The organism is Martelella sp. NC20, from assembly GCF_013459645.1.
Taxonomy (GTDB): Bacteria; Pseudomonadota; Alphaproteobacteria; order Rhizobiales; family Rhizobiaceae; genus Martelella.
This window is the reverse complement of sequence record NZ_CP054863.1, coordinates 112,188-168,530: the sequence shown is the minus strand read 5'-3', so window position 1 is coordinate 168,530 and position 56,343 is coordinate 112,188. Positions and strand designations below refer to the sequence as shown.

Sequence of the window (56,343 nt, the reverse complement as noted above, 5' to 3'; positions counted from 1 at the left end):
GCGCCGTGTTGAAGGGCAAGATCGAGGTCATCGAGCTGGTCCCACCCGCCGTGCAGACGACATTGACCCCCGGTCAGCAGGACAACGAGCGCTTCATGCCGCTCGGCGCCTTCGCCGATCAGGTCATCGCGCTCTTCCAGCAGACGCCAACGCCACGCGAGATCCTTGTGGAAGGCGTCGACTTCATGCGCAACGCCGAGGCCGAGAACCGCTTCGACGAGACGCTGGCGGCCATCAATCCGTTTCTCAAGTAACCGCGCATGGCCGGGTCGCGATGATGCGATCCGGCCATCCCTTATTGCCGCGTCCTCATCGCAGATCGGGACAGGTACTTTGCGACAACATCACCCGGAGACACGCCATGTCTAACAAACACAATGATCGCTCAGCCGCCCCGCTGAATGTCGCAGTGACACGAGAGGTATTCGTGCCGCGCCCGATGCAGGAGGTCTTCGACTTCGTTGCGGCCGAGGATGTGCTGCCGAAGATTCTGACCGGCTATGGCATGGTGCCTGGCGTCGCATCCACCTCCGGCGTCTCGGGCCCGTGGGATCGTACGGGTTCGCACCGGGTCGTGCACCTGGCGGATGGCAGTACCGTGAACGAAGGTCTCACTCATTATGATCGGCCGTCCTACTTCGCCTACCGGGTGAGTGATCCGAGCTTCGCGCTCAAGCATCTCATGACCCAGGCGCGCGGAGAGTTCTGGTTCGAACAGGCAGATGGCGGCACGAAGACAAAGTGGACCTATACGTTCCAGGCGAAAAATGGTCTTGCCAAGCTCCCGCTCCTGCTGTTCGTGAAGAGCCAATGGAAAGGCTACATGGAGGTATGCTTGGCGAATATCGTCGCGCATTTCGCAAGCGCCGCCGCCCCCTCCGGCTTTGCACGGTGAGTGGCAGTGCCGCTGCCCGACCAAGGGGCACGGTGCGCCATCGCCCGAGAGCCTGATGGTTCTGGACAATTCAGCTCGCAGAGCGGCCGGCAGGTCGACCGCTCCGCGAGTTCTACGCGTTGGTCCCGACTGTCCGGCGGTAAAGACGCCCGGTACGGTCAAATATCGCGAATCTTGCGGACACCGATATGTTAGCCGTTCCGCTGGTGAGACGGTTTGTCTAGATAAATGGTCTATTGTGTATTCTGATAGACGGTAAGTTTACCTTGTCTTTGAACAAGGAGAACGACCATGCCGATCATCCATCACAATATTACATCCGCTGACGCGCAGGCCATGGAGCAGATGCGCGCCATGTTCGCGGGAAACCCGAAGCTCGCCCTCGAGCCTGCCGCCCGACCGGTCTTCGATGACATCATGGGCCAGGCGCCCGCACCCGAGTATGTCCGCTTCGAGAAGGGCGAGGTTGGCGGCGTGCCGGGCTGGTGGGCCCGTCCCGAAAACGTGGCCGCGGCATCGGTCATCCTCTATCTGCATGGCGGCGGCTACGTCATCGGGTCGGCCGAGGCCTATCGCAATTTCGTGGGTCATGTCGCACAGCGCGCCGGGGCCGCGGCCTTCATAGCCGACTATGCGCTTGCTCCGGAACGACCTTTTCCCGCAGCGGTTCACGATGTCCGCGTGTTGCTCGACGACCTCGTCGCCCGTGATTTCGTGCGTATTGCGGTTGTCGGCGATTCCGCCGGCGGCGGATTGGCGCTCGCATCCATCAAGGCTGACGCGGCAAAAACCGGTAAAATCGTCGGCATCGTTGCAATGTCTCCGTGGATAGACATGACGCTTTCGGGCAATTCCCTCGTCAACCGCGCCGAGGCCGATCCTCTCCTGTCCAGGGAAACGCTGGCCGCAGCCGCATCAGCCTATCTCGGGCAGGCTGCGTCGCACGACGACCGGCTGCCAAGCCTCGATATGGACCTTTCGGCGATGCCGCCGGTGCGCATCCACACCGGCAATGACGAGGTTCTGCTCGACGACACCGTGCGGTTTTCGGTGCAGGCGGCGGCTGCTGGCATCGACCACGAAGTGCATGTCTGGGAGGGCATGACGCATGTCTTCCCCGCGAGCTTCGCGATGTTGGAGGCGGGTGCCGCAGCACTTGAGGACATCGGCGCCTTCCTTGCCGGAAAACTCATACCGTCCGCGTCGAAAAAGGTGTTGGTGCTCGGCGCGACCGGAGGCACCGGCAGGGCCATCGTCCAACGGCTGAACGACCTCGGCCATGTGCCGGTCGCACTGGTGCGGTCGCCGGAGAAGGCGAAGGACCTGAACGCTGTCATCGTCGAGGGCGATGCGAGCGACGCCGCGGCGCTCGACAAGGCGATGGCCGGCGTGGATGTGGTGATTTCGGCGCTCGGCACGCCGGTCAGCCCTTTCCGCCAGGTGACGTTGCTTTCGACGGCGACGAAAGCCGTCATCTCCGCCATGAAGCGCCGGGGTATCCGCCGTCTCGTGGCGATCACCGGCATCGGCGCGGGAAACAGCCGTGGCCATGGCGGCTTCCTTTTCAACCGGATCATCATGCCGCTGCTGCTGCGCAACGTTTACGCCGACAAGGATCGCCAGGAAGCCCTGATCGCCGGAAGCGGTCTCGATTGGGTCGTCGTTCGTCCATCGGTTCTGAATGACAAGCCGCGCCGCGGAGCCGTTCGCGCCCTGCTCGACCCTGCGCAGTTCAGCGGTGGAACGATCGCGCAAACCGACGCCGCCGACTTCGTGGTCGACCAGATCGAAAGCGACGCGTTCGTCGCCAAGACGCCGCTGATCACGTGGTAGAAGCTTGCTCCGACCCGGCATGAGCGCCGGGCATACACGCTTCTTGGAGGACCATCGGCCAAAACCAATGGCCTCAGATGACAACCTGCAACGATACCAACAAACCCGTTGCAACAGCGGCGGGTTTTGTCGTTTTATCCGTCTTTCCAGAGGCTTGTCGCTTCGTCCACGCCAGGATCTGTACCAGTTCGCCCAAGAAAGCGGTTCCCCTTTTCGAAATTGCTCCCTCTCTCAAGGGGCAAGTGCGGCCAGCCCCATCAGGCGATGGCGCCCTCGAATTTCTCTGTTGCATTGCCAGCGGATGCCGAAGCCTGCTCGCGCGCATAGCGGGCCGGCGACACACCCACGCTTCGCCCGAAGGCTACGCTGAAGGCGCTGGCCGAGCTGTAGCCGACCTGCCGGGCAATCGCGCTCACGCTCAGTTCCCGCTTGCGCAAGAGATCCTTCGCCAGTGTCAGCCGCCATGCCGTCAGGTATTCCATTGGCGCCATTCCAACCGCGTTCTGGAATCGGTCGTGGAAGCCCGATCTGGACACCGCCGCCTCACGCGCCAGTTCTGCCACCGTCCAGCCGCGCCCGGGCTCCGCATGCATGGCCCGAATTGCCACTGCCAGTCGCTCGTCGGACAGGCCTCGTAGCAACCCCGGATTATAGCCGAACTCTGCAGAAGAACGCATCGCCTCGATCAGCAGCACTTCCAGCAAGTGCCGCAACACCACTTCACGTCCCGGTTTTCTGCCTGCGGCCTCGTCGCCGAGTAGTTGCATCAGCATGGCGAGGTGATACTCCCCCCGAACAACCACCAGTTCGGGTAGCAGCGACGATAGCAAAGCCGCATCGTCGGATTGGAAAATGCAGTAGCCAACCAGCGCCCGCATATCCATGGGACCGTCAATGCGGCCGACGCGATATCCACCGCCCGGCAGAATGATCGGGTCTGTCACCATGTCATTGTCGCTGCTTGATACCGTGCTCCGCATCATGAAGTCCTGAGCGGAGGGAATAAGGATGAAGTCGCCTTCATTGACGGCGACCTCGCCGCTCTTGCTATCCCAGTAGCGAAAGCTCCCACTGAGGACCGCTACGTAATAGGGATTGGGCGACTGCGTCCGCCGCACTTGCCATGGACCCGAGCCGGTGACGCATTTGGAGAACGGTGCGCCCGGCTGCAGCAAGCTGACGATCTGCGTTAGGGGATCTGTCATTCTGGACTTCAACAAAACTTTCTTGGACGTTTAAATATAGAACGTCTAGACGCCCATGACCATCTCCTGTTTGACCATTCAACAATAGGATCAGACCATGACACAGAACTCCCGCATCGCCCTCGTCACCGGCGCCAATCAAGGCATCGGGCTCCAGATCGTAACCGACCTCGCAGCCCAGGGCCTCACTGTGCTGCTTGCCTCGCGCAACCCCGAGCGCGGCGTAGCCGCGGCGCAAGGCCTTTCGGGAGATGTTCATCCCATCCAGCTTGACGTGACCGACCAGGCTTCGATCGATGCCGCCGTCGTACAAGTCGAGCGGCAGTTCGGCCGTCTTGACATCCTCATCAACAATGCCGCGATTTCTCGAGCCAACGGCCCCGAAAGCGAAAACATGGAGCAGTACATTCAGCGTTCGCGGGCGACGCTCATTTCGGTGGACGAGGTCCGCACCATTTGGGAGACCAACGTGTTCGGCGTTCTGGCCGTTACCCAGGCCTTCGTGCCGCTGCTGCGCAAGTCTGAAGCCGCGCGAATCGTCAACGTCTCGAGTGCTCTCGGCTCGCTTACCATCAACTCCACGCCCAATCCCTACCGGGCGACATTCAACCCTGGTTATGGCGCATCCAAGACCGCGCTCAATGCCATCACACTGGCATTTGCAATCGATCTCGAAGACGAAGGCATCAGGGTCAATGCGGTGACGCCCGGCTTCACCAGCACTGCGCTCAACAACTACGAAGGCACCGAGACCGTCGAGCAAGGGGCAGCCGAAGCCGTGCGTCTCGCCCTCAGCAGCGAAGATCCAACCGGCACCTTCACGGGGTCGGTCAACGAAGCCTATCCTTGGTAGCTTGAACCCAAGCCCGACGGCCTAGGTCGGCGGGCGGACACCGGCGGGTCTGTCCTTCGATCTGATCATCGTCATCGCGGGCCGTTTGAAGAGGTGATCCAAACGGTCAATCAATGTCCTAGGCCGTAAACCCATAAACGGGTTCACTTCTCCGGAATGATTTGATTCAATGGTCTCAGGAAAGGAGACCATTGATGCGCCGACGTTTTGACCTGACGGATTTCGAGTGGGCGGTGATCGAGCCGCTTCTGCCCAACAACAGCCGCGGCGTGCCGCGGGTTGATGATCGCCGTGTGATCAACGGCATTCTCTGGCGCTTTCGCACCGGCAGCCCATGGGCCGATGTTCCGGAACGCTATGGTCCTCACACCACCTGTTACAATCGTTTTGTCCGCTGGCGGCGGGCTGGTGTCTGGGATCGCCTTCTCAAGGCGATTTCTTCCGCCTTCGACGGCGATATCCAGATGATCGACTCGTCGTGTGTCCGCGTGCATCAGCATGGCGCCACCGGTAAAAAGGGGGCGCCAATCGAAGCATGGGACGTTCCAGAGGCGGCCTGACAACGAAGATCCACGCTCTCGTCGATGCCGATGGGCTGCCGATTGATCTTCGCCTCTCGGAAGGGCAGCATGCTGACTGTCGCTACGCCGAAGACCTGCTCACCAGACTTCATGCAGGAACGACGCTTTTGGCCGATCGTGGCTATGACACCGACGCCATCCGCGCCACGGCAAACCAGGCGAAGGCATTTGCCAACATCCCAGCGAAACGAAACCGGAAAAAGACCTTCGCCTTCAGCTCGTTCCTTTATCGCTATCGAAACCTCGTCGAAAGGTTCTTCAACCGCATCAAAGAAGCGCGCGGAATTGCAACGCGTTACGACAAACGCGCCGACAACTATCTTGCCGCAATCAAGCTCTTCTCAGTGCGACTATGGCTAAAGCGTTATGAGTCTACGCCGTAGATCTTCTGGCATGTGTTATTCGGCCCGGCAGCAGGCCCCCACACGCTTTAAATATTTCAAATACTTATCGTGCCAATCGGCGTCGAACCCCTGTGCCGATTTACAGTCAAAGCCTTTGTCGGGAGCTTGCGCGCCCGCAAGGTCACACCGCATATCGCCATCAACGGCAGTATTTCCAGGACCGGCAAGCTCCGTAAAACCGCCATCGACAAGCGCACGACGCACCATCCCGGCTACGGCATAAGCCTGCGCTGCCGCAAGCGCATCGAAGAGGTGTTCGGCTGGATCAAGGCGCAGGCCGGTTTCGCCAAAGTAAAGGTCCGGGGAAGGCCGAAAGTCGCCGCCGTCTTCGGATTCGCCATCGCGGCCTATAACCTTGTCAGACTGCCGAAGCTTCTTGCACAAGCCGTCGCATAGGCCGCCGCCCAGCCACCAAAGAGCAAGGGCCAACACAGGCGACCGAAGTCAGCACCCGCATCAAACGCAATACCCAGCCGAATGCGCCACCAAAACAACCAACCCAGCCGTTTTGCAGCAACCTGCTAGGACGAATGCCGCCTGGGCTCCGCTCGTCCTCTCTCGCCGGCGCTTTTGCCGTCATTGGCCTCGAAGAGCTCTCGGGTTCGCACCGCCAACGAAATGCGGTCTGGACGGTCATCAATGCCATTCCGTACCATGAGCCTGCGAACGCTGTTGTGATAGATGCTTCCCGCGACCGTGTCCAATCTTGTCAAATTCGTATGAAACACGCAGACTTGCTAAAATGCCGGAAACGCGGCGAGCGATCCCGCGAAAAGAAGGGAGTTGCGCATGCCTGTCGATCCTATTGAAGAGACAATTTCATGGCAGTCGGACAACCCTCACCTCAGCGGAAATTTCGCGCCGGTCGGCCGGGAGATCGACGCAAGCGCGCTTGAGGTGATCGAGGGGCGGATACCTGAAGAGCTTTCCGGCGCTTATATACGCAACGGGCCCAATCCCCGCTACGAGCCGGTGTCATACAACTATCCGCTCGAGGGCGATGGCATGCTGCATGCGGTCCGGTTTTCGGGCGGGCGGGCAAGCTATCACAACCGTTATGTGCGCACCCGCAGCTTCGAGATCGAGGACAAGGCAGGGCGTGGCGTTTACGGCGGGATCATGACACCGCGCCCGATCGAACCTGGTCTGTTGGGTCCGCATGACGATCCGGATAACCCTTTCAAGGCCTCCGCCTTCATAGGCGTGATGCAGCATGGCGATCACCTGCTGGCGCTTGGCGAAGTCGAACCGGCGTGGGAGATCGGGCCGGGCCTGGAAACGCTCGGCCCATGGACTGCCGGCACGGACGAGCCGATCGCACTTGGCGCCCATAACCGGGTCCATCCGGTCACGGGCGATATGTTCGCGCTCAGTTACGATCTGATCTCCCCGACGGTGAGGATTCACCATATCGGACCGGATGGCATTCTTCGCCGTAGTTTTGATATTGCACTGGCTGCGCCCAGCATGATCCACGATTTTGTGCTGACCGAACGTCATATCGTGCTTTTGATCGGACCCGCTGTGTTCGATATGGAGGCGATGATGCAGGGCAAGTCCTTCCTGCAATGGCGTGAGCAGCTTGGGACGCGCATTGCGGTGATGCCGCTCGACGGCGGCAGCGTGAAATGGTTCGAGGCCGAACCCTTCTTCGTGTTTCACTTCGCCAATGGTTTCGAGCGCGGCAGCGACATCGTGATCGACTATGTACAGCATGAGAAGCTTTATGTCGGCTATGGAAAGCGCAATACCATGCCGCCGACGCTGCGGCGGCTCGTGCTCGATGCCGCCTCCGGCCGCGTTCGCGGTCAGGCATGGTTCGACAAGGTTGCGGAGTTTCCCCGTATCGACGATCGCCGCACGGCCCTTGCGTCGCGCTATGTCTATGCGTCGACGCTGACGGAAGCGCTGACCGGCGGCAATGGCGCTTCCGGCACATTCAACTGTCTTCTGAGGATCGATACCGAAACCGGCGATGTGACCAGGCATGATTTCGGCAATCGAATTGCGGGCGAAGCGGTTTTCATTCCCAGGGGCGAAAGCGAGATATCGGGCTGGCTCGCCACCTATCTCTATGATCCGGAAACCGAAAGCAGCGAATTCGCCCTGCTCGACGCCGAAGACATCGAGGATGGGCCGGTCCTGCGCCTGCGTCTGCCGCAGCGCGTGCCACAAGGGCTCCACGGCGCCTGGATTCCGGCCTGAGGCTAAAGGGTTGGACCCCGCTTTCTGTGAGCGGGATGAGAACCGGCCAAGCCGGAAGCACGAGGCCGGGCATTAAGTCCTTGCATGATGCCCGATGCGCCGCGGCGCGTCGAACAGGCGTTCGCCGCGCCCGCTTCATGTGAACCGGTAATATGAGTTCAAGGTTCGTGGGTGCGTTGTCATCTCCTTGCAGAGGCATGCCCGATACACATACCAGAACTGTCGTAGCGTCTTGTTGCCACCAAGCCAAATAGCCTTTAATTGGTATTTTTAATGCCAATTAAAGGTTATGGCGGATCATGCGTCTGACGAGTTTCACGGATTACGGGCTTCGGGCCCTCATGCGGATGGCGAGCGACCCCGAGCGGGTGTTCTCGACGGCTGAGATCGCCGAGGAGTTCAAGGTCTCCCGCAATCACCTCAACAAGATCATGCAGCGGCTTGCCCATCACGGCATTGTCGATACCCGCAGAGGGGCGGGCGGCGGGGCGATCCTTGCGCGCCCTGCTGCTGAAATAGGACTTGGCGAGATCATTCGGCTTCTTGAGGAGGGGCAGTCCCTCGTCGAATGCTTTTCGCCGATCGGCGATTGCAGCGTCACGCCGGTCTGTAGCCTCAAACATACACTTGCTGCTGCTGAAGCAGCCTTTCTGGCCGAGTGTGATCGCAAGACACTCGCCGACATTGCCTTGCCGGCAAAACAGCCGGCAATTGCCTGACTAAAGGAGGCACCCCATGTTTTTCCACAACCAACCAACAAGCCGAATACTTGCCGGGCTTCTCGGCATGGGGGCTGCCCTGGTCCCGATCTCGGCCTCGGCCCACGTGAAATGGTTCGCGCCCTATATCGTCGACGCGGCGCCAGCACCGCTCACGCGCACGCTGAGCGATCCGTATTTCTGGACCGGCATCGTCCTGGTCCTGGTCTTCTTCATCGCCGCACGGCTGATCGAGCGCAGCGCAACCGGTACCGCCACGCTGGATGCGATGGACCGGGTGACCGATCCGCTGTGGCGGCATCTTGACGCCTTTATGCGCATCGTCGTTGCCGGGTTTTTCGTGGCGATTTTCGCCGTTGGCGGCATTTACCTGACGCCCGATCTGCAGACGCCCGCCGAATGGGTCAGCTGGCTGCAGCTGCTGATTGCCGCCGGCATCGTGTCGCGCAAGACCATGCCGCTTTCGGCAGCGGGCATCATCTTCCTGTGGGTTCTGGCGCTGCGCGATTACGAGTTTTTCCATCTGCTCGACTATCTGGCGCTCGGCGTTGCTGTCGCGGGCTATCTGGTGCTTGAAAGCTCCAGCCGCCCGGACTGGCGCAAGCATCGCTTCGAACTGCTGCGCTGGGGCGTGGCCATCGCGCTGATGTGGTCGAGCCTCGAAAAATTCGCCTATCCGGAATGGTTCTATCCGCTGGTGATCGAAAAGCCGTTCCTGACCTTCGGCATCCCGCGCGACATGTTCATTCCGATGGCGGGTGTCGCCGAGTTCACCATGGGCTTCGGCCTGCTGGCGACGCCGCTCATCCGCAGGCTTTCGGCAATCGCGCTTTTCGTGATCTTCAACGCCGCGGTCTATCCATTCGGCCGGATCGACCTCATCGGTCACGCGCTGATCATGGCCATTATCATCGCTATTGCCGTCGACCATACCCGGGAGCTTCATTTCTGGGGCTGGATCCGGCGTTCGCTTATCGGGGTTCCGCTTGGCCTTGCCTCGGCGCTGGTGATTTTCGCAACCGCCTATTGGGGCCTTCATGCCGCCTTCTTCGGCCCGGATGCGCAGACCATGGCGGAGTTGCGCACCGAACAGACCGAGATGGCGACCCACACCTTTTCGCTTGAGTATCCGCACGGGCCGATCGCTTCCCCGGATATGAGCGGGGCCGATGGCGAACAGGGGGCAGAAGCCCCGGATGCCGGCACGCTGACGGTCACCGAAGCCTATGAACGGTCGATGATGGGCATGCATGAAGAGATGATGGAAGGTCTGCGCCACGACGATCCCGACGTTGCCTTCGTGCTCGGCATGATACCGCATCACCAGGGCGCAATCGACATGGCCCGCATCCAGCTTGCCGCCGGGTCTGACAGGGCCAATATGGCGCTGGCGCAGCATATCATTGCCGAGCAGCAGAAGGAGATCGAGGCCATGCGCGCTTGGCTGCGTCAGCGTGGCATCGAGACCGAGTAATGGGCGAGGAGGCGGGCTTGCCCCGCTTTCTCCAACTGCAAGGCGTCAAGACAATTGTGCAGGGCGCCTTGCCTCATGAGATGAGGACCATTCCGGTGAACCGAACACGACGTCCTCAGACGCCGGGTTTTCTGTATTTGGTGTTATTGCTGAAGCTGTCCATTTGCAAAGATGGGCCAGCTAGCGACTGACAGGAAGCTAGTGGTTTCGCCATGCCAGCGGCTGCCGACTTGGACCCGTTCTTGCTGGAACCGGCTTAGCGAATGCGCGTTGATTTTCTTACACGCAACTGAAGGGAGCGAGCACAATGAACAGCCCTATTCGCACGCTGGTCAGGGAATATGGATGGATCCACCTTTCCCTCGGCCTTCTCGGCAATATCGGCTTCTTCGTCGGAAGCATCTTCTTCCTGCCTTCTTTGGAGCAATACAAAACGCTGGGCGTCTGGCTCTTTATCGTCGGCTCCTTTTTCATGCTGATTGGCGCTTTGGGGCGCCTGCTCGTGGATGTGACCGACAAAACGTGACGGCCGACCACTGGGTTTCCTCCGGCGCGTCGCGCCTCCATCGCCGCCGGCCTGAAAAAAACGGACTTTGGCGATCAAAGCCTCAAGGATTTCGGAGCCGCGCTCGAGGGCGGCAGCAAGCGCGAGCAGGTCCATCCGGTCGAAACCCTCCAGCGGCTCGGCATCGGTGAGGGCGGGCTTGCCCTGCGTCAGCGTGCCGGTCTTGTCGACGACCAGCACATCGACCTTGGAAAAGCGTTCCAGCGCTTCCGCGTCGCGGATCAGCACGCCCGCATTCGCGCCGCGCCCGGTTGCGACCATGATCGACATCGGCGTTGCCAGCCCCAGCGCGCAGGGGCAGGCGATAGTCAGCACCGAAACCGCCGCGACGAAGGCATAGGAAAGGGCAGGCGAGGGGCCGAATGCCAGCCATGCCAGAAAGGCGATCACCGCGACGGCCACGACGGCGGGCACGAAATAGACCGCCACCCGGTCCGCCATCGCCTGGATCGGGGCGCGGGAACGCTGGGCCTTGGAGACCATGTCGACGATCCGGGAAAGCGTCGTCTCCGCGCCGACGCTTTCGGCGCGCATCAGGAAGCTGCCGTTCTTGTTGAGCGTGCCGCCGGTCACCGGCTCGCCCTCGCTCTTTTCAACCGGGACCGGCTCGCCGGTAATCATGCTTTCATCGACGGAGGAATGCCCTTCGGTGACAACGCCATCGACAGGCACGCTCTCGCCGGGGCGTACGCGCAGCACATCGCCCGCCTGCAGCGTCTCGACGGGCACGTCCTCCTCGCCGCTGTCGGTGACCTTGCGCGCGGTCTTGGGCGCGAGATCCAACAGCGCCCGGATCGCATCGCCGGTGCGTTCGCGCGCGGCAAGCTCCATCACCTGGCCGATCAGCACCAGCACCAGAATGACGGCGGCGGCTTCAAAATAGACCGGCGCCATGCCCATGGAGTCGCGCATTGTCGCGGGAAACAACCCGGGCGCGACAAGCGAGACGACGGAGAAAACATAGGCGGCGCCGGTTCCGAGCGCGATCAGGGTCCACATATTGGGACTTCTGTTGACGATCGACGACCAGCCGCGCCGGAAGAATGGCCAGCAGATCACCATAACGGGCGTCGCCAGCGCAAATTGAAGCCAGCCGAACAGCGTGTGGCCGAGCCAGGCCTCGAAGGGCAGACCCAGATGGCTGCCCATTTCGAGAACGAAGACGGCGAGCGCCAGCGGCGCGGCAATCATCAATCTGCGCTTGAAATCGACATAATCAGGATTGGGTCCGGCCTCGGCGGAAGGCGTCATGGGCTCCAGCGCCATACCGCATTTCGGGCAACTGCCTGGGTGATCCTGCACGATCTCGGGATGCATTGGGCAGGTATAGTGCGTGCCCTCCGGCTGCGCTTCGGTCTCGACGTGCCCGGCGGCAAAGCGCTCCGGATCCGCCTCGAACTTAGCCTGGCAGCCGCCGGAGCAGAAGTAATAGCTTTCGCCGCCGTGCTTCGCCATGTGGCGGGCGCTGGCAGGGCCGACGGACATGCCGCAAACCGGATCCTCTGCAGTCAGATAGGCAGTCGGGTCGTCCTGAAACCGGTCCCGGCATTTTTCCGAGCAGAAGTGAAACAGCCTGTGATCATGCTCGGCGGTCGGCTTGCCGGCGTCCGGTTCGACCGTCATCCCGCAGACAGGATCGCGCGTTACGGTCTCACTCGCAGCATGTCCGTCGTTGCCGGATCCGGAGCATTGGTTCGTGTGCGAATGCCGCATTGTGTGGCCTCCTGATGATGTCGGTCTTCCACAACATGATTCTTCCAGCAACTGGAAGGTCAAGGCCGGTGATGCAGGGCCCGCGCTTGCGGATCACGCGGCATCAGCGTCGCGCTCTTCTCCGCCAGATGCAAAACACAGGCCCCGCTCTCGAACATACGGAGATCACTGTCTGACATGAAGGGAACCTGTCCGAATGGCTGGCGGGCAAGATGGTCTGGACCGCCTTCCCCGAATGGCACGGTTCGGACGGAATAGGAAAGGCCCGCCTCCTCACACGCCCATCTTGGCCGCATGTCGCGAACGAAGTCGGCAGGGCCATTGGTCATTGTCCCCCAGTCGAGAGTCCAGATCGTGATGTTCTCCCGCATTTCGAAGTCCTGGAATCAAAAATTTGGGCAACTGTCTCGCAATTGGAAAAACAAAACCGAGTTCATCACAACCGCATCGACAGTCTGCCCCGCTCACTCGATGACCTGGATTTCAGGTCTATTGGTCTCCTTAGGGTGAATTGGGGCCACTCAAACTCGCCGCGATCACATAGAGAGCAAGGCATCTCATCAGATTTCTTCTCCCATCGATTCAAACGCATGATAGTCAATTTTCCGCGTGTTACCCGTACTTGGACAACGTCTTTGTCAAGCGACCGTGGCGCACCCTGCGCCATCCAGCAGCGTTCCCAAAATGCTCACTTTAAGAACATATGCAAACCATCTTGATTAACGTCGCCACGAACCTCGTTGAAGAGCCGAGCGGCAGCTGAACGTTTCTAGCGATGTCGCGACGGTAGCCATTCGCTGCAAAGCAGAAAGCTGGCAGAATGGGCTCCCAACAGTCGTTCGCTGCGGATGACACGAAGGTCCACTGTGGGCCGCGAGTGCCGTCGCACACAATGTAGGTCAATGTCCGCTTTACTCTCTGGCCATTCGGAAGCCTGACAGTCGGCACCCGGCCCCTATTCAATCATTCGTTTCGACCGCGGCGAATGAATGGCTGTTCGCCCCCACAAAAAAGCCGAGGATCCCTCCCCGGCTTCTTTACTCTGTGGCTGCCGCCCAATCACCCCTGCGGGTCTTCGTCGGTATCCGGCTGGTCGTCGGCCGTGGGCGTTGTTTCGTCGGGGGCTGTGATGTCGTCGGCTGCGTCAGAGCCGACCCGATCCGATAGACGGACGGTTGCGAGCAGAGGCGACGAAACGTTCCGCTCAGACTTTGGACTGGAGGAGTTCGATCACGTTGCTCCAGGGGTCCACTAGGAAGGCGACCCGAACCTTCCAGTGGTCGTTGTCGACGGGCTCCAGCGTGACCGTCACGCCGCGATCTCGCAGCGTCTCGACGGCCGCATCGACGTCGTCGACCCACAGGCCGAGATGATGCCAGCCGTGCGAGCCGAAGCTCGCGTAAAGGTCGTCACTCTCGGGGCCGCCATCTGCGCCCGGACCGGACACGAGTTCGATCCGGAAGGTCGGATCGCCGGCCAGCGCCATCTCGGCGAAATTCATGCCGTTGAGGTCGAACGCCCTCGTCTCGTGCATGTCCAGCTTTTCCCGGTACCACTTCACCGCGGCATCGCGCTCGGCGCGCAGTCCGACATGGGCTCCCCGGAGCGTTTTTAGGGCGTTGGTCATGGTCTTTCCTTTAAGGTGTCGCGCTCGAATGAGCGCGTGGTGGCAGAAGCTACCATCGGCTGCGTCCGGCTGACCCGTTCAAGCGCTCCGTACGAGCATCCCTTCTGGATTATCCGGCGTACGATCCAGCCTCGCGAGTTCGGGTTGGTAGAGGGTGAGAACCATGGTCCCGCGCTCAGCTATTTTGGCAACATGTTGTCAACATATCGACACTTGACATCATGCTGTCAAGAGTGAGAGTTTGCTCCAACGTCCACCGAACCGGAATTTCTATGCCGATGTCGTCCGACCCGATAACCCAGCTCATCCTCGCGATATTCCGCGCCAATAGCCGTCTGGTCTTACGAGGGGACCAGTTGACGGCGCCGCTTGGGCTGACGAGTGCGCGCTGGCAGGTGTTGGGAAGCGTGGCGGAGGCGGGCTCGGCGCGGTCGGTCTCGGAACTGGCACGGGATCTCGGCGTCTCGCGACAGGGCGTACAGCGGATCGCCGGCGAACTGGTCGCGGAGGGTATCCTCGCCTACCAACCCAACCCCCGCCACAAGCGCGCGCAACTCGTCGTCTTTACTGCGGAAGGGCGCCGCCTCTACGGTCGCGCACTGGCTGTGCAGGCCCCTTGGGCGCGATCGCTGGCCGAAAACTTGACGCCCGAGCAGATTACATCCGTCACGATTGCCCTAGGCGTCCTGACAAGTCGTTTGGAGGAAGAGTTGGAGGCTACGAGGACAACGGCCGCCGAATGACTTTGTCTTCTGTCTGAAGTGATGTCCGCTTCCGACATTGGTCAGCGAACTGCTCAGCGTCGTACAAGGGTCGTTTTTGGTCGGGGCCTACGTTAGAAGGGAACCTCTGAGCTAGGAGATCTCCATGCCAGCGCGTCGCCATGTCGATATCGCACCTCAGTCGGGTTGTAGCATTCGCCTATCTACGGGCGAGACCGTCCAGGTCATCGATCTGGAAGGTCAACAGGTGGCGGACCTGTGGGCGTTCGCCGTGGACGGTGGGATCGTTGACTGGCTCAGTGTCTCACAGACCCGCGACATCACCGTGCGTCTGTTCCCAACGGTGGGCGAGAGCTTCTACAGCGAACAGGCCGTGGTGCTTTTGAGCCTTCTGTATCTCGGCAGCACGATCTTTCCTCCCGTGTCGCAAACACCAGAAAACCGCGACATGTTTTGCTATCATGTAACGTCCGGTTTGTGACGCCCCGATTAAGCCGATGAGCGGCAGAAACGGGGTCGGGAGCGGTCATGTTGTTCTGTTGCGCTTATGCCAGCTATTTGATCTTTAACCTCTAGGACCGGACAGTCAGGACTCGGCCCCCTTGCAGCCATTGATTTACAATGCGACCGATGTGCGAGCCTGCTGTAATCTGTCTGAAATTGAGCTTGCGTTAAGAAATCTCCGCAACAAGCGCATGACGTGTGACCCGGCTTTCCTCCATTTCTCCAGAGAGTCTTGGGTTCGCAAGCTGGCCTCAAGTGGCCTGTTTCTCCGGTGCCATTTTCATTGCGAACTCGTTGGGCGTGATATTGCCCAGCGACGAGTGCGGTCTGTTTGCGTCGTAAAGCGGCCAGCGCAGTCCCGCCGCGGCCGCTCGCTTCAGATTATCCTGAACGGTGCTGCGCGCCACGCCGAGCGTCAGTGCAATCTCACGGGTGCTGGTCCCGTCTCCGGCAAGCCGGAGTATTTGTCGTAATTGTCTCATGGTCAGCCTTCTCTTTGCCGGCATCACGCTTCCTTTGTTCAAAAGGACAGTCATGCCAAAGTTGCTGACCCAGGGGGTGTCTCATGCCTTCAAGGTGGCCGGTTATTAATCGGAATCGTGGCCGGCTTCATTCCGGAATGGCGGCCGGCTTCAAATCGGAATACCCGGCCGGTTAACTTCGGAATCCGCACCTCAACCTTCTGCGCATCGTGGCATCGCAGCGTTTAACCCTGCAGTCTCGAAAGTGGCGTTGGCTAGGGTCGTTTCCACTGGTTGGCGCCGATTTCATCAGGTCATGTGCAGAATCCGCCGGCCAACCTCATAACTGGGCTTACGCCGAGAATATTGAGCGAATCCGATAGATTAAAAATAGAGGGACGTGCCGACGGTTCACATCCCATCGCATCAGTAGATCTGTTGTCGTTGGCCGAATGCGTGGCCTCTCAGCACCTATTATCACGGCAACCGAGTTCAGACTAAAACTCCGTCTCGCAGTGGGTAGTTTTACCGGCGGAACCGTGGTGTCCAACTTTCTTCCAAGGCTTCGATCTCTTCCGCATCCTCAATTTCATCAGGTGCAATAAAAAGCAGCGTAAGCTGGTATCCCTCCCGTTGAAGCAGCGTCTGCTCCAGCACGTTTGGGTGTAAATCGGCATGGGGGTTAGACGCCGATCGGCACGATAAGTCTTTGAAAGATTTAAAGCGTGTGGGGCCCGGGTGCCGCGCCGAATGACACTCGCCTCACGCCAGAAGAGGCCCGGGTCGAAATTGAGGTGACAGCGATCATTCAGGAATAGAGATCACTCGCTCCCGCAAAAGGGAGATACAGGTTCGGTACTGCATCAAGACTGTATTTCTAGTGCTTGAATGTCACAGCCGATGGCTGCGCGACATCGGGCAGGTGCCGCTTTTGATTGTAGGGCGGGCCTGTGCGTCTCTGGTGTTGCGACGGTTCGATCAAGGGTCTGTGTCAGGTTGGTCGAAACCGCCGTTCGAAACCGCAGGCGTCTTCTTGTTCCGTCAGGGCCGCCTGCAACTGCAGTAGGGAGATCTCATCTTTGCTCGGTTCAAACGTTGCCAGCCGGCCGTCCTGCATCAGCCCGGCGTGATCCGCGTGGCGGAACGCGAATTCCTCGTCGTGAGTAAACACAATCACTGCAACTCCATCGCGTTTGACGTCTTGTAGCACCTGCGCAACACGGACTTTGGATCTGGGATCAAGCGCCGACGTGGGTTCGTCAATGACCAGAAGACCAGGGTTGAGGGCAAGAGCGCGGGCGATCGACAGGCGCTGCGCTTCACCGCCGGAAAGGGTATTGGCGCGCCTGTTCAGAAAGGCCCGGTGCTCTGGAAAGCCCAAGTATCGCAGCAGTCGCGCGATCAGCGTGACATCGTATTCCCGGCGTTCAGCCCGAAGGTAGCACGCTTCTTCAAGGACCTGGCGTACTGTGAAATGTGGCGCAATGGACTGGTGCGCATGTTGCAGGACCAGGCCCCGCTGCGCCGTTCGGTCAGCGCCTTTGGGGTCAAGCCAGGCTATGCTGCCCGAAGTTGGCGTTTGAAAACCCGACAAGAGACGGGCCAACGTGCTTTTCCCGGCGCCGCTTTGACCAAGGACAGCTGTGATGCGACCGCATGGGATACCTATGTCGATGCCGTTCACCACGGGCCTGCCCGCGTAGGTTCGGTGCAGGTTTGATGCCCAAAGCCCGCCTGTGCGTTGGATCTCAGTCCGTGTGGCAAGGGGCCGACACGGGCGCGGTTGGCACGTCCGCCCGACAGCGGGCACAATCGGGGTTTTTGTGATCCTTCCCTGATCCAGGGTCACTATCCGGTCGGCCAATGCAGTTGCGACGTGCAGATCATGTGTGACGACAAGGGTGGCCGTCTCGGGGCGGGTCTCTTGGATGGCTTCAAGGATTTCGGCACGCGACGCTGTATCAAGGGCCGAGGTCGGTTCGTCCAGCAACAGGACTCGCGGTCGGCGTACAAGAGCGATACCAAGCAGAGCGCGCTGAATCTGGCCACCGCTCAGTTCGGCCGATCGACAGTCAAGCAGACGTGGGGCCAGCCCGACGCACGTGGCAATCGGTTCAATTTCTCTTGCATCGAAACCAGCCAGCCATGCGGCTTCACCCAGATGCTGACGCAGGGTCAGATGGGGATTCAGGGATCCGCCCAGCCTTTGCGGGACAACCGATACGACTGTGCGCCGGAGCTGTTGCAGGCTACGGGGCAGCGCCGACATCATGTCCACCCCAGCAACGTGAATGCGCCCTGAGACAGGCCGCCGGCTACTGAGACCCTGCCGGGGTTTTTGTCCGACCGTGAGGATCCCCTGACCCACCAGCAGGTTCACGAGGGTGCTTTTCCCTGCACCCGACGGCCCAATCAATGCGACTGTTTCGCCTTGCCTGACGTACAGATCGAGACCGTCGAAGATGGTCTGGTGGCCAAAGGACAGGCCAAGCCCGCGTATGTCAATCATCCGCAATCTCCGGTTGCAGGTCGGATAGCAGACCGGTTTCCGGGGGTCCACCCATCGTGAACAGGCCAAAGAAAAAGATCGACATCATCCCGAGCGGCGGCAATAACAGCCAGAACGCGGCCACCCCGTGCAGATAATCAAGACCGTCATTCATCATTCGGCCCCAGGTCAGAAGCCGGGGATCGGTCAGGCCCAGAAACCCCAGCCCCGCGGCTCTCATCCCGGCCTGAAGACAATTCTGCGCATAAAGAGCCTTCAGTGGGCCGCGCAGGCCGGGAACGATGTGATACCGCAGGCACCAGACCTGGCTTGCGCCCATCTGCCGCGCCATTCGGGTGCTGTCTCGATTGTTCTCGCGTTCCATCAACGCACGAAGCACGCGCACGTCGTCGTGCCAGGTGGTGAAGATCAGAACGATGACGATGCCAAGGAAATCGGGCTGATACCAGCTGGCGATCAGAAGAAGGATCAGAACCGAGGGCACGATCTGAAGCAGATCAATCAGACCAAGCAAGCCTTGACCGCTGCGGCGCCCGGCCAGTGCTATCAGACCTGCGGCGCAGACAGCCAGTCCCGTGGCGCCGCCCCCTGCTGCAAGCGAAATGGCAATTGACATGGGCGCAGCCCGGACAAGACCGGCCAGAACGGACTGGCCCAGGTCGTTCGTGCCCAGCAGGTACCCGATACCCGGAGGCATCAGGCTGTGTTCCGAGGTTGCATAGTCGGGCGGAACGATCGCAACCGTAATCAACGCGATCGCGGCAAGGGTGACGATCACGGTTTTCCGGGGGGCTTTGATCAGGGCGCTGTCTGTCATCGTCATTGCACGGTCCGGGCCAGCGCGAAGGACGCGACATCCAGCACCCAGTTCAACAGAAGAACGATCACCGCGATGACGGCAACGGTGCCTTCCAGCAATACATAGTCTCGGTCCAAGATCGCCTGATAGGCAACAAGGCCGATGCCGGGATAAGAGAATGTCACCTCAACGAACAGCACCGCTGAAAACAGGGTTGAAATCGAATGCCCGAGCCTTGCGACGATCGCCGCCATCAGATTTCGCAGATAGTAATCCCGGCGTTCCCGCAGCCCTGAAACGCCGCGTATCAGCGCCGATTGAACGAAAGGTTGCCGGGTCAGAAGCTGCATGTCAGCGCGCAGAACAAAGAAATACCGCGTCACCTCGTGCAGGGCCAATGCGATGACCGGCAGGATTGCGTGACGGGCGATGTCGAGACCGCGTTGAATGGCGTCATCGGGTGGAATCAACGACCCTGCTCCCGAGGCCGGTAATATGGGAAACGCCACCGCGAAGAACAGCACAAGTACTGATGCTGCCGCAAATGGGGGCAGAGCCGCAAGGACGGTCATCACAACCGTCAGAAACCGATCCGGTCGGCTGCCCGGTTTTCGTCCGCCTTCGATCGCAAGGCCGACACCGGTGACCAGAAACAGCGGAATCGCACCAAGTATCAACAGGGCAGTCCAGGGAAACGACGCCGCGATAACCTCGGTGACGGGGCGACCGTAAAGGCGCGAGACACCAAGATCACCGCCAAGTATCGACGTAATGTCGCCCCACACAGACGCGGGTAAGCTGGTGTACAGGCCGAATTGCCTTTCAAGCGTCCGGATTTCCGCCTGCTTCAGCGAAAATGACGCAGGGCTTTCCAGCAGGAGTGACATTGCATCCCCCGGCAAAAGCCGGGGAAGAAGTGACATGAGCACAAGCAGAGCCATGAAGACGAGAATGCGCTGCAGAAATCTCGCGATCAGGAGCTTTGCGAAGGTACCGTGAAACAGCCGCATGTCCGGGATCAGCGGGTGAAGGCGGGTTTGTGCAGCGACACCGGAATGCCCATTGCGATACCATCGGGAAAGAACCTGGGCGCGATGCGGTCACTATGCGGCGTAACCCAGGTGGGATTGACCAGCATCAGCGATGGCAACTGTTCGGAATACAGCCGTTGGAATTCGGCCAGAAGCGCAGCTCGGGCGATCGGGTCGGTTTCGGTGGCCTGCGCTCTGATGACCTCTTGCAGGCGATCATCCTGCGGATAGCCGTCACTGCGCCAGTCATCGCCGAAGATCTTGGAGGCCAGGTCGCCGGGATCGCCGATCGTGCTGGTTGTCAGCAAAGCCAGGTCAAAGTCATCTCCGGCGGCGGCGGCCTGCAGGGCGCCACGTTCCAGAACGCGCAGGTCCACGTCGAAACCGATGGTCTCCAAGTGCTCTGACAAGACGATTGCCACCCGTTCCTGGCGCCCATCGGTGATCAGCCGCAGGCGCAGGTCGTCCCCGGACGAACTGCGCAAGCCGTCTTTGGTTCGGGTCAGCCCGGCGGCCGCAAACAGCGCGACTGCGCGCTGCGGATCAATGTCATAGTCAAGTTGCGCGCCCGCGTCGAACCATGCAGTGCCCTGTTGGAAATATCCGACCTGCGCCTTTTCGGCTCCGCCGACATAGGCGACTCTGGCCAGCGCATTGCGGTCCAGACTATATGCCAGGGCCTGGCGTGCGGCCAGGTCGCCAAACAGCCCGGCGTGATTGAATACGATGCGAACCGGGTGATTGCTTGGCGCGGTTTCAAGCGCGATTCCCAGAGACCGGGCGCGTTCGGTCAAGTGCCAGGGCAGGTAGGTAAAGACATCCACCCACCCCTCGGCCATCGCATTCAGAGCCGCTTCGCCGGCCATCCTGACAAAAACAATCTCGTCAAATTTCGGAGCCTTTCCATAATATTTCGGGGCTGCCGTCAGGGTGTATCTGCCTTGGGCCCGATCCGAACTGGTCAGCATGAAGGGGCCGCTGCCCGTCAGAGCAGTGGCGTCGACGAAATCGCGTGGATTGGCAATGCCGGAATAGATGTGCTCTGGCAGGATGGGCAGAGACATCAGGACATCCGACAGAAATCCGGGATCCGGACGGGACAGGGTGATACGCACGGTATCGGCGGACGCGCTGACACTGGAAACGTCTGCCAGCGACACGAACGGATGGGGATGGCGCTGCACATAATCGAAGGTGAAGACAACGTCAGCCGTTGTCACGGTTTCGCCATCGTGCCAAAGAGCCTGGCTGTTCAAATTGACCTGATAGATAAGCCCGTCCGGTGAAACCGACCAATCTGTGGCCAGAGCCGACACCGGCGCGCCGGTATCGTCTTGCCCGATCAGCGTGTCGAAAAGAAAGGTCATCCAGACATATCCCGGGCCGCTCATTTGGTGGAGGTAAGGGGCTGGCTGGCCCCATTCAGCTCGATCGTCGGCGATCACGGCGCGGGTCGGTTCATCCGCCGCGACCAGGCCGCCGGGCAGCAACATGACGAAGACCCATCCCAACAGACGCACAAAGATCATGACACATTCTCCTTCGTGTCGGGTTCCGATGTACGAGGCACGGCCTTCGACCGCGCTATGGCTTCGCTAGACGCCTGCGCCCCGATTTGATGACGAAAGGCCGAAGTTGACCGTTATTCCAGATTGTTTTTGTCATCTTTTGTGGCCGGGAGGAAGCTGCACGGCTTGCACGTGAGCCATGCGTTTGGTGCAGGGGTTGCCCGAATGGGCCAGAGGATCACGCCGAGCAAAGGGCACAGACCTGGCCCCGAAGCCACTGATGCGCGGGGTCGGCATCCATGCGCGGGTGCCAAAGCATTGAAATCGTGACGCTAACTGGCTCGAACGGCAGTTCAAGTGCGACCAGACCCGCCCGCAGGTTGTTTGTGTGCTGTTCGGGTACTGTCGCCACCAGATCTGACTGCCGCGCCATCGAGAGTGCGGTGGCAAAGCCGCCAACCACCATGACAATGTTGCGCTGCAAGCCCAGCTCGTTCAGTCTGTCGTCAATTGTCCCGGCGTGGCGGACGCCTTTCGGCAGATGCTTGTGGACTTCGACGTGATCGAATGCGGTAAATCGATCTGGCGTCAAGTTACCCTGACAAAGTGGATGCCCTTCGCGCACGGTAGCGATGAACCGATCATTAAACAGTGATCGGGTGCGCAGGTCGGGCGGGGTGTTGCCACCAATAACGCCAGTCTCTAGATCGATCCCGCCATCTTGAAGGCATCGCGCCCCGGTCTCGGTCTTCTGTACGAAGTGAAGCACGACTTTCGGGGCCGTTTGTCGGATCTTCGCATTCAGCTGTGGTCCGAAATTCTCTACAAATCCATCGGCAGTGCTTAGAACAAAAATCCGTTCGAGGGTGTGAACGTCACCGACTTCTTGCGGATTCAGCAATGCCGTCGCATCCTGCACAAGCGGAGCGATCCGGGTCATGATGTCTTCGGCCCTGGGGGTTGGAACGAAGCCCCGGCCCAAGCGCACAAGCAAGGGATCACCCGTTGTCTCCCTAAGGCGACTGAGGGTGCGGCTCATTGCCGACGGGCTTAGCTCAAGCCGTCGGGCAGATTCAGCAACGCTCTGCGTTTCAAGGAGAACCTGTAGCGCGACCAGCAGGCTCAGATCGGGGCTTTTCATAGCGTCTCACATAACTGCGTCTTGCCGTTGAGGGAAGGCGTCTGGTGCATGTAAATCATGATCTTCGTGCGTCTTCCGCACTTTTCTATCTGCCAATAGGCTAGGCAGGCGCCGCAACACCGCTGGCTGCCTGTCAATGAAGCTGAATGATTGGATGAAAAACATGCGTCAACCGACCCTGACCGAAGCCGAGTGGAATCTCCGGTACGACCGCAAAGATTTGATTTGGAAGTCGGAACCAAGTGCTGCCCTTGTCGAACATGCTGCGCATCTAGCGTCCGGGCGGGCGCTTGACATTGCAGCTGGCGAGGGCCGGAATGCGCTTTGGCTTGCGCAGCAAGGCTGGGCGGTGACGGCGGTGGATTTTTCTTCAGTGGCTCTGGAAAAGGCCCGAGGGTTTGCTGGGGACAGGGGGATGGCAGACCGTATGAGTTTCGAAACTGCGGATGTTACCACTTACATGCCAGAAACAGGCGGCTACGACCTTGTTATCATGATGTACCTACATCTTCCCTGGCACGACATGGAATCGGTTGTGACATCTGCAACGCAAGCTGTGAGAACGGGAGGGACGTTTATCCTGCTAGCTCATGATGAAACCAATCCTATGGAAGGTTTTGGCGGCCCGCAGAGACCTGATTTGCTATACGGTCCCGAGAAGATCGCGCAGGCAATCGACGACAGGCTGGATATCCTGAAAGCGAAGCGGCAAAAAAGACAGGTTGGGCAACGCGTGGCGATAGATTGCCTGGTGGTTGCCAGACGGTGAGAAAGACCCAATTGACTGCGGAAGCAGAAATGTAGAAAGAAATCTTCACGCGAACAGTTCAGTAACACTAAACTGAAGTCGGTCCTCCGCAAGATTTCTCCGTTCTGCAGTCCCCAAGGACGCCTCTACATTTCAAAGAACCTGTCGAACAACTGTAAGAAAGGACTTTCCCTTCGGTGATTATTGATCTCCACCCATCACTTCTGGGTGGAAATCAACACCTCTCGCCATGCTTGACCCACCCGCTCAAGGTCCGGGGAATACAGCCAATCTTGGGTACAATGGCCGCGATCGCCTGCGTTTCGTATGAGCCTTGATGCTCAAGCACCATTCTGACCGCGCGGGCGCGGACCTCTGGAGAGCAGCGATTTTCCATTTTGCTTTTTGTTATAACCGTCAGCCTAACTTAAGTTGACGTTGACCTAATGGGATGCTCCTTCTTCCATCATCCGCCCGCGACGATAGCCGCGTTCGAGGTGGGAAGAAGGAGCATCCCATTAGGTCAACGGTCTTCGACAGACCCGGGGCGATTCAAGTTGCTCATTTCGCGCATTCCTGATCGCCTCGGCCATTGCGCCCGTCAGATTTTCCGGCGCATCGGCAGCAATCAGGATCGAACGTCGGAACGTGGGCAGGCCGGGAAAGCCGTCGGCATCCGACAGGATCACGGTACACTCGTCCACGCAGGAGATCGGAACAACACCGATGGCAAATCCTGCCCGGATCACGGCCCTGAGACTTGCGAAACTGCTGCTGCGGAAGGCAACCGAATACTCTCGCCCCACTGCCTCCAGTGATCGTGCCGGCAGATCCCGCCACCAGCAGTTTCGGTCCAGAATCGCCAGGGGCACGGGATTTGCCCCGATAATCCGTGCGTCTTTCCGAGCAGCCCAAACCGCGATTTCAAGGCCAAGCGTGACGCCGTGCCGGTTATTAAGGCCAGAGCAAACGGCAATATCCAATGCCCCGTCGGCGACTGCGAAAGGATACCGTGATGTACAGCCCGAGGTTGCCTGAACTTCGACACCTGGATGCGCCCGCGCAAAGCCTGTCAGCGCCCGTTCCAGCACGAATTCGTCAAAATCGTCCGGAATCCCGACACGAATGGAGCCGCTCAGCGGGTTGGTGAAAAGTGCACTCGCCTGCCTGATGTCGGCCAGGATCGAACTGGCCTTCGGCAGCAGTTTTTCTCCGGCAGCGGTCAGCGCCATCCCTTTGGACGTTCGAGTGAACAAGGTGACCCCAAGCCCGGTCTCAAGCTTGCGCAGCTGCACGCTGATGGCCGACTGCGTGCGGTTGAGCCGGCCGGCGGCCACTGTCAGGTTTCCGCACTTGGCGATTGTCAGAAATGTCCTCAGCAGATCGCTGTCTATGGGTAGGCGTTCGAAATCATTCATGGGGTTAATCGTATCTCTTCATTTTCAATCATGCAATCGGACCCATAAGCTGATGCCAGATTGGCGAAAGGAGCGGGGAATGGACCCAATACAGATCGTGTTAATGCTTGGCGCCGGGCTTTTTGGCGGGGCCTGGAACGCGGTTGCAGGCGGTGCGACGCTGTTCACATTTCCGGCGCTGATGGCGGCCGGACTGCCGCCGGTTGTGGCAAACGCGACCAACTACCTTGCACTGCTGCCATCGAATGCGGCCGCGCTGCCGGCCTACCGGGACGAATTGCGCAGTGTCGGCGCCGGGCTCGTGCCCCTGCTGGTCGTCTCCGGCCTAGGTGCAATCACTGGCTCGCTGCTACTTCTGGTCTCCGACCCGGACTTCTTCGTGACCCTGATCCCGTTCCTGATCATGCTCGCGACGGCTCTTTTCGCCTTTGGCGAGACCTTGCGGAAGCGGCTGCTGTCGATCTCCGGCGATGCCCGGGGACGCGGTATGATCTATGCCGCGCTGTTCACAGTGTCGGTCTATGGCGGCTACTTCGGGGCCGGGCTTGGCATCATTCTTCTGGCCATCGCTCAGATCATGGGCTTCACCGACTTTCATGTCGCCAACAGCATCAAGAACCTGCTTGCAACCAGCTTCACGATCCTGAGCATTCTTGTCTTCGGGATCGGCGGTCTGGTCGCATGGCCGGAAGCGTTAACAATGATGCTGGGCAGTACAGTCGGCGGATACTTTGGCGGCCGTTTTGCAAAAAGGGTGAACCAGAAGGTTCTGCGCGGCTGCGTCATAGGCTTCGGTGTTTTGCTGTCGGTGGTCTATTTCGCAAGAACTTTTGGTTGAACGAAGGAGGGGCCTAATTTATCGACCGCCCGGTACAGATACGTCCACTTGCCGCGCAACTTGATGTAGGTTTCGTCAACGCGCCAGCTATCCGACATCGGCCGCCGCCACTGCCAACGCATCCACCGCTCCATTTCGGGGGCGTAGCATTGTACCCAGCGGTAAATGGTCGAATGATCGACACGCACACCGCGCTCCGCCATCATGGTTTCCAGATCACGATAGCTGAGGCCATACCGGCAGTACCAGCGAACAGCCCAAAGCACGACTTCACCAGAAAAATGCCTCCCTTTGAAATCGTTCATAGCTTGATCCTAGCACTGAAAACCAACCCAAACATGCCAACCCACATATGAATATGCAACAGAGCCGGATCGGCTTTGTATAACTGCGGAGTTTGTCGGTGATCACGACAAGCAGATCGTCATACGCGGCAACCAAGCGAGCGAAGAAACACTTTACGGCTTTGGCGTTGCGGCGGGGCTGAATGAGAACATCAAAAACGTCGCCGTTGGCATCGATGGCCCGCCACTGCCAGTGTTGTACGCCGTTGATCGTTCCATGGGCCTTCCCCATGTCTTCCTCCATCGTAAACGGACGGCATCCGCCGCCCTGCGATCAGCATACAGACTGATCCGGCAGGGCCGGACCGCTAAAAACGACATGCGGTCTCACGGACGATGACCTCATCCATATGCCACTTGTCGACCGGCTGGGTTCGATCGCGCCGGATGCAAGCCGCGAACTGGGGCCGAACCGGTTCACCCAGAGACGAATGGCCCCGCGGCTGACGACGACACCACGGAAAACATCGACTTCAGTACCTGGAACAGCATATCGCCGATCCTACCGGCATCAGCCGGAAGTCGTTCAGTCAGCTGGCCGGGCAACAACTTGACGTTCCCCCGCCGTGGCCAGAAAGCTCGTCACCATCGCAAACGCGCTATGCAAAAGCCGTCGGAAATGGGCCGCGCCGGCCACCTGACAGATACAGTTGCTAGACAAACCAGATGTTCACGTCTGAACCAGCCGACAGCCAAATGGAAGCGTATTGATCTAGTCTTCCTAGTGTTGTAACCAAAGTGTCAGGCACTGCCCTATTTCGCGATACATGTACCGGCCCACCGGCATCGACCGGCCCGATCACATCGCTGTAAATTCTGAAAGGGTATTGCCATGATCACAGAAAACTCCGCACGTATTCGACTGGGCCGCATTGCTCCCACTCTGGGAGTTAACGACATCGAGACCTCCTATCGCCTCTATAACGCGTTGTTTGGCTTTGAAAAAATCTTCGCGAATGGCGACCCGGTCGGGTTCATGATTCTCAAAAAAGACGATGCGGAACTGCATTTGACACTTCAGAAGGGTCACGTAGCTGCGCACTTTAATGTTGCCCACCTTCTCGTGTCCGATGCCGACGCCGCTTACAAGCTTTGTCAAAAACACGATCTAAGGATCATCAAACGAATTCAGGACAAGGATTACGGGCTCAGGGCATTCGTTTTCGCCGATCGCGATGGAAACCGGATTGATGTTGGTGAAGCCAATGGACGTCGTGACGCGGAAACATAGCAACTTCTGTCGTTGCCGCCCATTGTCCAAGGGCCTCTGACTTCTGGGCTTGGTCATCGAGTACGGTCTGCTGTCAGGCCTGTAATTGCTGCATTTCACAGAAGCCACTGGCCGGGATGGTGATCAGCGAAGCGGGTCCACATCTGTGTGTAGAGCTCGAGTGCTTGCAATTGCTATCTGGTTTTTCCCGATCCGGATCGTTTCGATCTTTTGCCTGCCCATGGGGTCGTCGGCTTGTCACACCTCCTTCCCCGGTGCCGCGCTTGCAGTCGGCTGCGCTTTAGGACGCAGCTGCAGTCGATACCTAGAGCACTTTCTATGAACGCAGAGTCGATTTTGGGATTGAACGAAGCCGCTAACGCGGCATTTGGTGTGGCAGTTGGGAGAAGGTGCCCTGTCTGCGAGGATTGCGGTTGTTGAAGGGTAGGTCGAGCTGGCGCAGCAGCGTGACCGAAACGGCGGCCGTTCCAGACACCCGTCGGTATCGCTGATCAACCGCAATCGTGTTGAGCAGAGACACGGCAAGGGTGAGGCAATCGGGATCCTCGGAAGTGAGAACGATTGTGTGATTCTCGGTGACGAAACCGCCCCAGCGGGCCACGACGTCGGGATCGACCATCGCCGCGATGAGCCGTCGCGGCTGCTTGTCGTTCGTGGTGCGCTGCATGACAGCCGCTGATGAGCGGATCACAGCTGGGCTGTCTTCGGCGAACGTTACGAAATCGATCTTCGTGCCCTTCTTGCCGGACGGACGGCAGAATTCTCCCGACCGCACGTTCTTAGCCCAGATCAACGGATAACCCTGCCGGAGACCTAGCTTTGGCACGAGCCGGGTGCGCTCGCGGTTCCAGACAAAATATCCTGCCCTTGCAGTAACGCCGTAGTCTGCAAGAGTCGCACCGCCAACCGTCTCAGGATCGATTGCCGGAAGAGGCCAGGCGTTCCCCGGTTTTGGCGGCAATACCTGCTCGACGATCGGCGCCGGGGGGCGCGCCACGCCGATGATCGGAAAGCGCACCTTGGCATCCGAACGATGCGGCTTTCCCTTGCGGACGACCAGCACACTAATGTCCTGGGCAACGTCCAGGAAAACCCCATCCCGACCGGCGATTGAACCGATCGTGAGGACTTCGCCGCGCGACCGGATAAAGCTTCGCATGCGATCGTATAGTGGACCGGCCCGGAAGCTCGAGGGAATGACGAGCGCAACGACACCGCCAGGCTTCGCATGCCGAATGCAAAGTTCGGCGAAGAGGGCATACTTGTTGATGTGTCCGCTGTGGGCTACATGCCGCCAGGCTCTTCCGCGCACGTCCTCGATCGACATTCGCCCATAAGGCGGATTGGCGATCACGAGGCCGTAAGCTGCCGGGATCTCCGCCTTGAGCGCATCTCCAACGACGATGATGTCACGGGGTAGGGGCGCCCCGAGCCGATTCGCTATCAGCCTGCGAGACAGCGTAGCTAGGCCCGCGTCGATCTCAATGCCGTTCAGACGATAGGCGACGTCCTTGGCGACGAGACCCGCAGATGCCATTCGGCCTGCTATCGTAGAAAGGAAAGCGGCCCCGCCGGCGGCTGGGTCAAGTACGTCGTCGTTTGACAGATTGAAACCGGCTTCAATGGCGAGGTCTACAACGGCATCTGCAACTGCCGGCGGCGTGAAGTACGTTGCCTGCGACCGTCGCACCTTGCTCGGCAGCATGAGGGTGTAGAGGCTTCCTATCCAGTAGTGTCGCTCCTCGACCGGCAACGCGTGCAGCGCGCGACGGAGGCCCTCGATCCGACTGTCCGCCCCGAGCTCATCGAGCAAGTCGAGGCACGCGTCGGCCCGGGCCAGTGGCAAGGTGGCGGAAATGGCCAGTTCTTTCGCGGTGACGCGAGCACGCGCGAGCAACGTTGTCTTGCTCTCCCTTGTCTCCACGTTGCCCCATTCTACTCGCCGGATGAAGCCAGCCAACCCGCTCAGAATTCTCTTGTTTTGCACCATAAGACTATGTCCGCTAACGAACGTCTAGACCGGAAGTGCTCTTTCGTTGTCTCTGGTACTCCTCAGTCTTATGAAAGATATATCTGTAGGCCATGCAATCAAAGCCAGTTGTGAAAACGATAAAAAGAAGAAAAAGACTCTCTTGTTGCCGAGCCAATTCCTCTTGAATTTATGTCGCACAGGCCGTCCACGTTGAAAAGACGGACACCCGAGAGCGGAGCTAACTGTGAAATAGGGTTCATCGCATCGATGACGTTGGTTGAAGTGACACTCGACCCATGACACTCCTGAACGGTCACGGCATTTTTCGGTGGGCGTTTCCAATCCTTCGTGTTGTCTCGTCATCAACCCCTGCGTCCAGCGCATATTGCGGCCAGTTCGCAACAACCTCGCTGAAATTGGAAATGAGTGTCTTTGCTTTGGCTGGCTTGATCGATGCGGTTTCCGCGAAGGCCAGCAGGTCGTCCATAGCGAAGCCGTCGCGTTTGCCGTTCAGGCTCATTTGATGTTGACCGGTCCAGTCGCCGCTCGGATTGTAGGAGTAGTTCACGTCGAATGCAGGCTGGCCGCATTGAGCTTCGGGTCGTCTGCATTGATGGCCAAGATATGTGCGTGGACATACTCTTCGTCACGGTGCAGGACCGCGCTCCACTCGATGCCAGACGGCATACGGTTTTCGAAGTCCCTGAGCAATAATGCAAGCCATTGGTTAATTACATGCCGATTTTGCGCGTAGTTTTCCTGGAGCACCGAGCACTTCATGGGGTGAGAGTGAATTTCCGTATAGAGAGTTTGAGCGTCCTTCCTCAGGCGGCGCTCATATGTTCTCCCTGACTTGGACGCAACCTCTTCGCGGATTGACAGTAGTAGTTCGCTCCGTCTCCGATCGAGCTCCTCCACTGTGTGTGTGCCACCCACGAAATGTGCTGGAAGCGGTTTGTCGACGTGCCGCGAGTATTCCGGCAGACGCATCGCCTCGCCGAACACCTGCTGTGCACTGTTTACGTGGTTTTCGTTCTGCCCCACGCTTCGAACGCTGTCACCGTATGTCTGTATATGTATAAACTGGTAGCTCATGCCGCACTGACAAGACCGAGCTTGCGAACATTATAGCCGCGTCCAACCTTATCGCTGATCGTGTGGTCGCGCTCAAATTGCTCAAAGAGATCGTGTTCGATCCAGCGTCTCGTCCCACTGCAAAGGAGCGCGGGGAACTGGACGTGGTGACCTGCACCCTGTGCGTCCCTCGTTCAATTTGAGTGTCTGCGGGTTAGCACGTTGCGCCCCTTTATTGGACCGGCGGATTTACTCCGCCCGCGGCCGAATTATTCCGCCGCTTCCGTGGCCGACTTTTGCACCGCCGATCTCACTCTCGAGCGCATCGTAAACGGCTGGCTAATCGACGCGGTCATGCCGTGAAATTACCACGCCTAAATGGCCTCAGCTTGTCGCTTACTGAACAGATGGAATTACCTCGTCATAGGTGGATCGCTCTGCCTCCCGGATAGGTTAAAGAACTGGACAGTCGGCTTTTCGTCACCGCCGGTTTGTGAGCCCGAAAATCGCAGCGAAGAACATCGGTACAAAGAAGATACCGAGCAATGTCGCTGCGATCATGCCACCGACCACCCCGATCCCGATCGCATTCTGCGCCGCTGAGCCAGCGCCGGTGGCGAAGGCCAGAGGGAGGACGCCCAGAATGAAGGCGAGGGAGGTCATGACGATCGGACGCAGTCGCATGCGCGATGCCTCCGTCACGGCTTCCAGCACGCTTTTGCCCTGCCGCGTGAGATCACGCGCGAACTCGACAATCAGGATCGCGTTCTTGGCGGTGAGACCCATGGTCATCAGCAGGCCGACCTTGAAGTAGACGTCGTTCTCCTGCCCGAAACCGCTGGCGAAGAGGAGGGCCCCGAAGATGCCTACAGGCACGGCGAGGATGACAGCGAAAGGTATCGACCAACTTTCATAAAGCGCGGCCAGGCACAGGAAGACGACCACCAGCGAGATGGCATAAAGCAGTGTTTCCTGTGAGCCCGCCAGGCGTTCCTGGTAGGAAAGCCCGGACCATGATGCGGTATAGCCGCCGTCAAGCCCGGTGACGAGCCGTTCGGCTTCCGCCATTGCGTCGCCGGAGCTCTTGCCGGTGACGGCCGATCCGTCGATCGCGATCGCCGCCGTGCCGTTGAAGCGGGCGAGCGAGGGTGAGCCCTGAACCCATTCGGTCGTGGCAAAGGCCGAGAAGGGCACCATCTCGCCATCACCGTTTTTTGCCCACCATAGATCGATATCTTCCGGCTGCATGCGATAGGGCGCATCGGCCTGAACGTAGACCGGCTTGATCTCACCTTCATAGAGAAAGTCGTTGACGTTGGATCCGGCAAAGACGGTGGTGACCAGACTGTCGATATCGGACAGGTCGACGCCGAGCGCCGTTGCCTTGTCTTCATCGATGTCGATTTTCAGCTGAGCCTCAAGCGTTCGCGTATTGCCGCGAATATTGCCCACCACAGTGTTACCCTTTGCACTGTCGGCAAGCTGATTGCCGGCGGCTCGCAAGGCATCGCGCCCCTTGTTGGCGGTGTCTTCGAGATACATGGAAAAACCGTTGGTTTGCCCCAGTCCCTGAATCGCCGGCGGCGCAAGCACGAAGACATTGGCATCGCGGATCTTGCCGAATTCGGCGGATGCCCGCTCGGCCACGGCCGTTGCCGAGAGCGAATTGTCCGTCCGCTGGTCGAAGTCCTTGAGCCGGACGAAGGCCATGGCGTGGTTCTCGCCCGAGCTGCCGAAACCGAAACCGAGCGTCATGAACACGCTTTCCACCGCGTCACTTTCCTCGTTGAGGAAGTAGTCTTCGACCATGTCTATCACGGCTTGCGTGCGTGCGGCGTTCGCGCCATCCGGCAGCGTGATCTGCGTCATCAGCACGCCCTGGTCCTCCTCCGGGAAGAAGGAAGTCGGCAGGTCCTTGTAGAGGCCCCAGGCTGAGACAAGCAGAACGGCAAAGATGACGAGCATGCGCAGCGGGCGCATCACGACCCAGCTCACCGCGCCGGCATAGCGGCCGGTCAGACGGGTGAACCCGCGGTCGAACCAGCCGAACCAGCGTGCCATCAGCCCTTCATGTGTCGGCTTGAGCAGGAGGACGCACAAGGCCGGTGTCAGGATGATCGCGACGAGCACCGAAAGCAACATGGCGCTTGCTATCGTGACGGAGAACTGGCGGTAGATGACACCGACCGAACCGGAAAAGAACGCCATGGGAATGAAGACGGCGGTGAGGACGAGGGCGATGCCGATAAGCGCACCGGTGATTTCGCCCATGGATTTTTCGGTTGCCTCGCGCACCGGCAGTTTCTCGTCGCGCATGATGCGCTCGACATTCTCGACCACGACGATCGCGTCATCGACCAGAAGGCCAATCGCCAGAACCATCGCGAACATGGTCAGCATGTTGATGGAATAGCCCAGCATGGCAAGCACGCCGAAGGTGCCCATCAGCACCACGGGAACGGCGATCATCGGGATCAGCGTCGCCCGGAAGTTCTGCAGGAACAGGAGCAACACCAGAAAGACGAGGATGATCGCCTCGATCAGCGTATGGACGACCTTCTCGATGGAAAGTTCGACAAAAGGCGTCGTTTCATAGGAATAGGCGATCTCGACGCCGTCCGGCAGCGATCCGGCGAGGCTGTCGAGTTCCTGGTGGACGAGGTTGGCGGTCGTGATCGCATTCGCGCCGGAGGCGAGCTGAACACCAAAGCCGGCGGCCGGCATGCCGTTATAGGTCGAGCTCTGGCCGTAACTTTCCAGCCCAACCTCGACGCGGGCCACATCGCCAAGTCGCACGACCGATCCGTCCTGCTCGGTCTTCAGGATGATCCGCTGGAACTGATCCGCCGAGGTCATCTGGGTGCGGACGATCAGGCTGGCCTTGAGCTGCTGGCCTGCGGTCACCGGCGTCGAGCCGATGGAACCCGCGGCGACCTGCACGTTCTGCGCACTGATGGCGGCATTCACGTCGCTCGGCACAAGCTGGTACTTCTGCATCGCCTTCGGATCGAGCCATATGCGCATGGCGTAACCTGCGCCGAAGGACTGGACCGAGCCGACGCCGTCAATGCGCTCGATGCGGTCCTCAATCTGGCTCGACATGATGTCGGAAAGCTGATCGGACGTGTATGAGCCGTCGCGCGAGATTATATTGCCGACCATCAGTATGCCCGAGGGCGAGCGGTGAACGGAAACGCCGGCATCCTGAACGCTGTCCGGCAACTGGTTTTCAACCTGCGCCAGCTTGTTCTGGACCTGCACCTGGGCGATGTCGGGATCGACCTCGTTGGAAAAGGTCAGCGAGATCGAGGCGGAGCCGGTGCTCGATGTCGATTCCATGTAGAGCAAATCGTCGAGGCCGGTCATTGCGCTTTCGATCTTCTTGGTGACCGAGTTTTCCACCGCCTCTGCGGTCGCGCCGGAATAGGTGGCGCTGATCCGCACGGTGACGGGGGCGATGTCCGGATATTGCGAAATGGACAGAGAGTAGATCGCGATGATGCCCGCGAGAAGCGTACTTATGGCCAGCACGATGGCGAATACGGGACGTGCTATGAAGAAGCTGGCAAGGGCGTTGCGACGGGTGGAAGGGGTCACGGGGTTTCCTCCCCGGCGTCATTGGCGATGCTCTGTTCGACGACCCCGTCCGCATCGATCGTCACGGCAACGCCGGAAACCTCGGCGCCATCGGAGAATTTCTGGAAGCCGTCGACGATCAGCCGGTCACCCTCGGAAACGCCGTCGACGACGATCCAATCGTTGTTCAGCGACCCGCTGGTGGTCACAGTTTTACGCTCTGCCTTGCCGTCGCCGGAGATGACATAAACCGTGGCCTTGCCGCTGTCGTCGCGGGAGACCGCTCGTTGCGGCACAAGAAAGGCATTGGGGATAATGCCGAGTTCGACTGTGGCGGTAACGAACATGCCCGGAATGAGGACGCCGTCGGGATTGGCGAAACTGACCCTGAGGGTAAAGGTGCCGGTCGTTTGCGATACCACCATGTCGGCGAAGGATATTTCGCCGCTGCTGCTATAGGTATTGCCGTCCTCAAGTGTCAGCGTGATCGGCGGCGGGCCGTCTGTGCGGTGTTCGAGTTCGCCAGACTGGACCTTGTCGCGAATGCGCAGGAAGTTCGTGCTGCTGTCGGCAAGATCGACATAGACGCGGTCAACCTTGCGGATTGTCGTCAGCGCATCTGTCTGTTCTGCGGTAACGAGCGCGCCAACCGTGACTTCCGAAACGCCGATCACGCCGCCGATCGGGGCCTGAACGGTGGTATTGTCGAGATCAATTTTCGCTGTTTCGAGATCCGCCTCGGCCGCGGCCTCATCGGCCTTGGCTTGCAACAGTGCGGCTTCGGCGTCGTCAACAGTCTGGGTGCTGACGGCTTCCGTTTTTGCAAGACGCTCATTGCGATCATAAGTCGATTGCGCGCTGTTGGTCGTGGCCTGCGCCTTTTTAAGTGCGGCTTCAGCTGATGCATAGGCGGCCTGGAACTTCCTGTCGTCGATCTTGTAGAGCGCGTCGCCTTGCTCGACATTCCTGCCCTCGGCAAAAAGGACGTCGCGAACGAGCCCGTCGACCTGGGGACGGACCTCCGCTATCGCCGAGGCAATGACCCGGCCGTGAAGATCGACCGTCAACGGCACGGACTGTGCCTCCAGCGTCACATAGCCGACCTCCGTCGGAGTGGCCTGAGCGGGTTTGGCCTGCCTGTCTTCATCGGAACTGCAGGCGCTCAGCCCGCAAACAAAGGCGAGAATTGTGAAGCCGATCGGCTTTCTCATCTGCATGAGGTCTCCATCGTATTGGCAGGGCTTTCCGGCGGATAATTCGGGGAATCGGGTTCCGGCGGCGATAATTATGGTAATGATAGGTACCAAAAAGAACGACGAAGACAAATTTCCTTTTTGTAATGATTGACGCTGCGTTGTTGCAGGTTCTTTCGGAAGAGGCGTGTCACGCGACGGCAGCAAGCCCTGCAAGCAGAATATCGAGGCGCGCCAGAACTTCCTCGCCCTGTGCCGCGCGGTCGATGTGCCCCTGATGCCGGCGTCGGGGTTGCAGCACCCCAAAGACAATATCCATCATCATTCCGGCCAGCCGGCGGGTGTCGGCGCGGCGGATTCGTCCGGCTGCCATTTCGCTTTCAAGCCACGCCATGACCAGTTCCCGCGAACGCAGAATGCCGCTGTCGTAGAGCAGTGCGTTGAGTTCGGGAAAGATCAGGCTTTCGCGATTGATCAGGGTCATGAGAGCATCGCGCTCCGCCGCTGAGCGGTCATCGAGGTCAAGACGGAAAACGCGGCGTAACGTCTCTCTCAACGGCAATCCTTCTTCCGCGGGGCGGGGCAGGTCGATGATCAGGTGGCGGCGGAAGGCGATGCTGTCGGCAAAAAGTTCTCTCTTGTCCGCGAACAGCTTGTAAAGGTCGCGCTTCGACATGCCTGCCTGACGGGCAATGTCCGCCATGGTCACATGGGCAAAGCCCTTGTCTATGAAGGCTGTCATCGCGGCCTCGAGAATGTGGGCGCGGCGCTCTTCGTCAGGAACGGATTTCGGGCGACCGCGCCGGGGCATCTTGCGATTGGCGTCATCTGCTGTTGACATGGCGGTAGTTTTTCCTATTTATGGAACCAATATAGTTTCAAAAATGAATTGGCAAGCGATAGGCCTGTCAGTCCACAATATAGGAGCCGCTATGCCGTCCCGTCGGAGTTTTCTCATTGGCCTTGGCGCATGTGGCGTATTCGCCAACCTCACGCTTCCCGCTTTCGCCGCGGGCGCCGTCCCGGGGCGCGCGACGGCGGTGACGCAGGTCTTCGGAGATGGATTGCGTTTTGTCGCCATCGCAGTACACCTTTCCGATGAAATCAGTGCGGAAGCGCTTTCTGCTGCCGATTTTTCCGTCGAAGGTCGGACCGTCACAGCGGTTTATCCGGCCACGGCGCCCGACCCGGATGCGCGCGCTGCCAGCGGCGAATATGTGATCGTCGCTCTGTCGCCCGAGGATGCCGCAGCAAGCCTCAAGGTCGAGGAGCCGGTCGCTGCCAAGCCCGACATGTCGGAGGGAAAGCCGCATTGGGCCGCAGGCGATCCTAATGTCAGCGGCGTCACCTGGGCGGAACCAAGCGCCACCGTTGTGACGCCCGCGGGCAATATCGACACGACGGCGGTCAGCAACCTCGTCGTCGACCGCTTCGAGCAACGCGTATGGAACGACCCCGAAACCGGCGACACCCTGCCTTACAACCTGTTTATTCCCAGCGACTATGATCCTGCCAAGTCTTACCCACTCGTCAATTTCATGCACGACGCCGGGGCGACCAGCGAGGACCCGTTGATGACGCTCAAACAGGGACTGGGAGCGATCTCCTGGGCTTCTCCCGGCGATCAGTCCGCCCGGCCAGCCTTTGTCCTGGCACCGCAGTTCGCTGAAATCGTTGCGGATGACGATAACAACACATCCTCGATGCTGGATACGACGATCAATCTGATCAAGGCGTTGACGGAAGAATATTCGATTGATCCGGATCGGCTCTATACGACCGGACAGTCCGGCGGCGGAATGCTATCTATGGCGATGAACATCAAATATCCCGATTTCTTCGCCGCCAGCTTTCTCGTGGCCTGCCAATGGGGGCCGGAACTGGTGGCGCCGATGGCGGGCAACCGGCTGTTCATCGTCACCTCGCAGGACGACTCTGGCGCCTTTCCCGGCCAGAACGCCGATACGGAGGCACTCGAAGCTGCCGGCGCGACGGTCGCACGGGCCATCTGGGACGGGACGTGGAACGAGGACCAGTATCAGTTCGCCTTCGACGATCTTGTCGCCGAGGGCGCGCGGATCAACTATGTGAGTTTTGCGGCGGGGACGGTGATCCCCGAAGGCGCAAGCACCGAAGGTGCCGCCGGTCATCGCAATACGTGGCGTCTGGCCTATTCTATCGAACCGATCCGCCGCTGGCTGCTGCGCACCGACCTGTGAGCATCTGCAATTTTGTGGGCTGAAACGAAGGAGTTGCCATGTTGCGCATTTTTCTGCTGACCTCAATGCTCGTCGCGACTTGCGGTGCGGCCGCCGAAGCGGCGGGTCATGCGCCTGATGGAAACGCGGTCAGGCACGCCGCTGCTACGCTTTCCCTCACCGATCTCGATGTTCATCCCGACGACAAGGGGTCCGATGCGGTCGGAACCCTGCCGGGTGGCGCGCGGGTCGAACTCGATGTTCACCGGGACGGCAGCATTGACAAGGTCGAGGCCGTGGGCCACCGGACGGCGCCGCTGTCGGAACTGATGCCGGTGCTGCCGGCAGGTCTTTCCGCGCCCAAGCTGACCCCGAAGAGCCGCATTTTCAAGATCGAACTCGACGACGATCATATCGAGGTCGAAGGGCGGGACGACAACGGCCAGAAATTCAAGGCGGAATTCACTGCGTCGGGACACCTGCTCGAATGGAAGCGCGACTGATCGCGTCAATCGCCAATGCCAATAACAAATGCCCCGCCCGCCGAGCCCCCCTTGACCATCGATCTTCAGCGCCCCGAGAAGGGCATTCCCCTCCACCTGCGTCGTCTCTTTGCCGGCCTGATCCTGGCAATGATCCTTGCAGCACTCGACCAGAGCATCGTCAACACGGCACTGCCGCGCATGGCGAGCGACCTCGGCGGACTTTCGCATCTGAGCTGGGTGGTTACCGCCTTCATGCTGACCTCCACCTCCGCCACGCCGATTTTCGGCAAGCTTTCCGACATGTTCGGGCGGCGCGCTTTCCTGATCGGGGCGATCGTGTTGTTCGTCGCAATGTCGATGCTGTGCGGCCTGGCCCGGACGATGCCCCAGCTCATCGTCTTCAGACTGGTGCAGGGCATCGGCGCCGGTGGAATCATGACCTTGACCCAGACCGTCATCAGCGATGTAGTCACGCCGCGCGAGCGGGTGCGTTATCAGGGGTTTTTCTCGGGAGCTTTCGCCTTCTCCAGCCTTGCGGGCCCGCTCATGGGCGGCGGCCTGACGACAGCATTGTCATGGCGCTGGGTCTTCTATATCAACCTGCCCGTGGGCCTTCTGGCATTGGCGATGCTGTGGCGAGCTTTGCCGGCGCCGCCGCCGCGCAAAGAGCATCGGATCGATTTTGCCGGTTCCGTCCTGCTCGTCACGGGAGCGACGGCGGTGCTTTTGCTGTTCAGCCTCGGCGGATCGCTCTTTTCCTGGTATTCCGGTGCTTCCGTCGGCTTGGCGCTGCTGGCAATTCTCGCTCTCGGTGGCTTCTTCTGGGTCGAGACCCGTGCCCGCGAACCGGTTATCACATTGTCGCTATTCAGGATCGGCCCGTTCGCCACCGGCGTCCTGACCATGTCCTGCATGGGCTTCGCGATGATGAGCGCGATGGTTTTCGTGCCGCTTTACTTTCAACTGGTGCTTGGTTTGAACCCGGCCCAGGCCGGCGCGATGATGTTGCCGCAGATCGTGGCCATGGTGCTGACGTCGATCTTCGGCGGAAAGCTCTCCGCCGATCTCGGCCGGCCGAAGCTTTTCATGGTCACGGGCATCGCGCTCGAGGCCGGCGGCCTTGGCACTCTGGCCCTGTTGGCCGCGATCCAGGCCGGCGTTCCCGCCTTCTGGGGTGCTTTGGCAATGCTGGGACTCGGGATGGGAATCGCGATGCCGAACGCTACCGCGATTGTGCAGAACGCGGTCCCGAAGGAAAGCGTCGGCACGGCGACGGCCTCAATGTCCTTTCTGCGCTCTCTCGGCGGCGCGCTGGGCGTGGCGGTTTCCGGCGGGGTCATGGCAAGCGGTTTGAACTCCGGGCTTGCGCACCTTCTTGGTACGGCCGATGTGCAGACGATCATCAACGGTGGCATGGAGGCCGTGTCCGACCTGCCTGCCGCACTTCGCCCCGCCATCGAGGCTGCGTTTCGTCATGCCATTGCCGGATCTTTCGAAATCGGCGGCAGCGTGATGACACTCGCTTTGATCGTGGCATTGACGCTTCGCGGAACGGAATTTGAACGCTCGGCCTGACAAACAGGGTCGAAGCCCGGCGCTGCCGATGCCGCGGAACTCCGGCGGCAGAAACCCCGGCCGCCTGCGAGCTGACCGGGTTTCTGCATGCCTGGAACCGAACTTCGGTTCCGGGCGCCTGTTTCTGTTAGCGGACCAGCCCCAGAATTCCGAGGCTGATTTCCGGCAGATAGGTGATGAGCGCGAGGCATGCGAGGATCACCAGGACGAGCGGGATCAGATACGGGATCATGCGGTCCAGCGATCCCGCTATATGACACTGGAAACAATCGCCACAATGAGCGGTAATCGGATCATCAGCCTGTCAGCCGCTAGCTGACACTATCCGGCCCGCCGGGATGAGCCGTGGCCGTCTAAGCTACAACACATAGCGTAATCGCTCAGGGCCTAGCCTTCCAGGCGGCGGCTCTCCACGCTGTCCGTTGTCCAGCGTGGCCAGTGTGCCGAAGCTATAAGGAGAACCACCATGAAATATTACGCCGGACTGGATGTCAGTCAGCAAGCGACTTCTATCTGTTTCGTCGATGATGAGCGCAAGATCGTTCTGAAAGGAAAGTAGCGTCGTGCCCCGACAAATAAGAACCTCCCGGTTCACGGCTCAACGAGTATGGATCAGCCGAGGAAGCATGTCCGCCATGCGGCCAGTATTGTCTGCCTCGGTTTCCTTCTCATCGTGGCACTATGCGTGATCGCGCCGACACCGGACGCGCGTAACGGACCACGAAGCGCGTATATTACAAGAATTTAATCTCGATATATCTTTAGTTTCGATATATCGAGACATACATTGTAATTCATGGAAAACAAATCCAAAGACGGATCGGGCCGCCAGACTCCTGAACCCGACCAAATGCCCGGGCATGACCGCCATCATCGCGGCGCACACCATCGCCGTCGCGGACGGCGGGCAGGTCGACTTTTCGACTATGGCGAACTGCGTACCCTCATCCTTGCAATGATCGCCCGAAAGCCCAGCCACGGCTACGAACTCATCAAGGTCATCGAGGAGCGCATGGGCGGACACTACAGTCCGAGCCCAGGCGTGATCTATCCGACACTCTCCTGGCTCGAGGACATGGGATACGCAGTCGTGCAAATTGAAGAGACCGCACGCAAGCGCTACAGGATTACAGCCGAGGGAGAGGCTTTCCTGACAGCTAACCGAGCGGCGGTTGACGAGCTCCTGACCCGCGAAGGCGAACCGGATAGTGTCCCCGAACCGCTCATCCGCGCCATCGAAAATCTTAAGCTCGCCCTACGACTACGGCTGCGGCGTGGACCGATCGAGGAGGCATCGGCCAGGGCAATCGCCGCCGCGCTCGACGAGGCGGCCCTGATGATCGAACGCTGTTGAACCGGCGCGGCCATTTGCGGCCGCGCCGTGCCATTTGAAGAAGCAGGAGACACCATGGACGACAAGATCTCAGCCGTACTTGACGCCTATCACGAAAAGATCCGCGAGGAGCGGGAGAATCATCGCAAATCGCCGTCCGGCGGCGACGATGGCGGCCAGAATCGCTTTATGGCGGTCGGCCCGGATACCGGCCAGTTGGTCAACATTCTGGCGCGCAACCTGAATTCGCCGAGCATCCTTGAGATCGGAACCTCCTTCGGCTATTCCGGCATCTGGCTCGCCGAGGCCGCGCGAGCGAGCGGCGGCCGCGTCATCACAATGGAACGCTACGAGCATAAATCCGCCTATGCGAAGGAAATGACCCAAAAGGCGGGTCTTGCCGACCACATCGACTTTTGGGTCGGCGACGCGGTGGAGATGATCCCTGCCCTTCCCGACAAAGTCGATTTCGTGTTGCTCGATCTGTGGAAGGACCTCTACGTTCCGTGCCTTGAGGCCTTCTATCCGAAGCTTAACCCCGGCGCGATCATCGTTGCCGACAACATGCTCGGCCGCGCGGCACCCGGCGCAATCGCCTATGGCAAGGCGGTTCGCGCCATGCCCGGCATAACCAGCGTCGTGCTCCCCGTCGGCTCCGGCATCGAAGTCAGCCGTTACGAGCCGAGATGAACCAGAGCACGGGACGACGCTTACGAACGTCAAATCACATGTCAACGCCACGATCTCAAGCGAAGGCGGTTGACGGTAAGGAGACGCTCTCGCTGGCCATCCGCTTCGCCGTGCATCATGCCGGTCCGGCGACGTGATGGGCGCTTGTGAAAAGGCCCGACAATGAGTTGGAGATCGGTGGCCGAGGCGAGATCGCCTTGAATGAGATCGTCTCGCTCCCAAAACGACACGACGCCTCTCGACGATGAGGCAGCCGCCGTGCTCGCAGAGGAACACATGGTCGCTTGGTTGTGAATCGGCGTAGGGTCCCGATGCCGATCGGCATCATATCCCGTTGATATTATTACCGTGAATGGGGCCATTTGACTTTGCCGATTCACAATCTACTACTTATGCTTTAATAAGAGATCAACCCTCTCCCAATGGGCGAGCAAAAAAATCGCTTTCCGCATGGTTTTCAGTGAGTTAAGCGAGGGCTAATTGTGAATCGGCGTAGGGTCCCGATGCCGATCGGCATCGTATCCCTTTGATATTATTACCGTGAACGGGGTCATTTGACTTTGCCGATTCACAACTGAGGCTTGCGGGCTGATCGTCCACAGCGGATGAACAGCCCATTGCCCTTCAGGGGCAACAAACCGGATAGCGTGTTCAAAGAGGGCGGAGCCTAAAGCTCGGCCGGGTCCTGCGGCTGGTTGACCGATTCCACCGTCAAGCAGCAGACCCGGCCGTCTCGTGTCGTCCAGTCGATTGAATGCCCGGCTTTCAGGCCGATCAACGCTGCGCCGATGGGAGTCAGAACAGAAATTTTGCCTTCAGCGATATCGGCTTTTCCGGGATAAACCAGCGTTACCTGTCGGTCTTCGCCGAGATCGGTCGTGAAATGAACAGACGAGCCCATACGCACCACATCAGTAATAATGCGTTCGTCTTCAACGATACGAGCTCGTTCGATTTCGCTGATAAGAAAATCGGCAAGGTCAGCATTCTGCTCGGCAAAGCGTTCGGCAAGAAGCAGAAGGCGCTTGTGGTCGGTTTTCGTCAGAACAATTGCAGGTTTGCGCAGTTTCTTTTGGTTTGAAGGCACAGTCTGTCTCCTTGCTGAGATCATCAGCAAAATGAAGGCCGCGAGTGCGGGCGTTATCTCTGCTATCTAGGGATTTGTGTCGCTTGACAGGCGCTGTTTCGAGCGCCCGGTGGCAAAATGCCTGTGCCCTGCGACCGGGGCGCGACGCGACCAGGCCGGGGGCTATTTGCCTACGATAAGGCGAACCCGTTGGGAGCGGAGATGGAAACTCGTATAGTTCATAGTGATAAGGTGTGTCCTCGCAATCGATCAAAGTCAAGTGGGCTGGCGTGGGAGCCGGTGCGGCGAAGTGTCTGATGTTAGCATTACAGTTGCGATTTTGATTTGATATGGGCTCGTCGCCAGAGCGACCATGAGATGATGTGTGCGGGTCGGATTTGCTGACGCGCGAGGCGGTTGGCGATGCGACGCACCGTTTTTGGGGGTGGCGCGGCGTTGGCATGATGGCGGATGGTGGCCATCATGGCGAAGGCGAGCATGACGAGCGAGACGTGGCGATGCCAGCCATGCCAGGAACGGGTTTCACAAGGTCGAACGTTGCATGGACTCGAAGCGGCTTTTCTTGCCCATCCGTAACCTTCGTAGATCATTCGCCCCTGCGTTCGCTCATCGGCGTCCCACTCGGTCTTGCTTCGGCGCTGGTGATTTTCTTGACCGTCTATTGGGGTCTTCATGCCGCCTTTTTCCGCGCGGACCGCTGGCTCTGGCGGATATGAACGGAGGCGATGGCGAGCTGGGGGCAGGCGCTCCGGAGCTGGCACTCTGACGGTGATCGAAGCCTACGAACAGTCGATGATGGGGATGCATGAAGAGATGATGGACGGCTTGCGCTATGACGATCCGGGCGTGGCTTTCGCGCCCGGCATGATACCGCATCACCAGGCGCGATCGACCTGTGCATCTGGCGGCGTCAGCGCGGTATCGAAAGCGAGCCATTCCCGCCATACGCTGGCCATAGAGGAGGCGAGACGGATCTGTCTTGTCGTCTCGCCTTATGGCGGAGAGGATCGTGCCGGTGAACCCGTGGCGAAGACCTGAGGCGAGAGGACAATGTCGGCGAGTGTGTAGTGATCGAAGACGTTTAAGAAGGATGTGAGTGCTTCGTTCAGTATCGCCGGTAGCTTGCAGTTTTTCGTGACCACACACTGGTTTCCGGTCGCAAAGCACTCGACAAGTGCGAAATCGGCTTCCGTTGCGCGGATCACCGCGCCGAGATTGATCCGCTCGGGCGGCAGTGACAGACGGAAACCGCCCGAGCGTCCGCGAACACTGATCAGGTATCCGTTTCTGGTCAGCACATTCACGACCTTCATCAGATGTGTCTTCGAGATCGAATAGGCGGCCGATGTCTCTTCGATCGTGATCAGACGGTCGCCGGCCGATGCCGCATACATCAGCACGCGCAGCGCATAATCGGAAAAGGTTGTCAGACGCATCGGCGCACTCCGTGGATGCTGCGGCAGCGGAACGCAGAGGACATTCCGCATCCGGGCATTTTTTCTGTTGTCGGTATTATCATATATCGAAGATGAATCTTATCTTTCGGCGAGAGAGGGGACCAAAACATGACGAATTTTCTGCTCGCGATCTCTGCTTTCCTGCTGGCCCATGTGGTTCCGCCGGCGCCACCTGTGCGTGCCAGGCTGATCGCCCTGCTGGGACGCCGTGTCTATCTCACCCTCTATTCTTTCCTGTCGACCCTGCTTCTGGTCTGGGTCATTGTCGCCGCCCGGCAGGCACCATTGATTTACCTCTGGTATCCAGCGCCCTGGCAGGCCCTTGTTCCGGTGATCGCGATGCCGTTCGCTTTCTGGTTCATTGCTGCGGGGCTCGCGGCGCAAAACCGGCTTTCCATCACCTTCCGGCGCAGTGGTGAGGGAGCCTCCCAAGGCACGATCACCGCGATAACCCGCCACCCCGTGCTTGTCGGTTTCCTCCTCTGGTCGCTCGCGCATATTCCGCCGAACGGGGATGTCGTGTCGCTGATCCTGTTTGGCGGCATGGGGCTGCTCGCGTTCGCGGGAATGCCTGTGCTCGACCGCCGTGCGCGGCGTCGGCTCGGCGACGCCGAATGGGCGACCGTCCGCGCGCAAACCTCCGGTGTGCCGTTTCTGGCAATCGTTGAAGGGCGCGCGCATTTTTATGCGGATCGAAGCGTCTGGCTTTGGACCGGTCTTGGGCTGGCCCTTTACGTCTGGTTCCTGTTGCAAGGCCATCGCCTGCTGATCGGCGTCGACCCGCTGGCCTGGCTGTAACCGTTTCAGCTGCGGGGCTTGAACAGCATTGGACCGTAAACCACGCAGAAGCCCGCAAAGGCGAAAACCCATGCCAGTCCTGCTAAAGGCATCAGCGTGAATGTCCAGTTGGGATTGAAAGCGGCCGCAAGACGCAGGACCAATGCGATCATGATCGCCAGATAGACCGCCGTCGTGGCCGGCGGTGCCGTCAGCGGATGGCCGGTATGGCCGCGGCTGGCGCGGGTCATGATCGCAAGCGTCATGCCGCCGATGGCGCCGACGGTCCAGCAGTGTATCGCAGCGCTTTCTGCGCCCCCATCGCCTGTAAAGGCAGCATAGCCGGCGAAGACAAAGCCGAGACTGACCGGCAGGAAGGCAAGATGCAGGATGAAGACCAGCGGCTCGGTAAAGGTTTGCAGAGGTCGCCAGCGCCATTGCCGGAACAGGTTGAGGGCACCGATGGCCATCAGAAGCAAGCCCAGCACCGGTTCTTCTATGTCGAATGCGGGAAACACGATCCATGCGCCGAGACCGGCGGCGCTCATCACCATCACGAACCGGTCGAATTCGCCGAAAGCGGGCGGCAGCGCCGGAGAACCCTGCTTCTTGAGCCAGTTGCGGCTGAAGCTCGGAACCACGCGGCCGCCGATGATCTGGATCAGCATGATGACGAGGGCAATCGCGGCGCGTTCGGCATAGACCGACGTGCCGTAGCGGATGTTTTCGTAGTAAAACAGGATCTGCGTGGCGGTGAACAGCGAAAGGACCACCACCACCTTCAGGTTCCGCCAATTGCGGCCTGCCAGAATCTCCCGCGTCAGAAACCCGATCAGCGCCAGGGGGAAAGCCAGGGCAGCGAGATAGACAAGGGCGGGCGGGAGCGAAGCCGAAAAGGCGACAACGACCCGTGCGCCAAGCCAGAGGCCAAACAGGCCCGCAAGCGGCCAGCCGACAACCGGCAGACGGCCCGTCCAGTTGGGAACGGCGGTCAGAAGAAAGCCCGCGATGATCGCCGGAACATAGCCGTAAAGCAGTTCGTGGACATGCCATGAGACCGGCGTGAACATGCTCGGCACCTGGATGAAGCCCAGATACCAAGGCACCCAGAGCGCGATCAGCAGGGCGGCGTCAAGCGCGCCGAAAAGGAAGAAGGGCCGGAAGCCATAGCTGAAAATCGCCGGTCCCTGCCATGCGCGCTGTCTTGCCATTGTCGTCATTGTTTTTCTCAGCAATCGTGTTGGTTCAGTGTTGCGGGATCGGAGAAAGCCGGCCAGTAGACCCTGAGCCAGAGCAGAAAGCCGCCGGCCCAGAAAATTGCCGCCACTGCGTGGTGGTGACCGACGAGCTCGGATGCGATCCCGAATTCAGGAAGAGACCGGATTGCAATCGCGATGACGATCAGTGCGATTGCTATCCCCGTCTTCACGGAAAATGCGAGCGGCTGACCCGTGTGCCTCAATCCGGCAATGCAGAACACCGCGATGACGCCGAGCCCGAGCCCTCCCATCAGGGCTATGTGCAGGCCGGTGGTCTCCATCACCGGCAGTCCGAGCCGGGCGCAGCCGATCGCGATGAGGCCGATTCCTGCCAGCGCGCTTGATCCGGCCAGTACGGCGATTTCAGCCCGGAAAAACGCGCGTCCGACGAAAGCTTCGGCCACGCGGTCGAGAAAGGCCGCGCCGGCGGCGATGAAGACAAATCCCGTGACCTCGGGGGACAATCCGGAAAGTTCCGCCGCGATCAGGATGGTCATCACACCGGGGGCGAGATTGAGACGTCCGGGGTGCGGTCTGAACGGGGATGTCTCTCCGGAAGGATCCAGAATATCGTTGGTGACGGGCACGGTGATGCGTGCCAGCGCAAGACCGAGCAGCCCGAGGAAGATGAAACCCGAAAGATGGGTGAAAAGCTGCGCATGTTCCACATTCCCGGTGGCGAAGGCATAACGCGTTGCCGTTTCGCAAAGCCACAGGCCTGCAAGCCAAAGGATAAAACCAGTCAGTTTGCTGTTGTTTTTGTCCAGGCTGACGCGAAGCACATAGGCGGCAAGAAAGCCGGTCCAGACAATATCCGCGAAGGCGCCTATCCACATGAAGCCCTCGGTGCCAACCAGCCCGCAAATGCGTGCAACGCCCCAGATTGCCGCAAGTGCATAGAGCGCCTTGCCGCGAAGGCGCGGCGTGTCCGTCCATTCGGGGATGGCCGTTGTTATGAAGCCGAGAAGTGCTGCGCCGAACGCTCCGATGATCATCTCGTGCACGTGCCAGATGCTCGGTGGTATTGCCCCAGCTACAGGGAGGCCATAGCCATGGATCACGACCCACAGGAACGGCCAGACAGCCGCGTAGAGAGCGCTCAAGGGGAAGAACAGCCGGAAACCTTCATCGCCAAGAACGTGCAGGAGGCTGAGCCGGCCGCGCAGAACGGACGTGTCGACAAGGCTCATCCGCTCATCCTTTCGTCGACGTCGTGAATATGACGAAAGGCGGGGTCTTCCCGCATCCAGCGTTGCGAAAGCGCGAAAAGCTCGGTATCGTCGCGCATGCCAGGCGTTCCGGGAACCAGACGTTCGCCGACAATCCCGGCGCCGCCGACATCCAGCACGGCCACTCGATGGGCGATCCGGGCGGCTTCCATCAGGTCGTGGGTCACGAAGATACCGCCGAAACTGGACGATTGCGTCGCGGCGATCACGAGATCCTGCATCCGCCGCTTCAGCGCAACATCCAGGGCGGTGAAAGGCTCATCGAAATAGATGAAGTCCGGCGCGACGATCAGCGCTCGTGCGATTGCGCAGCGCTGGCGCATTCCGCCGGAAAGCTCGCCCGGATATTTATCAAGATCGTCCGGTTGGAGTGCAACCTTGGCTGCAACAGTCTTCAACCTCGCCCTGATTTCCGTCCGCGAGGGGCCGGAGATCCTCAAGGGGTAGGCGATGTTTTCGGCCGCCGTGGCCCAGGGCAGCAAGCGCGGTTCCTGAAAGATCATCGCATGGCGTTTGTAATTGCGCTCAACTCGACCGCCAATTGGCGACAGCAGATCAGCAGCAAGGTGAACCAGCGTGCTCTTTCCACTGCCGGAGGGACCAACCAGGGCGACGATCTCGGACGCTGGCACCTCAAGGTCGATATGGTCCAGCACCGTGCGGCCGAGATAGGCATGACGGAGCCCTTTCAGGGTGAGGCCGGTCTTCATCGTTTGACCCCCCACGGGATTTCGGCGTGTCGCCAGCGCTCGAACTCGGACCGGATTGGATGGATGACGCCATATTCGAAAATCAGCAGCGCGATCACCGCGATCATGACCCAAGCGAGCGCCTGCGTGATATCGAGATAGCTGCGGGCTGCCGACAGTTCTCCGCCAATCCCGCCGACATTGGCTAGCAGTTCGGCCATGACCGCGACCTTGAAAGACATGCCGAGGGCAAGCGTCAGGGCGGGAAACAGATGGGCGGTGAGTTGTCGCAGGCGCAGGCTTGTCATCCTGCGCCAGGCATTTGCGCCGAAGACGCGCGCCATGTCATCGAGCTTCCGGTCGCGGCTTAGAATACCTTCGGCCGTTCCCGCGAAGATGATGGGGACGGCTGTCACCACCACAGTTGCGATGACGGTTCCGTCGCCCGCGCCGAACCAGATCAGGGCCAGAACAATCCAGGCGATCGGCGGCACGCCGATCAGGATCGTGATCAGCGGCCGCGCCAACCGGATGGTCGCCGGGGAATGGCCGGCGACCATGCCGAGCAACGCACCGGACAAAGCGGAGAGGAGGAAGCCCTGGAGCGCACGTCCGACAGTCTGCGCGATCAGCGACCATGCGGCCGGATCGGACAGGATCGACCATGTGGCGGCAAGCGTTGCGAGCGGGGAGGGCAGTATGAACGCCCCCCATTGCTCGTGCCCGTATTGCCAGACGGCGGCAAGCAGCGAGAATGCTGCCAGCCCCGCAAAGCCGGACCAGAGAAACTGCCCGGTCCGGCCGAGACGATCCAGCACGGGGCGCAAGACGCTTGCGCTAAAGTGCGTAAAATCCGTCATCAGGAAGCTTTCCGCCGATAATGCCGGGATCGCTGTCGGCAAGGATCGACAACAGGGATTCGATTGCCGGTCGCGCCGTGGTTGCCTGTGTTGCCGTCAGGTTGGAATAGCCGATCGCTTCTTTCAGAACGGGCCAGGGCATGCCAAGCGCAGAGGCAGCGTTGTTGGCGGCTTCCGCCGGCTCTGCGTTGACGGCGGCCGTTGCCGCAACCAGTGACTGATGAAGTTCCGGAATGAGGCTTCCATTGTCTTCGAAGAATGGCTCTGTCACCGCAAGGCCTGCCTGCGGCAAAACCGGCGGCACATGCATCGTCTCGCCCCAGGCTTTCTGTACGTCGATCACGCGGGTGACTGTCACACCGGAGGCCTTTCCTTTGATGATGGCGGCCGAGGCGGCCGGTTCCGGCACAAGCGCGGCATCGATCCTGCCGCTCAGCAGGAGCTGCATGGCTTCGACGGGCGTGCCAGTGGTGTCTAGCGACAAATCCTGTTCTGGATCGATATCATGAGCCTTGAGAAGTCGCTTGAGGATCAGATCGGGCGTGTCGTTGCGGAAGGGAACCGCAAGCTTCCTGCCGCGCAAGGCCTCTATCGTTTGCAGAGACGGGTCGGTGGCAATGATATAGAGCAGTCCGTCGGTCAGCGTGTTGACAAGCCGAACGCCGAAGCCGCGATTATACATGTTGGCGGCGGCCTGGACTGGCATCACCACCAGCGACATCTGGCCGGAAGTGATCCCGGCACGGACTTCGTCGGGATTGCGCCAGACGTTGAATGCGGCCTTGTCAGCGATCTTCGAAAACGCGCCCGTGACCGCGGCCTGCGCGAGCGTGACCGACGGTCCGGCAGGCGGCCCGGATAGCGATATTTGCGCAAGCGGCGCCGCGGCCGCTGCATGGCCCGCGCCAAAGCCGATTGCGGGCAGGCTTGCCATGCCGGCCATTCCTGTAAGGAACGTGCGGCGGCGAAGTGGGAAGTTTGTCAGGCCGTTCATGACGGATTCCTTTCGACTGCTTCAGGACAGTCGATCTGCTTGTCGGGATGCGCCATCGAAGATTTCCTTTTGCACGTCGTGGCGTTCAAAGCGTGTCGAGATAAGCCTCGAACCGCTTGCGTGCGCGTGGCGGGACACGACGGGCGACGAATTCCTCAGGCGCCTGAGCTTCACCGACCGCGATGATCATGACCATGCCCATGGCGTAATGCGGTTTGCACTTGATGGCGTAAACGCCCTCGATATCGGGCGAAAACACGACTTCCTCGTTCAGCCGACCCTCAAAGCCCAGAGCGCCTTCCGGGATCATGCCGTCAATGGTTTCGGCATTGTGTCCCCGTTCGGCGGCAACAAAGCGCACTGTATCACCGGGCTCAATGACGAGCAGACCGGGCTCGAACACCATGATGCCATCGTCACCTCGGTTGAGCATGTTCACGACATGATCCTCGGCCCACACCGGAGCCATCGTGGTGGTTAGCGCGAGAAACGAAAGGGCGAAGATGCGGAACATGGATACACCGGTCAGAGTATCGGCCAGTCGCTAGCGGCCGAGCCAGGATAAAACATGTATTTTATACTCATCTTTTATGGCGACGGTCAATGATCACCTGACCGGCGGGTCAAGTTGACGCAGTGCGACCGGCTATTCGCGCATCCTGCGATGCCGAGGACCCTTGAACGGTATGATGTCAATCGGCGTTGAAAGCCGGGCTATGGTTCCGGCGCGGTCGTCTCGTCATGGTATCTCCTGTTAACGGCATCTAAGCCGAAGTCAGGCAGAAATTCCACTTATCCTGACTGTACAGATTTCCCGAGCCACATCTGGTTTCAGGATTTCCGCGACACTTGCATCCGACAGGCTGCTTTCACATCCGAAAAACGGATCAGGTAACGCTCCAAGAACAGTGCTCCAATGGAGACCAAATACGACCTTGCAACTTTTCTAACCAACTATAAGGAACTCGCGCCTGCGATCGGAAGATCGCATACCGCCTGCATCTCGCTCAAAATATGGCACAACTGATGAAATGCCTCCTGATGAGGCGACGATCTGCGCCAAGAAGCGTATATGGTTCGTTGTGGCGCGCGGCCGGAGATGCTCACAATTTTTACATTAGGAAAGGTACTTAGCCGGGGAGAGGCTAACGAAGGAACCATACTAGCCCCCCCTTTCATTGAAACGAGCGCACCGATTGTTTCGAGACTCAACCCTCTGATTTCGGTGCGACAAGCATTGTAGTCGTGCTGTGTCGTGCGTATCGCTGCAGGTAGCGTATCTTCGCTATAACCCTCGCCGTCTGCCATCGTCATAAACTCAGATGCATCAAGATCCTGAACGTTTATTGATGTCTTTGCCGCAAGCGGATGAGCTACGTTGGCGATCAAATCAAAGCGCTCGGTGAACAGAGGTTTTGTTTCCAGATCCGCATTGTCAGCGAAACGGCAAGATAACATCATGTCAATTTCACTTCCGCGCAGACGTTGGGTGACCCCTTCGGTCTTGCCTTCCAGGAGATCAATTCTGACATCAGGAAAGTTTGCCTCGAACAGATTTACGACGTGAGGCAAAACGTAGGCACCGATCGTTGAGATCGCGCCAAGTTTAAGGTGCCCTCCGAAGGGCCGGCTCGTCTTCACGGCGAGGAGGTCAAGTTTACCAACCACCCCGAGGACATCCTGAATGTGAGACAAGAGAACCTCACCTTCCAGGGTCGCCTTCACCTGCTGGCTGGACCGTTCGAATAAGGTCGTGCCAAGAGCTTCCTCGACCTTGCGAACCTGATGGGAGAGGCCCGACGGGCTTATCCCTAACTCCCGCGCAACGACCCTAAAGCTGGAGCGCTTCCAGACGGTCGTAACAAGGAGAAAATCCCGTATCGAGACCGCCGATAGCTTGTTCGATATGATCGTTCGATCTGTTCTATTCATTCGACTTGTCCAAACGCCACCTCATCTCCTATTCGAAAAAACATGATAATACTAGTCATGATATTCAGAACCATGCTGGCTCATGACTTTGCCTTGCAGACAGAACTGATCGGTAGGGGGCAGCATGACCACGATTTTCTTGAAATCCACTTTCGAAGAGCCATCCGAGACGGTTCGGGCTGCCGTGCTCCGTGGAGAAGTCGCCATCACAGAGCAAGCCGATCTCACGGCCGAGATTCTCATGTCGCACAAGGGGCTGATCACCGGTAATCAGCTCGACCAGAATGCCATGCGGCGCTCAAGGATGCGCTCGCGTCTTTTCTCGATCACGGTGGGCGCTGGTTCTTCAATGGCCATATGGCGCGTCCGCTGGTTGATGGCATCGGTCAGTATCGTTCGATCGTCGCACCAAAACGACAAAATTTCGATCTGTCGTCGATCAATCCTCATTCGCTCTATGACGGTATCGACCTGAAGAAGATCGAGACCAACAGGGGCGTCGCGGGTTTCTACGGACGCGGCTGCAATCCGCCACCGGAGGGCGCGGTGGCCGTCAATGGGCTGGGTCCCACGCAAGTCCCGGTCGATTGGGTGTGGGCAAGGCCGCGGGGTGGCCGGTTCTTCTCACATGCCGGCAATGACCTCGGCACGATCGGGCTTGAATGGAATCTCGCCCCGGACCTGAGGCGGCGCATTATCAACTGGGCAAACGGCGGTTCCTGCCTCTCCTCGAATTGCTTCGCGCTGACACTGCCGCTCGAAGACTTGCCGCTGACCAGGGCCGAGAGCTATGGCGGCGCGCGCGATACAGGCAGGGTGGGCCCACGCATCGTCGCGTCGAGTTCCGGAACCTACTATCATATCCATAGTCTGGAAGGGTCGGCCTATACCGGTATTTTCGATGTCATCTGCGCACCCGAGGGCCTCGTTAACGTACTGCGCCCCCAGGATATCCTCTGGGTGCCATGCCGAACCCCGGCCCAGCGCATGATCAAGCAGAGGGCTGTCATCGCGCGCCATCTTGATGCCGGCGGCACGGTGATCGCGTTGGTAGAAAGCCAGTCGGAATTATGGCTTCCTGCGGTCCATTTCACCAGAACGCCGACAAATTGGTGGTGGTGGCTCACCCCTGGGGCTGATCTCGGGGTCGAACTGACCGATCAGGCTAAGACACACCCATTGATGCGCCACATCGGCAAGCAGGACGTGACCTGGCATCTGCACGGCTGGTTCACGCCACCGGAAGGCGCACCGGTTCTGGCTCGCGACGGCGAGGGGCGCGCCATCCTCTACATGGACACGATTTCGACGGCCGGCACGATGGTCATCTCCTCGCTCGACCCGATGTACCATCACGGTTCACGCTTCATGCCGGCAACGACCCGCTTCCTCGACCGCTTTGCACCCAATCTGAGGGCCTGTGCGAATGCTTGACACGATTTCCCGTCAATGGCGGTCACCTGTCGTCGGCATTAATGCGATCGACAGTTGTCTGGCAGCAGCTTTCCCGATGGCGCCGCTGTTCGAAATTCCTTTCCACATTGTCCGATTTGTTCGACTTGATACGACGCCTTCCCCTTTGTACAGAAAAACATGAGTATTATTATCATGAATAATGGGGCAACCGATGACTTTAAAACTGCGCCTGTCTGCCGCCTTTTTCCTTCTCGCCCTTTCGCCGGCGCCGCTCCTTGCTGATTCCGTCACCTTCAAGGATGTTACGGGCGCGGAGATTACGCTGCCCGGACCAGCGAAGCGGATCGTAACGCTGCCGCAGCCCGGTGCCGCGACTGTCATTGCGGTGGACGGCTCCTCGGAGCACCTGGTCGGCATGAATCCTGTTTCGCGCAAGGCCTTCGAAACAGGTCTTCTCAAAAAGATGTTCCCGGATGCCGCGTCCATCGAGAGCGGCATTGTCGCGGAGGGCGGCAACGGGTGGATGCCGAATGTCGAGGCGATCGCTGCGCTGAAGCCGGACCTCGTCATCCAGTGGGGCGGACGTGGCGACGAACTGGTGGCCCCCCTGCGCAATGCCGGTATTCCCGTCGCGCTGATGGTCGGTGGCGGCAATGGTGGCACGGAGGAACTGGCGCGGGAGAATATCCGCCTCGTCGCCAATATCCTTGGCAAGCAAGACAAGGCGGAGGCGTTGTTCAAATGGCGTGACGCGGTGATCGACGAGATCAAGGCGACGCTTGCCGCGCATCAGGACGCCACAAGACCGAGAATCCTGCACCTGCGCTCCTCCAAGAGCAAGTTCACGGCGACCGGTGAGAAGAGCTACCAGAACTTCTACATCACATTGGTGGGCGGCGAAAATGTCGCCGCAGGTCTTGGCGTCCGGGCCGAGGTCAATGCAGAGCAGATCGCGGCCTGGAACCCCGACCTTATCATGCTGACGGCGCACGAAGCCGACGCCGGCCGCGAAACGATCCTGGAGGATTCTATCCTGTCGCAGACAGCCGCGGCAAAGGCTGGTCGCGTCTACAAGACGCCGAACGGCGGTTATGTCTGGGACAGCGCCAGCCATGAAAGCCCCTTCACCTGGATGTGGCTCGCCAATCTCGCCCATCCGGACCTCTTCCATTTCGACCTGCGCACCGAGGTGAAGAGCGGCTTCGAGCGGCTCTATAACTATACGCCCACCGATGAAGAGATTGATGCCGTGCTGAAGCTCGAACTCAACAAGGGTGCCGCCAACTACGAGCAGTTTGCCCGCAAATGACGTCCGCCCTGACCGAGGCCCGGCTTTCGAACGGGCAGGCGGCTGGCGGTGCCCTTCACTGGCTGTCGCTCGTGCTTGTCCTTGCGGTGGCGGCTTTCGTCTCCGCCGCCACCGGGCGGTTCCACATACCGCTTGCCGACGTATGGCAGATTCTCGGCCGCTGGCTTTCCAGCATGGCCGCACCGGAAACGATGGAAGAGCGCATACTCATCAATGTGCGCCTGCCGCGGATCCTGCTCGCAGCGATCGTCGGAGCGGGACTTGCGCTCTGCGGGGCGGCCCTGCAGGCGCTCTTTCGCAATCCGCTCGTCTCGCCCCGTGTCCTGGGTCTTTCCTCCGGCGCGGCACTGGGCGGCACGCTGACCCTGCTCGTCGGAGGCAGTGCCGCGATGCTGTTTGCGGCCACCTTCGCCTCGGCGCTTACGGCGCTGGTCCTGGTGGCGGTGATTTCGCATATGGCAGGGCGTTCGATCCTTTCCATCGTCCTGGCCGGCATCGTCATAGACGCATTGTTTTCCGCCATGATCTCGCTCACGCAATATGTCGCCGATCCGGAGACCTCGCTTCCCGCCATCGTCTTCTGGCTGATGGGCAGCTTTTCCTCGTCAAGCTGGCAAAAAGTCGGTGAGCATGGTCCGGTCATCCTCGTCGCCATCGCGCTTCTCTATCGCCTGCGTTTCCGCATCGCGGTGCTCTCGATGGGGGAAGAGGAGGCGCGGTCCTTCGGCGTCAATGTCGGCTTCTCGCGCTGGCTTGTCTTTGCGGTCATCTCGGTGATCATCGGCGGTTGCGTTGTGGTTTCCGGCGTCATCGGCTGGGTCGGCCTCGTCATTCCCCATGCCGCGCGCCTGCTCGTCGGCGAAAGCCATCGCCGCTTCCACGGTACGGCGGCGCTGCTCGGCGCCAGCTTCATGGTGACGGTCGATACGCTCGCCCGCACCGTGACGAGCGCGGAACTGCCGCTCGGTATCCTGACGGCGGTCATAGGCGCACCCGTCTTCATCTATCTCCTGTGCACGCGCCAGACGCAGGGAGGCCCTGCCCGATGATCACACTCAAGGATGCCGGCCTTCGAAGGGGTGAGCGCTGGATCTTCCGCCATGTCAGCTTCAAGCTGGCGGAGGGTGAGGTGCTGGCGATCCTCGGCCGTAACGGACGGGGCAAGACGACGCTGCTGCGCACCTTGCTCGGTTCGCTGACATTGACCGAGGGTGAGCGCACCATGCCGGCGCTCGTCGGCTATGTGCCGCAGTTGCAAAGTGGCGGCGAGCAGCATCGCTGCCTCGATATCGTGACGATGGGACGGGCCGGGCGGCTCGGGCTTTTCGGCCTGCCGGGCAAGCAGGACGAGGCGGCGGCGCTCTCCGCGCTCGCGGCCGTGGGCGCCGAGTGTTTCGCCGGGCGGCCCTTCGGCCAGCTTTCCGGCGGCGAGCGGCAGGTTGTGCTGCTTGCCCGGGCGCTGGCGACGGAAACGAAAGTACTGGTGCTCGACGAGCCGGCCGCCTCGCTCGACCTCGCCAATCAGGACCTTCTGCTCGGAGTCCTCATGCGCCTGCGGCAGGCGCGCGGCCATACGATCATCTTTACGACCCACCATCCGCAGCACGGCCTGTTCCTTGCGGACCGGGCGCTGATGATGCATGCCGGAGACGAGGTCCGCTATGGCCAAGCCTCCGCGATGATGACGGACGGAGAACTCGCCCGTCTCTACGGCGTGCCGTTTGCCCGCCATACTCCCGACCCCGGCCGGCCAGATGTCGTTTCCCCGATCTTCGGGGCGGCGCCCCTTCCATCATAACCGCAAGACAGGAGCCAATCTTGGACACGATCACCTATCTCGAAAACGGCGAAACCTTCACCGTCAGCTTTGCCGAACTACTGAACTATCACGGCACCACCTTTCCGGGCGG

Annotated in this window: 51 protein-coding genes and 7 pseudogenes (2 of these 58 running past the window's edge); 27 read left to right on the top strand and 31 right to left on the bottom strand. The window is 59.8% G+C overall.

Translation table 11 applies throughout. The annotated features are described in order from the left end of the window. The 3 genes from HQ843_RS28725 to HQ843_RS30160 all read left to right on the top strand — a co-directional run. Positions 1-254 carry the end of an SDR family oxidoreductase gene (locus HQ843_RS28725; RefSeq protein WP_180902531.1) on the top strand. 499 nt of this gene lie to the left of the window's left edge, so 254 of the gene's 753 nt are visible here — the last part of the coding sequence; the start codon falls outside the window, past its left edge; its stop codon occupies positions 252-254. A gap of 107 nt (positions 255-361) precedes the next feature. Beyond that, positions 362-895: an SRPBCC family protein gene (locus tag HQ843_RS28720; protein WP_180902532.1), complete on the top strand. Its 534-nt coding sequence runs from the start codon at positions 362-364 to the stop codon at positions 893-895. Between the two features lie 291 nt (positions 896-1,186). Then, positions 1,187-2,728, top strand: coding sequence for an NAD(P)H-binding protein (locus HQ843_RS30160; protein ID WP_180902533.1), 1,542 nt, complete (start codon positions 1,187-1,189; stop codon positions 2,726-2,728). 257 nt (positions 2,729-2,985) lie between these two features. Here HQ843_RS30160 and HQ843_RS28710 read toward each other — a convergent pair whose 3' ends face one another. After that, positions 2,986-3,933: an AraC family transcriptional regulator gene (locus HQ843_RS28710; protein ID WP_180902534.1), complete on the bottom strand. Its 948-nt coding sequence runs from the start codon at positions 3,931-3,933 to the stop codon at positions 2,986-2,988. Between the two features lie 97 nt (positions 3,934-4,030). On the opposite strand from HQ843_RS28710, the gene HQ843_RS28705 reads away from it, so the two are divergent. The 6 genes and pseudogenes from HQ843_RS28705 to copM all read left to right on the top strand — a co-directional run bounded on the left by HQ843_RS28705 (position 4,031) and on the right by copM (position 10,169). Continuing rightward, a complete protein-coding gene (locus HQ843_RS28705; protein WP_180903566.1) occupies positions 4,031-4,786 on the top strand; it encodes an SDR family NAD(P)-dependent oxidoreductase in 756 nt (251 codons plus the stop codon). Between the two features lie 191 nt (positions 4,787-4,977). Beyond that, positions 4,978-5,750, top strand: a protein-coding gene (locus HQ843_RS28700) for an IS5 family transposase (RefSeq protein ID WP_246710490.1) whose coding sequence is annotated in 2 segments (ribosomal slippage) — positions 4,978-5,304 and positions 5,307-5,750 — 771 coding nt in all. Because the reading frame shifts where the segments join, the coding sequence is not laid out codon by codon here. A gap of 99 nt (positions 5,751-5,849) precedes the next feature. After that, a pseudogene (locus tag HQ843_RS28695) lies at positions 5,850-6,167 on the top strand (transposase); the annotation flags it as partial. Between the two features lie 393 nt (positions 6,168-6,560). After that, entirely contained in the window at positions 6,561-7,976 is a 1,416-nt protein-coding gene (locus tag HQ843_RS28690) for a carotenoid oxygenase family protein (RefSeq protein ID WP_180902535.1), read from the top strand. A gap of 299 nt (positions 7,977-8,275) precedes the next feature. Continuing rightward, positions 8,276-8,695, top strand: a complete 420-nt coding sequence (locus HQ843_RS28685; protein WP_180902536.1) for an RrF2 family transcriptional regulator — start codon at positions 8,276-8,278, stop codon at positions 8,693-8,695. Positions 8,696-8,711: 16 nt separating this feature from the next. After that, positions 8,712-10,169, top strand: coding sequence for a CopM family metallochaperone (gene copM, locus HQ843_RS28680; RefSeq protein ID WP_180902537.1), 1,458 nt, complete (start codon positions 8,712-8,714; stop codon positions 10,167-10,169). Between the two features lie 256 nt (positions 10,170-10,425). Here the strand turns inward: copM and HQ843_RS28670 are convergent, their stop codons facing one another. The 3 genes and pseudogenes from HQ843_RS28670 to HQ843_RS28660 all read right to left on the bottom strand — a co-directional run bounded on the left by HQ843_RS28670 (position 10,426) and on the right by HQ843_RS28660 (position 14,074). Further along, positions 10,426-12,447 carry an HAD-IC family P-type ATPase gene (locus HQ843_RS28670; RefSeq protein WP_457769311.1) on the bottom strand — a complete coding sequence of 674 codons (2,022 nt, stop codon included), beginning with the start codon at positions 12,445-12,447 and terminating at the stop codon, positions 10,426-10,428. 77 nt (positions 12,448-12,524) lie between these two features. Next, positions 12,525-12,818, bottom strand: a pseudogene (locus HQ843_RS28665) (glutathione S-transferase N-terminal domain-containing protein); the annotation flags it as partial. An 833-nt stretch (positions 12,819-13,651) separates the two neighbouring features. Beyond that, positions 13,652-14,074 carry a VOC family protein gene (locus tag HQ843_RS28660; protein ID WP_180902539.1) on the bottom strand — a complete coding sequence of 141 codons (423 nt, stop codon included), beginning with the start codon at positions 14,072-14,074 and terminating at the stop codon, positions 13,652-13,654. Between the two features lie 272 nt (positions 14,075-14,346). Here HQ843_RS28660 and HQ843_RS28655 point away from each other — a divergent pair, with 272 nt between their 5' ends. Beyond that, entirely contained in the window at positions 14,347-14,817 is a 471-nt protein-coding gene (locus HQ843_RS28655) for a MarR family winged helix-turn-helix transcriptional regulator (protein WP_180902540.1), read from the top strand. A 124-nt stretch (positions 14,818-14,941) separates the two neighbouring features. After that, positions 14,942-15,277, top strand: a complete 336-nt coding sequence (locus tag HQ843_RS28650; RefSeq protein ID WP_180902541.1) for a DUF1989 domain-containing protein — start codon at positions 14,942-14,944, stop codon at positions 15,275-15,277. A gap of 274 nt (positions 15,278-15,551) precedes the next feature. Here HQ843_RS28650 and HQ843_RS29835 read toward each other — a convergent pair whose 3' ends face one another. From HQ843_RS29835 to HQ843_RS28620, 6 genes are all read right to left on the bottom strand, one after another. Continuing rightward, entirely contained in the window at positions 15,552-15,836 is a 285-nt protein-coding gene (locus HQ843_RS29835; RefSeq protein ID WP_371822227.1) for a helix-turn-helix domain-containing protein, read from the bottom strand. Positions 15,837-16,752: 916 nt separating this feature from the next. Then, entirely contained in the window at positions 16,753-18,270 is a 1,518-nt protein-coding gene (locus HQ843_RS28640) for an ABC transporter ATP-binding protein (protein WP_180902542.1), read from the bottom strand. Next, on the bottom strand, positions 18,263-19,093 hold the full coding sequence (locus tag HQ843_RS28635; protein WP_180902344.1) for an ABC transporter permease: 831 nt from the start codon (positions 19,091-19,093) through the stop codon (positions 18,263-18,265). The genes HQ843_RS28640 and HQ843_RS28635 overlap by 8 nt, the downstream gene beginning before the upstream one ends. After that, complete coding sequence (locus tag HQ843_RS28630) at positions 19,090-20,079, bottom strand: ABC transporter permease (RefSeq protein WP_180902345.1); 990 nt, start codon at positions 20,077-20,079, stop codon at positions 19,090-19,092. The genes HQ843_RS28635 and HQ843_RS28630 overlap by 4 nt, the downstream gene beginning before the upstream one ends. 8 nt (positions 20,080-20,087) lie before the next feature. After that, a complete protein-coding gene (locus HQ843_RS28625; RefSeq protein WP_180902346.1) occupies positions 20,088-21,629 on the bottom strand; it encodes an ABC transporter substrate-binding protein in 1,542 nt (513 codons plus the stop codon). Between the two features lie 217 nt (positions 21,630-21,846). Continuing rightward, the gene (locus HQ843_RS28620) at positions 21,847-22,749 is read right to left on the bottom strand and encodes a LysR family transcriptional regulator (RefSeq protein WP_180902347.1); all 903 of its coding nucleotides are present in this window, start codon (positions 22,747-22,749) and stop codon (positions 21,847-21,849) included. A gap of 136 nt (positions 22,750-22,885) precedes the next feature. Between HQ843_RS28620 and HQ843_RS28615 the strand changes: the two genes are divergently transcribed. Continuing rightward, a complete protein-coding gene (locus tag HQ843_RS28615; protein ID WP_180902348.1) occupies positions 22,886-23,518 on the top strand; it encodes a class I SAM-dependent methyltransferase in 633 nt (210 codons plus the stop codon). 220 nt (positions 23,519-23,738) lie between these two features. Here HQ843_RS28615 and HQ843_RS28610 read toward each other — a convergent pair. Continuing rightward, positions 23,739-23,894, bottom strand: a pseudogene (locus tag HQ843_RS28610) (IS3 family transposase); the annotation flags it as partial. A 121-nt stretch (positions 23,895-24,015) separates the two neighbouring features. Beyond that, a complete protein-coding gene (locus tag HQ843_RS28605) occupies positions 24,016-24,915 on the bottom strand; it encodes a LysR family transcriptional regulator (protein ID WP_180902349.1) in 900 nt (299 codons plus the stop codon). On the opposite strand from HQ843_RS28605, the gene HQ843_RS28600 reads away from it, so the two are divergent. After that, entirely contained in the window at positions 24,914-25,753 is an 840-nt protein-coding gene (locus tag HQ843_RS28600; RefSeq protein ID WP_180902350.1) for a sulfite exporter TauE/SafE family protein, read from the top strand. The genes HQ843_RS28605 and HQ843_RS28600 overlap by 2 nt on opposite strands. An 11-nt stretch (positions 25,754-25,764) precedes the next feature. On the opposite strand, the pseudogene HQ843_RS28595 reads toward HQ843_RS28600, so the two are convergent. The 3 pseudogenes from HQ843_RS28595 to HQ843_RS29710 all read right to left on the bottom strand — a co-directional run. Next, positions 25,765-26,058, bottom strand: a pseudogene (locus HQ843_RS28595) (IS6 family transposase); the annotation flags it as partial. Positions 26,059-26,122: 64 nt separating this feature from the next. Next, positions 26,123-26,302, bottom strand: a pseudogene (locus HQ843_RS29715) (DDE-type integrase/transposase/recombinase); the annotation flags it as partial. Between the two features lie 120 nt (positions 26,303-26,422). Next, positions 26,423-26,593: pseudogene (locus HQ843_RS29710) on the bottom strand (IS6 family transposase); the annotation flags it as partial. A 336-nt stretch (positions 26,594-26,929) separates the two neighbouring features. On the opposite strand from HQ843_RS29710, the gene HQ843_RS28585 reads away from it, so the two are divergent. Next, positions 26,930-27,328, top strand: a complete 399-nt coding sequence (locus HQ843_RS28585; RefSeq protein ID WP_180902352.1) for a VOC family protein — start codon at positions 26,930-26,932, stop codon at positions 27,326-27,328. A gap of 355 nt (positions 27,329-27,683) precedes the next feature. Here HQ843_RS28585 and HQ843_RS28580 read toward each other — a convergent pair whose 3' ends face one another. The 6 genes from HQ843_RS28580 to HQ843_RS28555 all read right to left on the bottom strand — a co-directional run bounded on the left by HQ843_RS28580 (position 27,684) and on the right by HQ843_RS28555 (position 35,984). Continuing rightward, positions 27,684-29,318, bottom strand: coding sequence for an HsdM family class I SAM-dependent methyltransferase (locus tag HQ843_RS28580; protein WP_246710489.1), 1,635 nt, complete (start codon positions 29,316-29,318; stop codon positions 27,684-27,686). A gap of 295 nt (positions 29,319-29,613) precedes the next feature. Next, entirely contained in the window at positions 29,614-29,868 is a 255-nt protein-coding gene (locus tag HQ843_RS28575; RefSeq protein WP_180902353.1) for a hypothetical protein, read from the bottom strand. Further along, entirely contained in the window at positions 29,865-30,395 is a 531-nt protein-coding gene (locus tag HQ843_RS28570; RefSeq protein ID WP_180902354.1) for a hypothetical protein, read from the bottom strand. The genes HQ843_RS28575 and HQ843_RS28570 overlap by 4 nt, the downstream gene beginning before the upstream one ends. Before the next feature lie 459 nt (positions 30,396-30,854). Continuing rightward, positions 30,855-33,971, bottom strand: a complete 3,117-nt coding sequence (locus tag HQ843_RS28565; RefSeq protein ID WP_180902355.1) for an efflux RND transporter permease subunit — start codon at positions 33,969-33,971, stop codon at positions 30,855-30,857. Next, positions 33,968-35,167, bottom strand: a complete 1,200-nt coding sequence (locus HQ843_RS28560) for an efflux RND transporter periplasmic adaptor subunit (RefSeq protein WP_180902356.1) — start codon at positions 35,165-35,167, stop codon at positions 33,968-33,970. Before HQ843_RS28560 ends, HQ843_RS28565 begins: the two co-directional genes overlap by 4 nt. A 166-nt stretch (positions 35,168-35,333) precedes the next feature. Further along, positions 35,334-35,984, bottom strand: a complete 651-nt coding sequence (locus HQ843_RS28555) for a TetR/AcrR family transcriptional regulator (protein ID WP_180902357.1) — start codon at positions 35,982-35,984, stop codon at positions 35,334-35,336. 91 nt (positions 35,985-36,075) lie between these two features. On the opposite strand from HQ843_RS28555, the gene HQ843_RS28550 reads away from it, so the two are divergent. From HQ843_RS28550 to HQ843_RS28530, 5 genes are all read left to right on the top strand, one after another. Continuing rightward, on the top strand, positions 36,076-37,362 hold the full coding sequence (locus tag HQ843_RS28550) for a prolyl oligopeptidase family serine peptidase (protein ID WP_106308714.1): 1,287 nt from the start codon (positions 36,076-36,078) through the stop codon (positions 37,360-37,362). A gap of 38 nt (positions 37,363-37,400) precedes the next feature. Further along, positions 37,401-37,844: a hypothetical protein gene (locus tag HQ843_RS28545; RefSeq protein WP_106308711.1), complete on the top strand. Its 444-nt coding sequence runs from the start codon at positions 37,401-37,403 to the stop codon at positions 37,842-37,844. A gap of 51 nt (positions 37,845-37,895) precedes the next feature. Then, a complete protein-coding gene (locus tag HQ843_RS28540; protein ID WP_227023711.1) occupies positions 37,896-39,401 on the top strand; it encodes an MDR family MFS transporter in 1,506 nt (501 codons plus the stop codon). 796 nt (positions 39,402-40,197) lie between these two features. After that, positions 40,198-40,755, top strand: coding sequence for a PadR family transcriptional regulator (locus HQ843_RS28535; RefSeq protein ID WP_106308702.1), 558 nt, complete (start codon positions 40,198-40,200; stop codon positions 40,753-40,755). Positions 40,756-40,809: 54 nt separating this feature from the next. Next, entirely contained in the window at positions 40,810-41,424 is a 615-nt protein-coding gene (locus tag HQ843_RS28530) for an O-methyltransferase (protein WP_180902358.1), read from the top strand. 667 nt (positions 41,425-42,091) lie between these two features. Here the strand turns inward: HQ843_RS28530 and rnk are convergent. Continuing rightward, entirely contained in the window at positions 42,092-42,511 is a 420-nt protein-coding gene (gene rnk / locus HQ843_RS28525; protein ID WP_246710508.1) for a nucleoside diphosphate kinase regulator, read from the bottom strand. A gap of 305 nt (positions 42,512-42,816) precedes the next feature. Further along, a pseudogene (locus HQ843_RS29705) lies at positions 42,817-43,035 on the bottom strand (hypothetical protein); the annotation flags it as partial. Between the two features lie 244 nt (positions 43,036-43,279). Between HQ843_RS29705 and HQ843_RS28515 the strand changes: the two are divergent. Continuing rightward, complete coding sequence (locus tag HQ843_RS28515) at positions 43,280-43,549, top strand: DUF305 domain-containing protein (RefSeq protein ID WP_180902359.1); 270 nt, start codon at positions 43,280-43,282, stop codon at positions 43,547-43,549. On the opposite strand, the gene HQ843_RS28510 is transcribed toward HQ843_RS28515, so the two are convergent. Next, positions 43,504-43,947 (bottom strand): RrF2 family transcriptional regulator, encoded by a 444-nt coding sequence (locus tag HQ843_RS28510; RefSeq protein ID WP_180902360.1) that lies wholly within the window; start codon positions 43,945-43,947, stop codon positions 43,504-43,506. The genes HQ843_RS28515 and HQ843_RS28510 overlap by 46 nt on opposite strands. A 129-nt stretch (positions 43,948-44,076) precedes the next feature. Here HQ843_RS28510 and HQ843_RS28505 point away from each other — a divergent pair, with 129 nt between their 5' ends. After that, entirely contained in the window at positions 44,077-44,766 is a 690-nt protein-coding gene (locus HQ843_RS28505) for an NnrU family protein (RefSeq protein ID WP_180902361.1), read from the top strand. A gap of 5 nt (positions 44,767-44,771) precedes the next feature. On the opposite strand, the gene HQ843_RS28500 is transcribed toward HQ843_RS28505, so the two are convergent. The 7 genes from HQ843_RS28500 to HQ843_RS28470 all read right to left on the bottom strand — a co-directional run bounded on the left by HQ843_RS28500 (position 44,772) and on the right by HQ843_RS28470 (position 51,708). After that, a complete protein-coding gene (locus HQ843_RS28500; RefSeq protein ID WP_180902362.1) occupies positions 44,772-45,965 on the bottom strand; it encodes an NnrS family protein in 1,194 nt (397 codons plus the stop codon). Between the two features lie 8 nt (positions 45,966-45,973). After that, a complete protein-coding gene (locus HQ843_RS28495) occupies positions 45,974-47,194 on the bottom strand; it encodes an NnrS family protein (RefSeq protein WP_180902363.1) in 1,221 nt (406 codons plus the stop codon). Beyond that, on the bottom strand, positions 47,191-47,943 hold the full coding sequence (locus tag HQ843_RS28490) for an ABC transporter ATP-binding protein (protein ID WP_180902364.1): 753 nt from the start codon (positions 47,941-47,943) through the stop codon (positions 47,191-47,193). Before HQ843_RS28490 ends, HQ843_RS28495 begins: the two co-directional genes overlap by 4 nt. After that, positions 47,940-48,782: an ABC transporter permease gene (locus HQ843_RS28485; protein ID WP_180902365.1), complete on the bottom strand. Its 843-nt coding sequence runs from the start codon at positions 48,780-48,782 to the stop codon at positions 47,940-47,942. Before HQ843_RS28485 ends, HQ843_RS28490 begins: the two co-directional genes overlap by 4 nt. After that, entirely contained in the window at positions 48,760-49,776 is a 1,017-nt protein-coding gene (locus HQ843_RS28480) for an ABC transporter substrate-binding protein (RefSeq protein ID WP_180902366.1), read from the bottom strand. Before HQ843_RS28480 ends, HQ843_RS28485 begins: the two co-directional genes overlap by 23 nt. Positions 49,777-49,861: 85 nt before the next feature. Further along, positions 49,862-50,290, bottom strand: a complete 429-nt coding sequence (locus HQ843_RS28475; protein WP_180902367.1) for a pseudoazurin — start codon at positions 50,288-50,290, stop codon at positions 49,862-49,864. 440 nt (positions 50,291-50,730) lie between these two features. Then, a complete protein-coding gene (locus tag HQ843_RS28470) occupies positions 50,731-51,708 on the bottom strand; it encodes a LysR family transcriptional regulator (RefSeq protein ID WP_106313161.1) in 978 nt (325 codons plus the stop codon). A 124-nt stretch (positions 51,709-51,832) separates the two neighbouring features. Here HQ843_RS28470 and HQ843_RS28465 point away from each other — a divergent pair, with 124 nt between their 5' ends. The 6 genes from HQ843_RS28465 to HQ843_RS28440 all read left to right on the top strand — a co-directional run. Further along, positions 51,833-52,183, top strand: coding sequence for a hypothetical protein (locus HQ843_RS28465; protein WP_180902368.1), 351 nt, complete (start codon positions 51,833-51,835; stop codon positions 52,181-52,183). Further along, complete coding sequence (locus HQ843_RS29700) at positions 52,066-53,142, top strand: hypothetical protein (protein WP_246710507.1); 1,077 nt, start codon at positions 52,066-52,068, stop codon at positions 53,140-53,142. Before HQ843_RS28465 ends, HQ843_RS29700 begins: the two co-directional genes overlap by 118 nt. 193 nt (positions 53,143-53,335) lie before the next feature. Continuing rightward, positions 53,336-54,433 carry an ABC transporter substrate-binding protein gene (locus HQ843_RS28455; RefSeq protein ID WP_180902369.1) on the top strand — a complete coding sequence of 366 codons (1,098 nt, stop codon included), beginning with the start codon at positions 53,336-53,338 and terminating at the stop codon, positions 54,431-54,433. After that, on the top strand, positions 54,430-55,482 hold the full coding sequence (locus tag HQ843_RS28450; protein ID WP_180902370.1) for a FecCD family ABC transporter permease: 1,053 nt from the start codon (positions 54,430-54,432) through the stop codon (positions 55,480-55,482). The genes HQ843_RS28455 and HQ843_RS28450 overlap by 4 nt, the downstream gene beginning before the upstream one ends. Continuing rightward, complete coding sequence (locus HQ843_RS28445; protein WP_180902371.1) at positions 55,479-56,231, top strand: ABC transporter ATP-binding protein; 753 nt, start codon at positions 55,479-55,481, stop codon at positions 56,229-56,231. The genes HQ843_RS28450 and HQ843_RS28445 overlap by 4 nt, the downstream gene beginning before the upstream one ends. A 20-nt stretch (positions 56,232-56,251) precedes the next feature. After that, on the top strand, positions 56,252-56,343 hold the 5' portion of the coding sequence (locus HQ843_RS28440; RefSeq protein WP_106313149.1) for a hypothetical protein. 424 nt of this gene lie beyond the right edge of the window; 92 of the gene's 516 nt are visible here — the first part of the coding sequence; the start codon lies at positions 56,252-56,254; the stop codon falls past the right edge of the window.

What these genes read in the sequence shown, in the direction of transcription:
- HQ843_RS28710 (WP_180902534.1), bottom strand. Translation starts at nt 3,933, where the DNA reads ATGACAGATCCCCTAACGCAGATCGTCAGCTTGCTGCAGCCGGGCGCA.
- HQ843_RS28445 (WP_180902371.1), top strand. Translation starts at nt 55,479, where the DNA reads ATGATCACACTCAAGGATGCCGGCCTTCGAAGGGGTGAGCGCTGGATC.
- HQ843_RS28450 (WP_180902370.1), top strand. Translation starts at nt 54,430, where the DNA reads ATGACGTCCGCCCTGACCGAGGCCCGGCTTTCGAACGGGCAGGCGGCT.
- HQ843_RS29700 (WP_246710507.1), top strand. Translation starts at nt 52,066, where the DNA reads ATGGCGCGTCCGCTGGTTGATGGCATCGGTCAGTATCGTTCGATCGTC.
- HQ843_RS28600 (WP_180902350.1), top strand. Translation starts at nt 24,914, where the DNA reads ATGGGGTTAATCGTATCTCTTCATTTTCAATCATGCAATCGGACCCAT.
- HQ843_RS28580 (WP_246710489.1), bottom strand. Translation starts at nt 29,318, where the DNA reads ATGGTGCAAAACAAGAGAATTCTGAGCGGGTTGGCTGGCTTCATCCGG.
- HQ843_RS28660 (WP_180902539.1), bottom strand. Translation starts at nt 14,074, where the DNA reads ATGACCAACGCCCTAAAAACGCTCCGGGGAGCCCATGTCGGACTGCGC.
- HQ843_RS30160 (WP_180902533.1), top strand. Translation starts at nt 1,187, where the DNA reads ATGCCGATCATCCATCACAATATTACATCCGCTGACGCGCAGGCCATG.
- HQ843_RS28720 (WP_180902532.1), top strand. Translation starts at nt 362, where the DNA reads ATGTCTAACAAACACAATGATCGCTCAGCCGCCCCGCTGAATGTCGCA.
- copM (WP_180902537.1), top strand. Translation starts at nt 8,712, where the DNA reads ATGTTTTTCCACAACCAACCAACAAGCCGAATACTTGCCGGGCTTCTC.
- HQ843_RS28620 (WP_180902347.1), bottom strand. Translation starts at nt 22,749, where the DNA reads ATGAAAAGCCCCGATCTGAGCCTGCTGGTCGCGCTACAGGTTCTCCTT.
- HQ843_RS28655 (WP_180902540.1), top strand. Translation starts at nt 14,347, where the DNA reads ATGCCGATGTCGTCCGACCCGATAACCCAGCTCATCCTCGCGATATTC.
- HQ843_RS28455 (WP_180902369.1), top strand. Translation starts at nt 53,336, where the DNA reads ATGACTTTAAAACTGCGCCTGTCTGCCGCCTTTTTCCTTCTCGCCCTT.
- HQ843_RS28490 (WP_180902364.1), bottom strand. Translation starts at nt 47,943, where the DNA reads ATGAAGACCGGCCTCACCCTGAAAGGGCTCCGTCATGCCTATCTCGGC.
- HQ843_RS28585 (WP_180902352.1), top strand. Translation starts at nt 26,930, where the DNA reads ATGATCACAGAAAACTCCGCACGTATTCGACTGGGCCGCATTGCTCCC.
- HQ843_RS28505 (WP_180902361.1), top strand. Translation starts at nt 44,077, where the DNA reads ATGACGAATTTTCTGCTCGCGATCTCTGCTTTCCTGCTGGCCCATGTG.
- HQ843_RS28560 (WP_180902356.1), bottom strand. Translation starts at nt 35,167, where the DNA reads ATGCAGATGAGAAAGCCGATCGGCTTCACAATTCTCGCCTTTGTTTGC.
- HQ843_RS28475 (WP_180902367.1), bottom strand. Translation starts at nt 50,290, where the DNA reads ATGTTCCGCATCTTCGCCCTTTCGTTTCTCGCGCTAACCACCACGATG.
- HQ843_RS28465 (WP_180902368.1), top strand. Translation starts at nt 51,833, where the DNA reads ATGACCACGATTTTCTTGAAATCCACTTTCGAAGAGCCATCCGAGACG.
- HQ843_RS28630 (WP_180902345.1), bottom strand. Translation starts at nt 20,079, where the DNA reads ATGCGGCTGTTTCACGGTACCTTCGCAAAGCTCCTGATCGCGAGATTT.
- HQ843_RS29835 (WP_371822227.1), bottom strand. Translation starts at nt 15,836, where the DNA reads ATGACTGTCCTTTTGAACAAAGGAAGCGTGATGCCGGCAAAGAGAAGG.
- HQ843_RS28705 (WP_180903566.1), top strand. Translation starts at nt 4,031, where the DNA reads ATGACACAGAACTCCCGCATCGCCCTCGTCACCGGCGCCAATCAAGGC.
- HQ843_RS28670 (WP_457769311.1), bottom strand. Translation starts at nt 12,447, where the DNA reads ATGCGGCATTCGCACACGAACCAATGCTCCGGATCCGGCAACGACGGA.
- HQ843_RS28470 (WP_106313161.1), bottom strand. Translation starts at nt 51,708, where the DNA reads ATGAATAGAACAGATCGAACGATCATATCGAACAAGCTATCGGCGGTC.
- HQ843_RS28685 (WP_180902536.1), top strand. Translation starts at nt 8,276, where the DNA reads ATGCGTCTGACGAGTTTCACGGATTACGGGCTTCGGGCCCTCATGCGG.
- HQ843_RS28550 (WP_106308714.1), top strand. Translation starts at nt 36,076, where the DNA reads ATGCCGTCCCGTCGGAGTTTTCTCATTGGCCTTGGCGCATGTGGCGTA.
- HQ843_RS28625 (WP_180902346.1), bottom strand. Translation starts at nt 21,629, where the DNA reads ATGATCTTTGTGCGTCTGTTGGGATGGGTCTTCGTCATGTTGCTGCCC.
- HQ843_RS28605 (WP_180902349.1), bottom strand. Translation starts at nt 24,915, where the DNA reads ATGAATGATTTCGAACGCCTACCCATAGACAGCGATCTGCTGAGGACA.
- HQ843_RS28555 (WP_180902357.1), bottom strand. Translation starts at nt 35,984, where the DNA reads ATGTCAACAGCAGATGACGCCAATCGCAAGATGCCCCGGCGCGGTCGC.
- HQ843_RS28510 (WP_180902360.1), bottom strand. Translation starts at nt 43,947, where the DNA reads ATGCGTCTGACAACCTTTTCCGATTATGCGCTGCGCGTGCTGATGTAT.
- HQ843_RS28615 (WP_180902348.1), top strand. Translation starts at nt 22,886, where the DNA reads ATGAAGCTGAATGATTGGATGAAAAACATGCGTCAACCGACCCTGACC.
- HQ843_RS28530 (WP_180902358.1), top strand. Translation starts at nt 40,810, where the DNA reads ATGGACGACAAGATCTCAGCCGTACTTGACGCCTATCACGAAAAGATC.
- HQ843_RS28570 (WP_180902354.1), bottom strand. Translation starts at nt 30,395, where the DNA reads ATGAGCTACCAGTTTATACATATACAGACATACGGTGACAGCGTTCGA.
- HQ843_RS28495 (WP_180902363.1), bottom strand. Translation starts at nt 47,194, where the DNA reads ATGAGCCTTGTCGACACGTCCGTTCTGCGCGGCCGGCTCAGCCTCCTG.
- HQ843_RS28480 (WP_180902366.1), bottom strand. Translation starts at nt 49,776, where the DNA reads ATGAACGGCCTGACAAACTTCCCACTTCGCCGCCGCACGTTCCTTACA.
- HQ843_RS28640 (WP_180902542.1), bottom strand. Translation starts at nt 18,270, where the DNA reads ATGATTGACATACGCGGGCTTGGCCTGTCCTTTGGCCACCAGACCATC.
- HQ843_RS28690 (WP_180902535.1), top strand. Translation starts at nt 6,561, where the DNA reads ATGCCTGTCGATCCTATTGAAGAGACAATTTCATGGCAGTCGGACAAC.
- HQ843_RS28500 (WP_180902362.1), bottom strand. Translation starts at nt 45,965, where the DNA reads ATGACGACAATGGCAAGACAGCGCGCATGGCAGGGACCGGCGATTTTC.
- HQ843_RS28535 (WP_106308702.1), top strand. Translation starts at nt 40,198, where the DNA reads ATGGAAAACAAATCCAAAGACGGATCGGGCCGCCAGACTCCTGAACCC.
- HQ843_RS28485 (WP_180902365.1), bottom strand. Translation starts at nt 48,782, where the DNA reads ATGACGGATTTTACGCACTTTAGCGCAAGCGTCTTGCGCCCCGTGCTG.
- HQ843_RS28635 (WP_180902344.1), bottom strand. Translation starts at nt 19,093, where the DNA reads ATGACGATGACAGACAGCGCCCTGATCAAAGCCCCCCGGAAAACCGTG.
- HQ843_RS28650 (WP_180902541.1), top strand. Translation starts at nt 14,942, where the DNA reads ATGCCAGCGCGTCGCCATGTCGATATCGCACCTCAGTCGGGTTGTAGC.
- HQ843_RS28545 (WP_106308711.1), top strand. Translation starts at nt 37,401, where the DNA reads ATGTTGCGCATTTTTCTGCTGACCTCAATGCTCGTCGCGACTTGCGGT.